This window comes from Dulcicalothrix desertica PCC 7102, from assembly GCF_003991905.1.
In the GTDB taxonomy this organism is placed as follows: domain Bacteria; phylum Cyanobacteriota; class Cyanobacteriia; order Cyanobacteriales; family Nostocaceae; genus Dulcicalothrix; species Dulcicalothrix desertica.
This window is the reverse complement of the sequence record NZ_RSCL01000007.1, coordinates 392,488-448,135: the sequence shown is the minus strand read 5'-3', so window position 1 is coordinate 448,135 and position 55,648 is coordinate 392,488. Positions and strand designations below refer to the sequence as shown.

Here is a 55,648-nt window from a genome sequence, read left to right as displayed (position 1 = left end):
AGAATTAAGCTCAAAAGGGTTTATCCTACACCCCAAAACTAATGACATGGAACACTAGTGGCCTGTGTCATTAATTTTGGGTAGTTGAAACAAACCCCCCCCTTAATAAGGGGGGGCTAAGAATGACCATCTTGTACCCCCCTTATTAAGGGGGGCAGGGGGGATTAAAATCTACAGTAACACCCCAAAATTAATGACATGAACCACTACCTATCAAAGTGCCTATGTTGTATAAAGAAATACAATGTACTGCACAGGCAGGATGCCTGTGCCACAAGAGATCAAAATAGTGTTAGGGGTTTTTAACTTCTTGTTTATCTGTTAGCTTCCAGGAACGTCCTTGACAGTATACGTAGCTGTCTTTAACTTCAACACCAAAAATTTGCGCTCCTAGTTCAAGTGCTTCTTTCCTTTCTTCTTCTGTTAAGTAACTGTTGTCTACTGGGCGCCGTGGGTCTCCACCTGCGTCTAGATATCGGGAGCGGGCTTGGGCAAAAAGTTCATTTAATCTTTGATATTGTTGCTTTTGCTTTTGTGTTGGTTCTTTCATATATCTGATGCCCACGAAGTTGGAATTATTTCCCCATCTTGTAGAACAAGTGCTATTGGTAAAATAGAACTAAGAGTACTAATAAGATAAAATCCTCTCTCTTCATCATAAAGCATACCTTCTATTAACTCCAATGTTTCGAGCGCATTCAGTACTAGATATTGAGCTTCTGTTGGCTCCATGTGATGTCAAATTTTGTGTAGATGAACTTTCAAAATTCTACAGGAATATATACACTTTGAACTAATGTACTATTTCTTCGCTGGGGCGCCTATTTTTTGCTTATATAATTCAGTACAGAAAACAGTACAACTCGAAATAATAAGAAACTGGGTTTCTTGGTCATAACTTGTAATAAAAACGACTATTTTGCTTAGAAACCCGGTTTATATGTATTTAATGATACAAGTAAAGATTTTTTTCACATTTTTGCCTATAATTTTGCCATGTTTATCTTTTGGCAAAAGTGTGGCTTTGGTTGTTGTTTGACTGGGAATTTTTCCGGCAAAACTACCTTGTATACAAATATGTATCGCACTTTTTGCCAAGATGATATTATTTCCCAACTCGCAAAATAATTACTGGGTAATAATCGGCATGAGTGAAAAAACAATTGAAAGCTACGGGAAGGGTTTTCTCGTTTTGCTTTTGCCCATCTCTTTTCTGGTTGTTTTCCTGGTTTCTACCTGGCGTATTTGGCTGGGTCTGATTTTGCTGATAACGAGTATTAATCTTTGGCAACGCTACCAATGGGATAAGTGGTGCGAGGGAGTTAATCCTATGTTCCATCAGCTAATTCAGCAAAACCAGGGTAGTGTTACTCCTATGGATTTGGCTGTTAGGGGTAATTTTTCTGGAGATAAGGCTAAACGCTTTCTTGATACGAAAGCTTCTGAATTCGGCGCCAGTGTCCTCAATACTAACGATGGAAAACAAGTTTACTACTTTATGACTGCTAATATTCTTGGCAGCATATTTGATAGCAGCGAACCTGTTAAGCAAGAGCCAAGAAAAAGCTCGACGACTGCAATGCCTCTTTTAGCGGCGCCAACGACAACGCCGTTCATAATTGAGGAAAAACAACCTGCGTTAGTAGTAGCAGAAACATCAACAGCAACACATCAAGTCAAAGAAGCTGAATTAATACAAGCTGAAGTACCCGAAACGGATAATAAAGAAACTGAAGTACAACAAGCAGAAGTTAAGCACGCTCTTTCACAAGAACCGGAATTGCTACAAGCTGAATTACCACAAGCTGAAGTAAAAGAACCAGAACAAGTTCATGAGCAAGCAACAAAAACACTAGCGCAACAGTTAGTGTTTGGTTCATTGATTCAATCTGAACTTGCTAAAAGGTTAAGTGTATACTCCAGTACAGTCTTTAAACGGCGTGATGACCCAGATTTTCCTGAATGGAGTCGTAACCGAGACCCTGAAGGTATCGCATGGAGGTATGACCGCAAAGCTAGGGAGTTTTTCCCAATTGAGAAATAATGTTGTAGTAAGGTGGCTTATGCCACCCTACTAACCCCTTTCTATTCCTATTGCTTCCGAAATCGAAGTCAATCCTCGTTGTTCGAGTAACACAAGCAAACCTTCAAGAATACGGCGTATCATCCAAGGCCCCTCATATATCCAACCTGTATAAATTTGGACTAAGCTGGCGCCTGCGGTGATTTTTTCCCATGCATCGGCGGCAGTAAATATTCCACCTACGCCGATAATTGGTATTTGCCCTTGAGAATGTTTGTAAATGTAACGAATTATTTCTGTTGAACGGTCGCGTACTGGCGCCCCACTAATTCCACCAGCTTCTTCTTGAGGTGATTTTCCTGTTGCTATAAATTGCGTTTTTAAGTTATCGCGACGAATTGTAGTATTTGTAGCTATAATTCCCGCTAATTTATAATTGAACGCTAATTCGATAATGTCGGATATTGCCTCTAATTCTAAATCTGGCGCTATCTTGACAAATATCGGTTTTTGTGGTAATAAGTTTTCTTGACTTAATGCTTCCAAGATAGAAGAAAGCATAGTAGCATCTTGAAGCGCGCGTAATCCAGGTGTATTAGGGGAAGAAACGTTAACGACAAAATAATCACCGCAATCTTTGAGTAAGCGAAAACTGTCACGATAATCAATAGCAGCAGCTTCAAGCGGTGTAATTTTTGATTTGCCTAAATTAACACCAATGGGTATGGGTAGAGTTAGGTTCTTTCGTACTTCTGTTAATCTATGAGCCATATCAACCGCACCTGAATTATTGAAACCCATTCGATTAAGCGCTGCATTATCTTCGGGTAAACGAAATAAGCGAGGTTTTGGGTTGCCTGGTTGAGGATGAAAAGTAACAGTCCCTAATTCGGCAAACCCAAATCCTAAGCTTCCCCATACTGGTGCGGCAACTCCATCTTTATCAAACCCAGCAGCTAAACCAACTGGGTTGGGAAAATGCAATCCAAACAGATTTTGTTCTAAACGTTTGTCAAACAGGCAAAATGAATGCCGCAAGCGCTGGTTTACCCACCTAGTGCTTGGACTATAACAAATATCACTCAGCCAATAAAGTGTGCGAATCGTTGAAGAGTGCAGTTTCTCTGGGTCAGCTTTCACCGCATTGAATAATAACGGGCGAATTGCAAGTTGGTATATATCGTTCATTTTGATAGCTATCGATAGTATTTGGGCATCTTAAGTACAAACCAGCTATATTAATTCTTACTAGACGACCGCTTCTATGGGGCAGCCACAACGACCAATCGGCGCTGAACAGCATATTATCTCTTTAGGGCGTGTCTTACAAAGCCTACGAGAAGAAGATAATATTGATGTTCTAATTCAAACTATTATTACTTTTGTCAAAGAACAATTTGACTACAACTTGGTATGGGTGGCGCTTTACGACCGCTTAAATCATATCGTAATTGGCAAGGGAGGATTTTCACCCGGAAATGATAATGGTTATTTAAATCAGCGACTAGTTCTTAGTCCCGGAGATTTATTAGAACAAGTAGTTATAGAACAACGTCCTGTTGGTGTTGCTGACTTGCGGGCAGAAGCGCGTGCAGAAGTATGGCAAGAATTAGCTAAAAAGCATCAAATTCAAGGAACTATCATTCTACCTATTCGCTATAAAGATCGCTGTTTAGGTTTACTCATGCTTGGTTCAATTCGTTGGGGATATCTTTTACCAACTGATGCTAAAGCAAGATTGATGATGGTACTAGGTGAATTAGCCGCAGCGTTACACCAGTATGAACTTGACTGGCAGCAAAAACATACTAAGCGTCTCGAAGAACCTTTATTAAACTTGTTACAAAAATTACAAGCCTCTAATAATTTAATGCAGCGTATAGAAGCTGTAGTTAAAGCTGTACACGAATTCACGGCGCCAACTCGTACTCATATTTACTGGTATGAGCGTGATGGTCGGTATTTTTGGCGCCGTTTTAGCAGTCACTCGAATGGCAGTACACAAAAGTATGATAAAAATCGAACTGGGATAGGTTCAATAACTGTTGAGGAGTTGAGCGACTTTTACTATGCTTTGGCAACGAATGAACTTGTTGCGATTGGAGAAGGGCGAAGTTCACTCAAAAGCCATTTTACTGCTCAGTTGATGCAACGCTTGCAGGTTCGGTCTTTATTAGCGGCGCCAATTATTTGCCAAAAGGATTTAATTGGTTTTTTAGCTATCGAAGCGATGGAAGCACGCATATGGAAAGAAAACGATAAAAGTTTTGTTCAAGGTGCAGCAGGTTTGGTATCGCTTGTAGCACCTACTGAAGAAATGGAAAACACAATTGAGCAAATTCGAGGTGATGCTGATTTAACTAGCGAAGTCGCAAAAGGAATATATAGCGAACGTGATTTTGAGCAGACCCTGAGCAATTGCGCTAAAAAAATCCTCGAAAGACTCGGCGCCATGAGATTTGTGCTTCTGTACTATAATCATGACCATAGTAAGTACGAAATTTTGTTTCAAACTCAACCTCAAAACAGGCGCCCGTTCAATTTTGACTTTGAACGTTTGCGTGAGGTAGATTGGTTACTTTTACAGCGTTCAGATGAAGCAATTGCAATTGAAAACTTAGAAGAAGATTTACGGTTTTTTAATTGGCGTTCTTGTTTGCTCGAAGTTGGGGTTCGCTCTTTAGTTATAACTAACTGTCAGGGTGGAAATGTACCTGAAACGTTAATGCTAATTACACACGAAAGCAAACGAGCTTGGACAACAAGAGAAAGAGAATTAGTTCAAATTGTTGGTCAGCAAGTTGGTGTAATTACTAGGCAGTGGCAGTTATATTTTAACGGCGAGCAAAATACTAAAATTATGCAAAGCTTCCAAGAATCGTTACGAATTTTGGAACAAGCACAAGGCGCCAATACAGAAGCAAGTAATAAAAATCTAGAAATTATTTCTTTGCGCCAAATTGCTGCCGTTCTTAACTGTCCTTTAGTGCTAATGCTATCTTGGGCACCTAACTCACAATATGCTGAAATAATTCCTGGCTTAATTAATGACCAAGAATTTGCCGTATCGAGCGAAATCTCTGTGCCAATATTAGGCGAAGCTTTGATACAGTGGGCGTTAGGCAGTGAACCAATGATGCTTATTAAAGCCGAAGACTTGCCCAAAGATACACGTAAATGGCTACATGGTTCAAGTATCGGTCAAATTTTAATAGCTGCATTACATACCGATCCAGCTTACAAACCCACAGGTGTAGTGGTGATAGCTGATAATATTGCACGTCGTTGGTCTGAGCAAAGCTTAAGTGCAGCATCTATGTTAATTAGTCAACTTGCTTGGTCACGACGTTTTCGTCAAGTATCACAAACATTGTTAGAATCAAAACAAGAGTTACAACAAATAAACTGGTATAAACATCGAAAATTTGAAGAAAACCAGCGTACAGCAAACTCTTTGATTAGCCAGATTAAAGCGTTAGGTGTTCCGAATAACGAATTTACTCAAGTGCGCTATCAGCAAATTCTACGCCAGTTAGAAAGTACTTATTCATCAGTAACTAGCTTGCTTGAAGAGGAGCAATGGCAGTTACAGTTTAGCAAGGGTAAAATGCCTATTGCAAGCTTATTAAAACGTTCACTAGAACGAGTTGATAAATGGCTCAAAGAGAAAAAATTATGGGTGGGAGTACATGGTTTAGGGCAAAATACAGTTGATAATACAGGTAATACGGAACTAACATTAGGAAAAACTAACTTGAATTTATCGCAATACTCGTTAATCGTTGTTGGCGATGTTGCGAAAATAGAATTAATAATAAATGAAATTTTAATAGCTGCTGTCGAACGTTCTGTACCCGGAGGAAGAATAGACTTTTGGTGTCGGCGCCTAGAAGATAATACATTAGAGCTTTCGATTACCGATAATGGTATTATTAATTCTCAATTACTGGCAGAATTATATCAAGATACTTCAACAGATGTACTTGTATCTTCTTATATAGACAATTATCCGGGTTTACACTTGTTTATTAGTCAAAATTTGGTAAGGCAAATGGGAGGGGAACTAAATTTTTACCAGTTACCTGATGGTCGTGTTGTTAGTCGGTTATTGCTGGCGTTAGCTGTGAAATAATGTAGAGACCGTATTAATACGGTCTCTACATCGCGTAGACCTGGGAAGGTGTAAATTCTTCGGGTTGTGGCACGCGCTTTCATTCCGGCTTTAAAAACTTTGGGAAAACTATTTAGGTCTTGACTTGATATACCAAGTGCCTCAAAACCACTGTGAGTAAATGCAACATTCTTCCATGTTGATGATACTGTTCCCAATTCTCCACGGCGCCGTTTGTTGACTAATTTAAATAAGTTATTGAAAGCTTGTACTTCTTTAACTGTCGCTACTTCAGGAATAATATCCGTTAACCATCTACGTGCTTCTTCGGTATCAGTAAATGTCAAAAATAAAAAAGATTGAAAGTCTTTGTTAAAACCAGTAAGAATATTACCTTAAATATTGGCTAAGTTGATTTGATATGTCATAGGGCTATTACGATTATTTGTTAATCGGTAATAGATGTAGGCAAATTTAGCTTATGCAGATTGGGAAAAGTATATAATATGGTTCCACCCTTGATAAATCTCAACATTATTCTGTAAACCATTTATGGCACGCGCTCGTTCTAAGTCTGACCTGCCAACAAAAATATGTCCGGTTTGTGGACTTCCGTTTACTTGGCGCAAAAAATGGGAAAAGAACTGGGACGAAGTAAAATATTGCTCTGAAAGATGCCGTCGTCGGCGTTCGCAAGCTAAAACTGAAGATTCATGACAAAATATACGGAGTTACACAGGTGCGACCTAAATTAATTATTCATGGTGGGGCAGGTAGTTCGCTTAAAGGTAAAGGTGGCGTTGAAGTTGTACGTCAATCGCTATATAAAGTGTTAGAAGAGGTTTATGCAATACTACTATCTGGCGCTTCAGCCGCAGAAGCAGTAGTACATGGTTGCCAATTGTTGGAAGATGACCCACGTTTTAATGCTGGTACCGGTTCTGTTCTGCAATCTGACGGGCAAATTCGCATGAGCGCTTCTTTAATGGACGGCGCCTCTCAAAGTTTTAGTGGTGTAATTAATGTTACACGGATACAAAATCCAATTAATTTAGCGCATTTTCTCCAGTCATCTCCCGACCGAGTGCTATCAGATTTCGGCGCTTCGGAGTTAACACGAGAGTTGCAGGTACCTAGTTATAATCCGCTTACAGATTTACGTTTAGAAGAATGGCTGCAAGAACGTCAGGATAATTTCAAAAAAACGATGGCTGGGGTGGTAGCAGAAAAAGAATTAGTTGAAAGTGGTGCTGGTAGAGGCACGATTGGTGTTGTTGTTTTAGACACGGTTGGAAGAATTGCTGCTGGTACTTCTACTGGTGGAAAAGGGTTTGAGCGTATTGGTCGTGTTAGTGATTCTGCTATGCCTGCTGGTAATTATGCTACTCAATATGCTGGTGTTAGCTGTACGGGTATTGGTGAGCATATTCTCGATGAATGCTTGGCGCCGCGTATAGTGGTGCGGGTTACAGATGGAATGTCTTTGCTTGAAGCAATGCAGCGTTCGTTTGATGAGGCAACTCAAAATCAGCGTGATTTTGGCGCCATTGCAATTGATGCTAAGGGGACGATTGCATGGGGTAAAACTAGCGAAGTCCTTTTGGCAGCTTATCACAATGGCGAAAAGATGGACGATACTTTGGAACTGCCTGATGACCCACAAGTCGGAAGTGCTGAGTAATGAGTGCTGAGTGCTGAGTGCTGAGTAATGAGTAACGAGTGAGTCGTGCCTTGTCATGCTGAACGTAGTGAAGCATCTTATAACATTCCAACTTTTAAGAGATTCTTCGCTACGCTCAGAATGACAGTTTATACGTTTTCTAACTTTTAACTGTTCATTTCATTTTGTTTTTTTGATACCCAACCGGGTTTGAGGACTGGTTGGGGACGCGCTATTACTAGGCAGTCGTCTGGAATGTCTTGAGCTATTGTTGAACCTGCGGCTATGTATACGTTTGAACCAAGGTTAAGTGGCGCCACCAAAACGCTATTGGAACCTGTTTTTGTGTTGTCACCAATTGTAGTTGGGTGTTTTTTGAAGCCGTCGTAGTTCGCGGTGATGGTTCCGGCGCCTATGTTTACTTTGGTGCCTGTTGTTGTGTCACCTAAGTATGAAAGGTGAGCAACGTTCGTTTTTGTGCCCAATTTAGTATTTTTTAATTCTACAAAATTACCAATGCGGCACCCTTCACCAACATGAGCATGACCACGTAAGTGGGCGTAGGGTCCAATGCGAACACCCGCTGCAACACTACTATCAGTAATTACTGAAAACTGTACTGAAACGTTTTCACCAATTTGACTGTTTTCTATTAAACTTCCTGGCCCAATTGTAGAACCTGTATGAATTATCGTTGAACCTCGCAGGTGGGTTTGCGGCTCAATAATTACATCTGGGTATAACTCGACGGTCTCATCGATTGTGACGCTACTTGGGTCAACTATTGTTACACCCGCTGCCATCCACTGATTTTTTATTCGGTTTTGCAATATCTCGTAGGCGCCTGCTAATTGAAGTCGGTCGTTAATACCTAAAATTTCTTGGTAATCTTCGACATCTACCGCCATTACTGGTGAAACTTGTGTAACCGCATCTGTTAAATAATATTCTTTCTGAGCGTTATTTGCCTGTAAGTGAGGTAGTACTTGTGCTAAATCTTGCCAGCGAAAACAGTATATTCCTGCATTAATGCGAGTACATAGCTTTTGCTCTGCTGTACAATCTTTGTCTTCAACCATTTGCTGCACAAATTTTTTACCACCATCACCATCACAAAAAACACGCCCATAACCTTTAGGGTCGGGCAAATGCGCGGTCAGAATAGTTGCAGCATTTTGATTCTCTCGATGGGTTTGCAAGAGATTACTTAATGTTTCAGGGCGCAGTAATGGTACATCCCCATTTAAAACTAGTAAGTCACCCTCATAACCTTCCAGATGCGGTAGTAGCTGTTGGATGGCGTGCCCTGTTCCCAACTGCTGAGTTTGCTCAACAAACTCTATATTGGGTATTGGCGCCATCGCAGTTTTGACGAACTCAGCTTGGTACCCTACTATTATTATCCGCCTTATAGGTTGCGTCTGATCAACGCTATTTAAGACTCGCTCGACAAGCGATAGCCCACCTAATTTATGTAAAACCTTGGGCAGGCTGGATTTCATTCTTGTGCCGCGTCCCGCCGCCAAAATTGCTACTACTACCATAATTAGCGATACTGGATGTGTGAATTGCTTATCAAAGCTGGAGATACTCCGCTTTCTTCGTTCAGGCTCAAATAATACCAGCTAATCATCCATAACCGAAATGTTAACCGCTTACATTTCGATTTAGTTGGATTTAATTTCTGGATTTGATTGCCAGGAGCGAATAAAGTCAGCAAATTTCTTCATTAATTCAGGATTACGCCAACCTCGTTTGGTTTCTTCTTCCATCGTAGATAGCGCTTCTTCTGATGTATAAGCCTTTTTGTAAGGACGTTCACTCGTTAAAGCATCATAAATATCAATAATTTGAAAAATTTGTGCCAATTTGGGTATTTCATCCCCTTTAAGACCATCAGGATACCCCGAACCATCCCATCGCTCATGATGGTGTCTAATAATTGGTATTACCCCACGTGTACTACGCAAAGGTTGACAAATTTGTTCCCCAATCAAGACGTGTAGACGCATTGTCTTCCATTCTTCATCTGTCAGCTTGCCCTGCTTGAGCAATATCGCATCGGGGATACCAACTTTACCAATATCATGTAGGTTGCCTCCCCACATTAAATCGCGAATTTCATTACGCGAGAGTTTCAGATATTCACCAAATGCTTTACCCAACTGTATTAAGCGTTCGCAGTGATCCCCTGTATTTGGGTCGCGACTCTCAATTGCCCGTGCTATTGAAAATAATACTTTTTCGGCATGATCAAGGTCTTCGTTCAAACGCTTTTGTCGCACTAGCGATTTTACGCGCGCTGCTAATTCTAAACGGTCAAAGGGTTTAGTTAAAAAGTCGTCTGCTCCAACTTCGATACCGCGAATACGAGAATGTCTATCGTTTAAAGCTGTAATAAAAATCACAGGAATCAATCGGGTTTGCTCGTTTTGCTTGATTCGTTGGCAAACTTCAAACCCGTCCATTTCTGGCATCATGACATCAAGCAGTATTAAGTCTGGTGACGAATGGGCAATAAGTTCTATTGCACTAAAACCGCTATCGGCTTCAATAATTTCATAACCCTCCATCGCTAATAAAGCCACAGATGTCATTCGACTAGCTGCATGGTCATCAACGACGAGGATTTTTGGTGTATCACCATCAAATATATCCACTTGTGATTCGGCGTGCTGCTTTCTTGAAACCAATGATTCATGACCTGAATCAGCCTTTTGGTTTGTCCAAGATGATATGGCTTCAACTTTTTCAACCATAAGGTCTTGTTTTGATAAGCCCAAGGAGTAAGTTTGCGCTTTTTGCAATCCTAAAGCCTTATTTGAACCGATATCATTTATTGTCTCTGAGGGGTTTGACCCACTCGTAACTCTTTCGGTAGAACCTGTATAATTGGATTTCAAAACCACAGAGGCGCTCCAATTCTTAAAACAATTTAAATTTATATACTGTACTGTTCTGCTTGCTTTTAAATAGTCTCACGTCATACTGTAATCTTTCACGTTAAGTCAGAACTTACTAATTGTCAATTATCATATATAAATGACACTTGACTTTTGGTACTTATCACCTTTATAAATTCTTACCACTTGTATAGCCTTACAATACAACGCAAACTTAATCTATTTATGTTTAAGCAAAATCAGCGCGTTTCTCATCTTTTTAAGGCATCTGAGAAAATTGTGGTCAATATTCCCCACCTATCTTTCTAGTATGGGCAATTTGAGCAAATCTTAAATCAGGTTTTATACGGAGATTTGTTCGCATGACTGTGCAAAATAACTCGGTTGTCTTATTAAATTTATTTTTTGGCTCTAACTAAACAATACAGTATTTCTTTTTTGATAAGCAACTTATGTATTTTCCCATAAAAATTATTAGCAATTATCAAACTATTGTAAAGTTATTTGTCGCAGTGATCATTTATTCACTTTTACTGTGATTCTGATCACAATCACTTTATATACTCGATTAAAATTTCAGGCGTTTGTATAATAATATACTATAAATTTTCAGTATTTAGATTTCTTGATGACCAGCGCTTTCGAGCCTGAGACGTGGTTTCAAGCGTACTCGACTTTTGTTCTTGTCGGCGCCGTTCTAGAATGATTTGAGCTTGGTCTTGAAGTGACGGGTCACGATAAGGAATTGCGGCACGTGTATGTAAATGTTCGAGTTCAGCAGTTGAGAGGGGAGATTGTTGGTCTAGTAATTGGAGACATGCAGGATGTGCTGCAACAGTACCAGGAGTTTTTCTGCCTACAGGAGGTGTTGAAGCGATAATTAAACCAGAGAGCAAAAGTGCTGTACGTACTGCTGCGGAACATGAGTAAGTAGCTAGTAATCCTTCGTGGTGTAGACATTTGGAAACAAGCCCTATAAATTCAATTGTCCACAATTGTGGACATTGTGGAGGAGAAAATGGGTCTAGGAAAATAGCGTCTGCCTGAAATGACTCTGTTAGTACCTGTTTAATTGTAGTTCGAGCATCGCCAATCAATAAAGATGCTTTCAGATTATCGTTTTCTACGTAATACGTAGAAGCAAGTTTTGTCAAGATATCTAGATATTCAAAGTCCCAGTCAGCATACAAATTATGACGGTTCGCTGCACGTGGTACAGATGAATTCAACTCTAAACCAATGACTTCAATATGGCAGTTAGGATTCTGGCGCCAAATAGTTTGTAGTGCAGCAGCAGTGTTATATCCTAGTCCGTAGCAAACATCTAAAATTCGGATGGAATGTCCTTTTGCTACTTTTGTCGCTCTTTGGGATAGCTGTGTCGGAACAACAAATTTTTGAAAACTTTCTTGTCTGGCGCCAAAGTGGCTATGATATGACTCTTGAAATTCTTCGGAGAAGAACGTAAAAGAACCGTCTGCTGTTGATTGTGGGATAAATTGTTCAGGCATTACGGACATTAAGTTGGATAATATTTTTAGCAATTAATAAAAATACAAGTACTAGTAATTATGAATGTGGTTTCTGCTCCCTGGCTTGTTGAGCATCTAAATGATTCTAAAGTCGTGATTATCGATTGTCGATTTTCTCTCAATGACTCAGATTTAGGAAAACAACAGTACAAGCATTGCCATATTCCAGGCGCCTATTATCTTGATTTAAATGAAGACCTTTCTGCAAGAGTGGGTACGCATGGAGGAAGACATCCTTTACCAAATTTAGCTTCGTTAGCGGTAAAGTTATCAAAAATGGGTATAAATCACCAAACATTAGTTGTAGCATACGACGATTCACGACTTGGATTTGCCGCGCGTTTATGGTGGTTGCTGCGCTATATGGGACATGAAAGAGTTGCGGTTTTAAATGGAGGGTTTAGTGGATGGTTATCATTATCATATCCAGTGACTTCGGAAGTTAGGGAAGCATCATGCAGTTATCAAAACGCTATTTTTACTGAACAAGTCCAATCGAATATGGTAGTAGATATAAACGAAGTGAAGAATCGTAAAGATTTGCCAGGTGTAGTTTTAATCGACTCCCGTGAGACAGAACGTTACCTAGGTATCAGGGAACCTATTGATAAAATTGCTGGGCATATAGAGGGTGCTGTAAACTATCCTTGGCAATCTGTAACTGATGGTTCAGGGTACTTACTTAATGTTGAAGGCCAGCTTTCTCGTTGGCAAGATATAAGAAACAGCGAAGAAATTATTGTTTACTGCGGTTCTGGTGTTACTGCATGTGTAAATTTACTATCGTTAGAATTAGCGGGTTTTCGTAATACAAAGCTTTATGCTGGTAGTTGGAGTGATTGGATTAGTTATTAACTTAAAATCTGCCGATTTCCCAGTTATAATTTATACTAAAAAACCACCCATCGAAGTTAATGTTAGGTTCTGTAGAATTACCTAGTGTTACTCCGCTTTGAACACTAATACTACTGCTATTGGTAGCTTTATAGTTAAGGTGTGTGAATAATCGATGATACAAGTCTTCGCGATTACGCTGGGTAAAGTCAGAAAAAGTAAGTTGATAATTTAAACCGACGTTAAGCGATTGTTGTAGATAATAACTTAATGAAAGCCATAACGAGTTTGTGATACGGTCACGTCTTTGGGGGACTTCAGCTAGGTTCCAGCGAAATTCGTAAAAACTGTCGAGTGCCCAAGAAGGCGCCAGAAAGTCTCTACGTCCTAATGATAGGTGGAATGAATTCTCATTAAGAAATCGGTCGCCAGATGCGAATCCAAGGCGTTTGCTGTTTCTGGCATAAAACAATTGTTGGTTGCTCCAACCGATTTCGCCGTACATGCGGCGAGTAAGTTGTTGATATAAATCTACATTTAAACGTACTTGGTTGTAGTTAAATTCCGATTGATTGATGTAGCGAATAATATTGGCATCAAACGAACCATTTAAAAATGTCCTTGGTCCTAATTGTAAAGGGGCAGTAGCAAGTGTAACCCCAGAATATATCAAACCGTCTTCGATAGGGTCTACTTTTGAGGCAAAAAGATTGTTTGTTTGGAAAAAACTAACTCGTCCTAGCACATAACCGATGGGTTCAGATGGTTTTGGTGGAGTTTCTGCAGGTTGTTGAGGTTGAGTTGGTAGCGGTGGTTGTTCAACTGGTTTTACGATGATAGTGCCTAGTTCTGGTGTTTGAGGTTTGGCAATAATTTGTCCAAGTTCTCCGTTACTAGTTTCAGCCGCAGATTGCTTATTTTTCTCAAGAAGACGTATAAGGCTTTCTAACCTTTTACTGTAGTCAATATCAGGTTTATCTAGACGTTGTTCTATTTGCGTTGGGGTAGGCGCCGCAGGTTCATTTGGTTGTGCCTCAACTTGTGGAGGTTCTGCTGGCTTTTGGGCATTGCTGCTGTCTTGTGGCTGTTCTGGGGTTGATTGAACTATAGTCGCCGACTGTACCAAATCAGGCTGTTCTATATTGATTGAATTTAAGGGTTGACTATAAGTCTTAGGCAGGAACTTGGGTAACACTTGTGTAGTCTGTGTTTGTTGTTCATGCGAATTTACAGCATTATCACTAAAAGGTGGTATATTTGATACATTCGGGGATAATTGCCATTGTGTGGCGCCTATTGCTATTGCTGCATCTAGTTTTACCATATACTGACAGCTAGTACTGAAAGTGAGTGAGATCCACAATGACCAACAGTTTTTAAGTTTCTTTGGTTGCATCTTTACGGCATCGTTTAGAAAAATCAGACTACAAACTATTTATTGAAGTTTCAATTATCTAACAGAGTGTAACGTACAGCTAATATCAGGGTTGAGTCTAGGTTGTACTTAAGTATATACTTAAGTAGCATTGATGTTATATAATTTGCATACCTCTGTTCTACCTATTTCGACTAACGAAATTGCGATTAGTAAATAATTTATAGCCTGCTGGAATGTTTTTGATTTTTAAGATTTGATAATTTTTAAGCAAAAATACGTATATAAACTTGTTAAAACAAGCATAGACCTAGAAATCTACCCCTTGAATTGTTTTTACCTGGTTGAGTATGAGTAAAAGTTCTGAACTGCAACAAATGTTTCGTAAGTTGTTGCCACTTCTGGTGATTAGTTTGTCAGGGGTAGCAATACCTGTATCGAACCAAGCTAATGCCCAGACACCCTTAACTAGGGCTGTAATTCAAGATTTGCGTAACTTGGTACAGCTAATGCCCCAACGTCAGCCAAGACGTAAGGCACAGCGTTCGGATGCCATGACACCTGGGGATGGTTTGTCTACAGGAAGACTATCGTTAGCTGATTTGCGCTTCAACGATGGTTCTTGGGCACGAGTTGGAGAACAAGCAGTATTTCAGTTTTTACCGCGAACCAGAAATTTTACGCTTAATAACGGTACCGTATTATTACTGATTCCTCCAGGACGAGGAAGAACAAATATTAGAACACCAAGTGCTGCTGCCGCAATTCGTGGTTCAGCGTTGTTTGTACGTTATGACAAAGTTACAGATACTACAATTGTTGGCGCCCTTACAAACAGTGGAATTGAAGTATTTAATAAAGATGCTTCTAGCAGCCAAGTTTTGCAAGCTGGGCAAATGATGGTTGTTGTCAAGGGTAAATTTCAGGGACTATATGGTTTTGACCTGCGAACTTTTTATGACACAAGTGATTTAGTGCGAGGACTTGATTTAACACGTCAAAATCCAAATGCAACCAGTGACCCAGCGCTTAGTAGTGTTCAAGCAGAAACTTCAGCAGCTTTAGCCAAGCAATCACCAATATCGGGTCCAGGTACTATCAAAGACCCATCATTTATCAAATTATCTACAACCCCCGAAGAAACATCTAATACATTAGAATCTCTACCGGAAAGTGACAATGTTGATGCCATAGTAGATTATTCGCAAGTTCAACCGAATTTCAGTCAGCGTAATAACCGCAATAACTCTACGACAGAAGATGATACAAAACCACCTGTAAACCAAACTCCTAAACCCGAAGTACCAAGTCCCAAACCCGAAGTACCAAGTCCTAAACCCGAAGTACCAAGTCCCAAACCCGAAGTACCAAGTCCCAAACCCGAAGTACCAAGTCCCAAACCCGAAGTACCAGACCCTAAACCTGAAGTACCAAATCCTAAACCTGAAGTACCAAATCCTAAACCCGAAGTACCAGACCCTAAACCTGAAGTACCAAATCCTAAACCTGAAGTACCAAATCCTAAACCCGAAGTACCAAATCCTAAACCCGAAGTACCAAATCCTAAACCCGAAGTACCAAATCCTAAACCCGAAGTACCAAATCCTAAACCTGAAGTACCAAATCCTAAACCCGAAGTACCAGACCCTAAACCCGAAGTACCAAATCCTAAACCTGAAGTACCAGACCCTAAACCTGAAGTACCAAATCCACCGTCTGATTCAACAACAGACCCATCAACTAGACCAAGTACTTAAGTTTACATAACGGTTCTATATCATTAATGCAAGGGAGTAGGCGCCAATATATAACTCTCTTAACCTTATCTGTGTGCCCTCTGCGCCTAATAAGGTAAATATATTAAAATAAATGACACGAACCATTAGTAGTGGTTCGTGTCATTTGTTTTGGGGTGTTGGCTGGCAACGGATGAGAGCGGATGTAACGGATGATTTATTTGTTACAAACAAAATTTTCTTTTAGGGCGCCTTCAAATAACGAATCAACTATCCGTTACATCCGTTTCACATCCGTTGCCAATCTACCCTCCATATTTGATGACACAGACCACGCTTTAGTTCATGTCATAAAATTTCGCTGGTTGGATAAACTCGTTTGAGTTTAAGTTAGTTCAATATTGAATTAGAGTAATATTATTAAACTATTAAAAATAAGCAAAGTAGTTTCTGTGCCAACAAATTTTGCCTATTGCTCCCACGCTAATTTCCATCCCAAGGGGTAGTTGGAGTATCTGTATCTTCTAAAGATAAAGTGTTTATAGATGAATCATTTGAAGATAGAGATTGAACCTTATCGGCAAAAAGTAATTGATTTAATGCATTCAGAGCTTCGGATGCAGATTGATAGCGTTCTTGGAAATTATCGCGCACCATTTTACTGAGAATGTTAGCAAAGCCAGTTGCAACTTCGGCACGTTCCATCCATATTAATTCACCGTTGTCATCATGCTGAAGTTCATGGGGAGGTGTTCCTGTTAATGCTTTAATGCCAATCATTCCAACTGCGTAAATATCACTGCTATATTGCGGGCGCCCAAAGCATTGTTCTCTGGGTGCGTAACCTTTTGTGCCAATACCAATAGTAAATGCTGTATCGTCCTGGCTTTCAATTAACTTTGTAGATACTTGCTTAACGGCGCCAAAATCTATCAGCACAAGTTTATAATCGCTTTTTCGACGCATGATGTTACTCGGCTTGATATCACGGTGAATTACACCATTTTGATGCACGAATACTAGTATTTGTAATAATTCCCGCACTATATCAATGACAACAGCTTGGTTATGACGTTTTCCTGATGGCAATTCTTGACTAAGCGCATTACCAAGAATGAATTCTTGAACTAAGTAAAATTCTTCGTCTTCTTCAAAATAAGCTAGAAGTTGGGGTATTTGAGGATATATACCTAATTGTTGAAGAGTTTGAGCTTCGGAGCTAAAAAGGCGCCGCGCTACTTCCATTTGTTCAGGTTTATTATTTACTGGTTGAAGTTGTTTGACAACACATAAAGGATTACCAGGTAGTCTTGTATCTTCAGCTATATATGTTTCACTAAAGCCACCTGAGCCTAATACTTTGACGATACGATAACGACCATCAAGAATTTTTCCACTGATTTGAATTTCACGCTTTTTAAGTAAATCTATCAGGTCTTCTTGCTGACTAAGAATCTCTTGGGCAATGCGAGAATAAGGATTTTTCTGAATAATATCAACTAACTGAATTTTGCGTAATTGCTGAATTGCTATTTCAATACCTAAATATGATAACCCAATTGCAATAAGTGCAGTTACAGGTACAGCTGTGGGAAAAAATAATTGATTTGTAATAAACAACAAATAATTAATGCCTCCCCAAACAATAGCTATACCAAAGCAAGAAAAAACCCGAAGCCTATTGTATTTATTCCGAGATACAAAATATGCGCTTCCACCAACTAATGCTAAGACAAATAAACTACTGCCATAAGGACTGTTGATTGCTATTTTTACTGAATTACCCTCCATGAGACTTGCTAGTGCATTCGCGTGTATTTCCACTCCACTCATACGTTCGGGAAATAGCCAGTTTACAGCAACTGCATGAAAATCATTTGCTACTGTTGCCGTGGCGCCAATTAGTACTATTTTGTCCTTGAATACTTTTCCTGACTGTAAATTGCTATCCCAAAACATTTGGTCAAAAACATACCAAAATGGAATTTGCTCAAAACTACCCATAGGTCCACGAAAATAAATGCGGTCACCTTTGGGTTTAGGAAAGTCAATATTTGCAGCCCGCAAAGTCGCTACACTAAAATCTGGTATTTTCTCTAATAAGCTACCTTGGGTTTCTTTTAGTTCCTTAGTATACTCACCCGCCAAACGATGAATCTTGCCATCAACCTCTAATGGGAAAGTTATAGACCCAGTTGAGACAGAACCAACACGCAGTAATTCTTGGGGAGAACGTAATTGTGTTACAAAACCACTACGAGTTTCAAAATTTTCATATGACGCAGCTAAAACGACTTTGCTGCCATAGCGTTGTAACATCGTTTGGAATTTACGGTCATCTTCTAAACCGTGACTACTCGGCAAGTCGAAGATTACATCTAATGCAACAGCACGCGCTCCTGCTTGAACCAGTTTTTCGATAACTTGCCCGTATGCTTCACGTTTGTAAGGAAATCCTTTTAAAGGTTCCAAATGACCATATTTTATCGGGTCAGTTGCGTATGATACCGCTGGTGTTGATATCGAATCGTCGTCAATTGCCAAAATTACGATGTCTTTTGGCGGTGCAATCGAGCCACGAAGTTGATAAAATGCCGATTGTGCTTGATTTTCCATCATTTGCGGTAATCGCAAATTGGAAATAGTCAGTAACGCTGCACCTACCGTCCACATTCCTGCTAGCCAATGACCCAAACGCGCTATCTTTTTTGATTGGCGCCCGTTAGTCGTGGAAGTAGATTTCGTGGTTCGACTTGACTGTTGGTCTGTTGCCGGGACATATTTTTTAGTTAAGGTAGGTGTAGGTTCTTCGTTCATATCGTAATATCTAGTTGATTTACGTAAGTTCAATTATTTATTTACACAGACTTTAAAGGCTCAAACTGCGAACGATATTTATATGAATATTTTATACATTAGTAATTTATACTCATTATCATTACTTAGTCACCAGAAACTAAGCTCTAAGTATAGCGGTGAATTGCCACTTTACACACCCCTGAGTTCTCAAAGCTTTATTGACATTACAGATACAGCGATTCAAAGGCAAAGAAGGCTTATGGGATAAACTCTGCGTATTATCAGGTGTCCGAAGCAAATTTTTGACGAATCTTGGGAACAATAGATGATGTAGATACGGATAGCGAAATTTGTTACCCACAAATATTGCTACTCGCAACTATAGCACTACCAATACGAGATTGAATGCATATTGTCAATGTACGCAGTGCATTTCATGACATGCAACTTATGCAAAACATGAAATTGCTTCCATTTGTCATGGAGCTTGCTGTGCTTGCTCAACTGTGTCACGCGCTTAGTATAAACCTGATTCATGGGTTTTGAGTTAATAAACACAGCAGTTGCCAATTTCATACCTCTTTAGGAGTAAACTGGATTGATATACAGTTTTAAATGCTGTTACAAAGTCTAATTTATTGGTAGATTGCAATTGTGGGGAATAACTATCCATGTATTTGGGTAAAAGTATAAACCTCAATGGCAGTACTGTAATAAATGTTTAAATTATTTAAATTGGGAGTAGTGCAGGATAAAAGCTATACACGTCAAGTATTTTTATTGTTAAGAGCAAATTAATCATTTGAAATTGCTATAACCTCTTGTTTTATCTAAATTCTTATTCTATATATGTAGGTGTTATTTTCTTATGGGTACTACTATGAATCGTCTGTCTATTTTTGTAGACGGAAACAATATGTTTTACGCTCAACAAAAAAATGGCTGGTTTTTTGACCCGCGACGAGTACTAGAATACTTTAAATACGAACAGTCCGAAACGACGCTCATCAACGCATTCTGGTACACTGGCTTAAAAGACCCTCAAGACCAAAGAGGTTTTCGTGATGCTCTCATTAGTTTAGGTTACACTGTCCGCACTAAAATTTTGAAAGAATATTATGATGACACTTCCGGTCGCTATTCTCAAAAAGCTAATTTAGATATCGAAATTGTTGTAGATATGTTTAATACTGTAGACCAATATGACCGGGTTGTTTTATTTAGTGGTGATGGTGATTTTGAACGAGCAATTGAATTATTACGTTCTAAAAATACTCATATAACAGTTGTATCAACAGAAGGAATGATAGCAAGAGAACTACGTAATGCTACGGATAGGTATATTGATTTAAACGATATTCGCGAAGTTATAGAAAAAACTGAAGGTCCTTAATCTTAGTATTTATTTACAATATTAAAACCTATAAACATTAAGTTTGCTTCCAGTTGAAAATATTTTGTAGCTACTAAAAACTAACAAGAATACCGAAATGTATAACAGCACAGACAAAATCATCATCTTTGATACTACACTCCGTGACGGCGAACAGTCTCCAGGTGCCACGCTCAACATCGACGAGAAGCTAGTCATAGCCAAGCAACTAGCGCGTCTTGGTGTAGACATCATCGAAGCAGGGTTTGCATTTGCTTCTCCTGGTGACTTTGCAGCAGTTAGCAAAATAGCCCAAACTGTTGGTACAGAAGACGGGCCAATTATTTGTAGTTTGGCACGCGCACGACACCAGGATATCAAGGCAGCAGCAGAAGCTATTAAAGGTGCTGCTAAAGGAAGAATTCACACTTTTATAGCGACTTCGGATATTCATCTTCAATATAAGTTGAAAAAAACTAGAAGTGAAGTTGTGGCAGTTGCAGAAGAAATGGTCGCATACGCTAAAACTTTCACTGATGACATAGAGTTTTCACCCGAAGATGCTGGGCGTTCTGATCCAGAGTTTTTGTACGAAGTATTAGAAAAAGTTATTAATGCAGGCGCCACAACGGTTAATATCCCCGATACAGTTGGTTACACCACACCAAGTGAGTTTGGAGCATTAATAAAAGGGATAAAAGAAAATGTCCCCAATATTGACAAAGCGATAATTTCTGTTCACGGTCATGACGACTTGGGTTTGGCAGTGGCGAACTTTTTAGAAGCAGTCAAAAACGGCGCCCGTCAACTCGAATGTACAATTAATGGTATTGGTGAACGTGCAGGTAATGCGGCATTAGAAGAATTAGTCATGGGTTTACATGTACGTCGGCAGTATTTTAACCCCTTCTTAGGAAGACCTGCAAATTCTCTTGAGCCATTAACAAATATTGATACACGCCAACTATATAAGACATCTCGTTTAGTATCTAGTTTAACGGGAATGTTAGTTCAGCCAAATAAAGCAATTGTAGGCGCCAATGCTTTTGCTCACGAGTCAGGTATTCACCAAGATGGAGTTTTGAAAAATAAACTTACCTATGAAATTATGGATGCTCAGTTGATTGGATTAACTCAGAACCAAATAGTTTTAGGTAAACATTCTGGGCGTAATGCAGTAAGAACTCGGTTGAAAGAATTAGGTTATGAGTTAACAGAGACAGATTTAAATAAAGCGTTTGTTCGATTTAAAGAAGTCGCTGATAAGAAAAAAGAAATAACCGACTGGGACTTAGAGGCATTAGTTAACGATGAAATTCAACAGGCGCCGGAGTTATTCAAACTTGAATTAGTACAGGTGTCATGTGGAGACCATGCACGGGCAACTGCGACCGTTACATTACGTAACCCGGATGGGGAAGAGTTAACAGATGCGGCAATAGGAACAGGGCCAGTTGATGCAATTTATAAAGCTATCAACCGCGTGGCGAATGTACCTAATCAATTAATCGAGTTTTCTGTACAATCTGTGACAGCGGGTATTGATGCGCTTGGAGAGGTAACGATTCGTTTACAACATGAAGGGCGAGTCTTTTCGGGTCATGCAGCAAATACCGATATTATTGTGGCGTCAGCACAGGCATATGTGAATGCACTGAATCGGTTGTATGCTTCGAGTCAGCAACAACGCCAGCACGCACAATTAGCAAGCAACAGTTAATATTGTGGCACAGGCCGAAAAGCCTGTGCAGTCATTCCCTAATTTCTTATCTATATATAACTTCTTTTTTACCACAGAGACTTTAGAAAGATTTTTCTAGTTCTTTGGTGAGGGTTTTAAGTTTTATGAAGGACGGGCAGGAATGCGAATGCCACAAGATTCTCTCTTTAGATATTATTTAAAAGATTATCTTTTTTAGAAAGGCGCCGGAATTCCTAATTGTTTACATATCCTCACTGCTGTAAAATCAGATATTTCCCTATGACGAGGTATAGAAGTCCTTGCGTTATTAGCAGGATTTTCCCAGATAGAATGCTCTCCTCCCTCACGTACCAACCTACAACCATGCTGGCTTAAGTGACTAATTAAATCTCGACGTTTCATGACACAGCTAAATCTGGTACAACTTTGACACGGGAAGCACCTGTAAGTATAAGATGAATCGGTTCTTCTATATCAGCTTCGGAATCAGTTAATAAAGAATTAGGTGTAGGCAAAGGTTCACCATTAATTAAATTTGTAAGTGCCATATCAACAAGGGCACTTGCTAAGGAAATCCTTGCTCTTTCCAGATTTTCTGCAAAAGTGATAGTGCCAGGAAAATCTAACACCTCCCCATGTACGCCCTCATCTAGGAACTTATACATAGCCTTGTAGGTTAACATATCGTAGTTTTCACGTGGGTTTGTACTATCCTATTATGGTGCATTTCGTAATTGAACATGTAGAGAAGAATTAGCACAGGTGCCGTTTGCTAGTAGATTTGAGCGTACAAAGCTAGCTCTAGCTGTATCAAAGGCACCTTAAAATATTTCTTAGCTTTGATACATTTGAAAATCGTTGTATGTTAGATTCAAGCTACTATGCTGCTTTTCAAGGATGAATAAAAATGACAGCACAAATACAACGATTCGATAATAACGTTTTTGTGCCGCCTCTAGAAAGTGGTGATAGACTTACACGGCAAGAATTTGAACGTCGTTATAGCGCAATGCCTTATGTTAAAAAAGCAGAATTAATTGAGGGAGTCGTCTACGTGGCATCACCACTGCGTTTTAATAGTCATGGTAAACCGCATGGAAATTTAATTATTTGGCTAGGAGCTTACAAGGTCTCTACTCCAGGCGTTGAATTAGGTGATAACGTTACGGTACGTTTAGATTCAGATAATATGAACCTCAGCCTGATGTCTCGTTATTAATTGATGAAAGTTTAGGTGGGCAAGCGCATATAAGTGATGATGATTATATAGAAAGGGCGCCTTAATGTAATATGGTTAATTGGATTGTTGAAGATGGTGTGTTTGGAAGTTCGATTATTCCACTAGTTTCAGAGATTAAAAATCAAGGACATCAAGTAAGAGTCATTGATTATGCTAAAGAAGATACAGATTTTACACACTTTTTCCCAGAAGAAGAATGTATATTATTTTACGGCTCTATTCATGTAGCTTCTAAAATTTTAATTTTACCTTGGGCGCCTGGGGTAATTGGTGAAATTAAGAATTATTACTGTACGAATTATTATCAGTATTTATCCAAGTGGTTGCTAAACAGCCCTAATTATATTTTGCCTTTGAAAGATTTATGTTATCGAGTTGCCAATAGAGACCCAGGACTTCATAATTTAGCTCAATCAACCAAACGTTTGTTCGTTCGTCCTGATAGTCCTCTTAAGCTGTTTGCTGGAAATGTATATTCACTGTCGGAAATAAGTGTACTACAGGAATTTATGCGGCGCCTTCCGGTTGAGGATGAAAATATACTGGTTGTTGTGGCAAAAGAAAGACAAATTGATGGTGAGTGGCGAGTTATTGTTAGCGATGGGAAGATTGTTGGCGCCTCTCAGTATAAACAGTATGGTAAACCTTTTTATACTGAAGGAATGCCAGAACAGGTACATTTGTTAGCTCAAGAGGTTATTGCATGTGGTTGGCAACCTGATTCAATTTGGGCACTTGACCTTTGTATTTCTGAGGGTAAAGCTTATATTGTAGAGATTGGCTTTTTTTCGTGTGCAGCTTTGTACCACTGTAATTTAAGTTCCGTTGTTAGCGAAGCTTCAAAAATTGCTTTGCGAGAGTGGCGTAATGTTTAAAGCCGTAAATATATGTTAATTAGTGAGTGGGAGTTTGATAACAAATTCGGCGCCTTTTCCAGGTGATGAAAAACATTCTAGTTTGCCATTATGTGTTTCTGTGATGATTTGGTTACTTATTGATAGTCCTAAACCTGTTCCTTTGCCTTCTACTTTGGTGGTAAAGAATGCATCAAATAATTTTTGGCGGACTTCTTCAGTCATGCCTAAAGCGTTATCAGCAATTTTAATTTGAATGTAAGATGTAGAATCGTTTACTAGTTCGGTGGTTATTTTGATTTGATTAGGGTTTTTCTCAACTTCTAAGTAACTTTTACCAGTATTTGAGTCTTCTAATGCATCGATAGCGTTGGCTAGTAAATTCATAAATACTTGGTTGATTTGACCGGAAAAACACGGAACTAATGGTAATTTTCCATACTGTTTAATAATTTGAATTACTGGGCGTTCGGGTTTTGCTTTGAGACGGTGAGAGAGTACGATTAAAGTTGTATCGATACTTTGATGAATATCTATTTGAGTTTTTTCACCTGTATCGGAACGCGAAAAGTTACGAAGCGACTGCATGATATCACGAATGCGGTCGGTGCCTAATTTCATTGAGATGATTAGTTTGGGGAGGTCTTGGAGTAAAAAGTCAAGGTCGATATTTTCGATTTCGGTTTCTATTTCGCTGTCAGGGTTGGGGTATTTTTCTTGGTATAAATTGACTAGGTTAACTAGGTCTTCAATATATTGTTTTGCATGGGTTAAGTTACCGTTGATAAAACTAACAGGGTTATTTACTTCGTGGGCAACACCTGCTACAAGTTGTCCAAGTTGAGAAATTTTTTCGGTTTGGACAAGTTGAGATTGGGTACGCTGGAGTTTTAATAAGGTTTGAGAGAGTTCTTGAGAGCGTTGTTCGAGTGCTTCTAAGGTACGTTTACGTTCTGTAATATCTTGTACAACAGCTAAAATACAAGGCCTGTTTTTTAGCAAATACGGTATACCTTTAACTTCGATATCTAATAAAGTGCGATTTTTACGGATATCTGTTGCTTGACAACTATATGATTTACCTGATTTTACAGCGTTAATACACTCACCAAATAAATGATGCGAGTTTGGATGTATATATTCTAAGGGGTTTAATCGTATAAATTCATCACAAGTATAACCATGCATTGTGTAGTAAGCAGGATTTGACGCTAGTAACTTTCCCGTTTCGAGGTCAAAAATACCAATACCATCAGTGACTGTTTCAAAAATTCCTCGATACTGTTCTTCTTTTTGTCGCAGTTCAGCTTCCACTCGTTTACGTTCTGTAATATCACGTGAGACTGATAATGCACAGTGTCTACCGTTATAGGTAATCGCATTAGCTTTGACTTCAACGTCTATTAATGTTCCATCTTTACGAATAACTACAGCTTCACAATAAAATTCTTTACCTGCGTTGAGAATATCAAGAAACTCAGCAAGTACATGTTGTGAGTCTGGGTGAATAAAATCTAGGGGTTGAATATTTGACCATTCGGAAGCTTCATAACCGTAAATTTCACAAAGCGCTTGGTTTACAGTAAGATATTGACCTGACTCTAAATCGTAGATAGATAAACCGTCAATGGTGTTTTCAAAGATGTTACGGTATTGTTCTTCTTGCTGTGCTAGTTTATTTAATGATTCAGCTAGCTGTTGAGATTTTTGTTGTTCTGCGCTGAATAAACGTGCGTTTTCTATTGCAATAGCTGCTTGTGAGGTCAGAACTTGGAGAATTTGCAGTCTTTCTTGGGTAAAGGCGCCTGTATAATGGTTATTTTCTAGGTAAACAACACCTAGAAATTTATTTTGGTAGAAAATCGGTGTACATAAGATAGATTTAGGTTGTTTATTGAGAATATAAGAGTCTTCTATAAAAATATCTTCTTGACTCGCATCGGTTAGTACTAATGGTTTTTTAGTTGTAGCAACATAATTAACGACTGTAACCGGAATATCGCTGCTAGTATTGACGGGTGTTGATTGTAATTGAATTAGCGATATATCTTGATTTGTGTCAGCGACTTCGATAAATAACTCGTTATCACGTTCGAGAATAATACAACCAATTTGAGCAGAAGCATTTTCAATAATAATATGCAGCAATTTCAGAAGCAATTTATCGAGAACTATTTCGCTTGATATTGCACTCGTTGCTTTGATAACCGTCGCTAAGTCTAAAACTTCTTTGCTTGTTGTAGTACTCGATACTTCACAAATCTTATTAGATAGTATTACTTTGTTTGTAAGCTTATCCGTGGTTTTCCACTGATTTAAACACTGCTGTAAATCAGCTAATAACTCAGATGCGTTTTGATAACGTGCGTCTGGGTTCTTTGCCATAAGTTTAGTAATAATCGATTCAATAGCTTCGGGAATTTCCTCGTATAAGTTTTGACTTAATTCTCTAATTGGTGTTGCCTCTTTCGCTGTATGTCCATAAACAATTTCTAATGGGTCATTACTTGCAAACGGTAACTGTCCAGTTAAAAGCTCGTAAAATGTTATACCTAGAGAGTAAAAATCAGTACGGTAATCAACTTTGCGGTTTATTCGTCCAGTTTGTTCAGGAGATATATATGAGAGTGTTCCTTCGAGTTGAGTTGAGTTATTAAGTTCAACATCTTGAAACCTTGCAGCGATACTAAAATCAGTGATTTTGACTTGTAGCGTTTGTGGGTTAATAATGATATTGCTCGGTTTAATGTCTTTATGGATGATGCGTCTTGAGTGTAAAGATGCTAAAGACTCGGCTAACTGTATGGCTATCAGAAGAAAAATTTCTAGGGATAAAGTGTGTGTGGAGAAAAAATCTTTAAGACTAATGCCGCCAAAATCTTCCATTACTAGAATAAGCTGATTGTCAGAGCTTTCTAGACCGTAAACTTTGACGACTCCCTCCAAATTCAAGTTTTCGCAAATCTTAAACTCGCGTTTTAGCCGATAAACCTGCTCTGGGGTTGAAAATTCTGCCTTTACAACCTTTAAAATCGCAGGCAAGTTATTTTTTTGCGATTTGGCTCGATATACTGTTGTATTCTCAGCTTCATAAATTACTTCCGTAATTTCATAACCTGGGACTCTCGAAGTTAAAGGCATATTCTCACCTTGTGCTGCATACTATCGCTTCTTTTATAGGATTCCCACAGCACGGTCAAAACTTTATAAACTTTCTATAAAATCTTCTTATATATTATCGTTGTAGAGAAAATTATCTACTGGGCGCCGATTGGATAACACAATATAATTGGCGGGTCTGGTAGTACAAAGCATTATCAGGCATATTAGAATATGGATACCTCTATTTTAAGGAGCAGCCTATGTCGTTACAGGAACTTAAGGAGCAGGCTTACAGACTGTCGCCAAGTGAGCGGCTAGCATTGGTAAGTGCTATAGTTGAATCACTACAAGATACAAGCAGCTTTCTGCCTGAAAGGTCGAACGCCATTGAACGAATGCGAGGTTTATTAAAAACAGATAAACCCGCACCTACAGATGAAGAGGTAGAGGCAATGTTAGAAGAGCGTCGGGTGGAGAAGTATTTGACGTGAGAGTTTTAATTGATACAAATATTATTCTAGATTTTTTATTGCAACGAGAGCCATTTGTACAAGATGCGGAATTATTGTTCCAAGCAATAAAGTCTGGTCGTGTTGTTGGGTATGCGACAGCCACAACATTAACAGACATTTTTTATTTAGCTGAAAAACATACTCGTAGTATCGAGCAAGCAAGGCAGGCAGTTCTAGAGGTACTGAATTCAATGATTATTTGCTCTGTTAATCGAGCGATTTTGGAGTCAGCATTCACATCAGGTATAGCAGATTTTGAGGATGCAGTCCAAATTGCCTGTGCAGTGAGTCAGGGGTTGGAAGCAATTTTAACGCGCGACAAACAGGGTTTTTTAGATTCACCCATACCTGTATTATCAATTAATCAGCTATTACAACAGTTATAAGGTATAAGGCGGATTTTAGATAAAAGGTGAAGGGAAGAAAAAGGCCTTCCCTAATACCTTTTGTGCTACTGTTTGGGTTTTTCGGTCTTTTGTTGTGTTTCTGCGGCAGGTTGTTGTGTTGCTGCTTGGTCTTGTGAACCTTCGTGGGGTAGTTTGGGGTGTTCGGCTGAGTATTTCGCGACAATTTGCGAAATTTCAGGGTTGTACAAACGCAGATAGTTCCAGTAGTTACCAAATACTTGACGAACGTAGTTTTTGGTTTCGTCGAAGGGTATGTTTTCGACGAAGTTATCGGGGTCGTCTTTTGGTAAGGTTGTTAACCATTTGGATACGTTACCAGGGCCTGCGTTGTAAGATGCTATTGCCAGGAGTGAGTTTTCTTTGTACTGGTCGTGGGTATGTCCTAGATACCATGTTCCGAGCATGATATTGTCTTCAGGTTTTTCAAGTTGTATGTTCTTGATATCCTGTTTAATTTGCGGTGCAATGAATTCTGCCGTTGCTGGCATTACTTGCATTAAGCCTGTGGCGCCTGCTGTTGATTTAGCTTTTTTCTCAAACCTGGACTCTTGACGCATTACTGCTGTCACGAGCAGTGGGTTGACTTTGTGCTGCGCTGACCATTTTTCGATGATGTCGATATATGGGAAGGGGTAGCGCGCTTGCCAATAGATAAGCTGTTTTTTTAGTGCTTGATATTGTGCTAAATCTTCAGGTGCATCACGGTCTTCGAGCGTCGAAACTGTGTCAATACCTTTAAGATTTTCACCTCTTGCAAGTTGCATTAAGCCTTCGGTAAACTGCTCGTTTATACTTGGCTGCATTTTGTTTTGGAATTCGGTGTTCCACTGTAACCAAGCATCCCGGTCTTGCCCTAACAGGTATAATTCTTTAAATGTTTCTGAACCTGCTGTAGGTACAGGACGAACAAGTTCAACAATTTGAGGTTTTAAATCTCTAACGTTGTTGAAGTTTCCGACGTTTAACCCTAAAAGCCCTGCTGAACGCCAAGCGTAGTATGAGTATGGAAAATTACTAACTGTGTACTCATAGGCTTGTTTGGCTTCGTTTTGTTTACCGAGTAATGAAGCCCATTTTCCGACCCAGAAACTTGCTCGCGGCGCCAAAATGCTATCGGGGTTGTTGGTAGCAATTGGTTCTGCCCATTGCCAAGCAGCTTTAAAATCTTTGGCTTTGGCTTTGTCGAGAGCAACTTTCCAACGGTATTCGGCAGCTTCTTCAGTATTGCCAAATTTGTCAATTAATAGCTTGCGTGCAGTTTCTGCACCTTTGCCATCGTTTTGTGATTTAAGAATTTCTATTTTTTTAACTAGCGCGGCACCTGCTTTATCAGGGAATTTACTGACAACAGCGTCAAGATATGGGAGCGCATCTTTTTTATTAGATGTTATTTCTGCCATTCGTATTAACGCTGTTCCGGTTTCTTGCGCTTCTGGAAATTCTTTAATTAATGCCTGATAAGTCGCAGCAGCTTGTTCGCGCTCTCCACCAATTTGCAAACCGCGTCCAGCACGGTATAAATTGCGAGCAGTACGAGGCGCCTTGCTGTAAGCGGTTGAAGCTTTACCAAACTCATTATTTTCCCAAAATGCAGTTCCCAAAATTTCATATTCTTCGGGTTTAAGAGTTGGGTCATTGACAAGTTTGTTCAAAACTTCAGTAATACCCGGTTGGTCAAACGAGTATTTTGCCAATGCTAACTGCAATTGTGGTTGGTTAGGATTTTCGCCCAAGCGCTTCTTGATAATTTCCCAAGTTAGAGGATGTGACGGAAATTGAGCAATTGCTTGGTCTTGATATTCTTTAGTGCTAATCAAATAAAGCGCTTTGCCTGTAGCAGGGTGCGTTGGATAATCTTTGATTACCTTTTGCCGTAAATCTGACGCTTTGCCATCTTCTCCTAACATTTCGTGCGCTTGTGCTTGTCTGAGAATGACATAAGGCGCCAGTTGTGAGTAATCATTTTCGAGCTGATCAAGATGCTTTAGGGCGTTTTTGGCATCTTTACTTTCAATCAAATCGCTGGCTAAAAGATAGCGTGCGCGGTTGCGGTCAGTTGAGGGAGAACCTTTGGCAATAGCCTCAAGTTTAGCCGTCCGTTCCTGCGGGGATTGTACAACCAGAGGTAGTACGGCTGATTTGGCTTTTGTTTCCTCTGTTAGGAGTTCAGGTTTGTCCCTACCAGATTTAAACAAATTACCAAAGTTTTTGCCAATCTCAGGGGCTGAAACTAAAGCTCCAGCTAGAAAGGCACACAACCCAGCACCCGCAATCAGAGAAATTTGCTTTTTTTGTAGCTTCTTCAGCATTTCAACCCGCTGAAAACGACGTTTATTGAATGCAACTTTAGCATCACTAGAGCCAAGGAGAACCAAATTCTAAAATTTTAATTTTAATCTTAATTTTATAATTGGCATTCATATCTCCTTAAACTAACATCCGAGTGACCTCTACACAGTTTACAATCTACCGTGCAATTTGGGGATCAATTGACAAATTATCTTTATTAATTTGTTTTAAGAGAGTATTAATATTCACTGAGTGGAGGAAGTATAAAATAGAGATATACATTTATCACCTCAGCATCTTGTGAACTTTTATAGGTACATTTTTCACTTTCTTAATAATCCTTTCCCTATCAGGAATCAAGCTTGATAGAGAATACCAGCGCGGAGTTATTTCCGTTTAGGTAGAAATAAGGGTGTTATGGGACCAGGAATGTATTGGATATTACCATTTATCGACCAAAAAGCACAAGTTGATATTCGCACAAAAACAGTAAATATTGAGCCACAAGAAACAGTAACCGCAGATAGTGTTACGATTCGTGTCAATGCAGTTCTGTTCTACCGAATTCTCGACCCATCGAAAGCAATTAACAAAGTAGAGAATTATCAAGTTGCTGTATACCAAGCTGCACTTACGACTTTACGCAACGTTGTAGGTCAGAATATTTTGGATGACGTATTACAGAACCGCGACAAAATAAACGTCAAAGTTCAAGAAATCGTCGATGAAATCACGGAGCCGTGGGGTATAGTTATCGAGCGCGTGGAGATGAAAGACGTTGAAATTCCAACTTCGATGCAACGTGCAATGGCTTCATAAGCGGAAGCTATTCGTGAAAAACGCGCACGGATAATTAAAGCTGACGCAGAACAAGAAGCTTCGATTAAATTAGCTGAAGCTTCAAAATTAATTTCTCAGAATCCTGCCGCGTTAGAGTTAAGACGTTTACAAATGTTAACAGAAGTAGGCGCCGAGAATAATACAACGACTGCAGGTTGAACACCAACATGTAAAATAGTTATTTCGTAACGTTTGTTGTAGAGACGTGATTAATCACGTCTCTACATTTAACATTAGGATAAAGTTGTAGGGATTTCTATAACAAATTTGCTTCCTTTACCTGGTATGGAGTCACACCACAGGCGCCCATGATGCTTTTCTAGCATGATTTGATAGCTAATAGATAAACCTAGACCAGTACCCTTATCTACAGGTTTAGTAGTAAAGAATGGGTCGAATAGCTTGCTTTGAATACTTTCGTCAATACCCTTACCATTATCAATAATAGATATAGAGATAATATTTTCCATCATATAAGTAGAAATTGTAATAGTAGGAACTATATCTTTATTTTGAGAAATAGCTTCTTCTAAAGAATCAATTGCATTGAAAAGTAAATTAGTAAATACTTGATTTAATTGCCCAGCATAGCATTTAATTAATGGTAATTTTTCGTATTGCTTAATGACTTGAATTTCTTGACGATAAGTTTGCGCTTTAAGACGATATTCCAGTATCATTAATGTACTATCTATACCTTCATGAATATCTGCTTCTTTAAAATCTGCCTCGTTGGATATATGACGGGCAGGGATGCCCGTTCCACAAGATGTAATGCCCATTAATAATAAAATTAGGGGTTAGCGCTGGGCTAGTTTGGGAGTTCTTCCTAGTAAGCCAATCATTAGTTTTAAGGAGAGGACTTTGACTATGGGTATATATTTCATTGCGAGTAAACCCAGGCGCCGTAATATAACTATAGGTAAAAAGTTATTGGAGAATACTCTGTCTAATATATCTGTGAAACCTAATATTGCTAAGTTTTCTAATTGGCGCCAGCGTTCGTATTGTTTCAAGATTTTAATATTACCTATATCTTGACCTTTTGAATGCGCTTCTTGGATAACTTGCGCTAATGCTGCGACATCACGAATGCCTAAATTTAAACCTTGTCCTCCAACTGGGTGACAGTTGTGTGCTGCATCACCAACTAATGCTAAACGGTTTTTAACGTATTTATCGCTTTGCATTAACTGTACTTGGAAAACAAAACGCTCTCCTAGCAACTCTAGTTTACCCATGTGGTCGCCGTAACGTGCTTGTAACTCGGCTAAAAATTCCTCGTCGTTCATAGCACATAATGCTTTCGCTTCAGAATGCGGCGCCGTCCAAACTATTCGGCAACGGTTTCCTGGTAATGGTAATATCGCGAAGGGTCCGCTTTTTTGAAATTTTTCGTATGCGGTTTGATTGTGCGATTTTTCTGGTTTGACAAAAGCCACAATACATGACTGCCAATATTTCCACCCACGGGTTGTAATTCCAGCAGCTTGACGAATACGTGAACGCGAACCATCTGCCGCAACTACTAATTTGCTACGTATCGTTTTTGTTTCGTCTGCGACTTTAATAGTTGTAACAGCAGCATCTGCTAGGTATTTTGTCTCTACTACTTCTGCTGGACAAAGTACTGTAACGTTAGAACATTCTTTGACAAATTCTTGTAATGGATATAGCAGTGCTTGGTGTTCTGCTACATATCCCAAATCATCTTTATTTATATCACTAGTGCTAAATTCTACTACACCAGAATAATCTGCATCTGATAAACGTACCCGTCGATATGTCTCTATATTGGGCAAAATCTTCTTCCAAACTCCTATTCCCTCGTAAATCAAAGCAGCCCCGATATGTACTGCATAAGCTTGTCCTTTCATTACTGCTGCTGATTCTACACGAGCTTCGATTAACAAAACATTTAACCCTGAATCTTTAAGAGAGCTTGCTAGGGTTAAACCGACAATTCCACCACCAACGATTACTAGGTCGTAGTCATAACCGTTAGGGTTCGTTGTAATTTGAGGAGTGTCAAGAGTTTGAGAGATTTGTACTTGCGCCATTGTGAAGAAAAATTACAACTTTTATTTTTATTGTGACGCACAAGAGCCTTTGAGGGCAAGGGGAAATGTAGAGACGCAAGGGAAAATGTAGAGACGCGATTAATCGCGTCTCTACTGAGAAGAAATGTTTATGGGAAAAGGATAATTATTTAAATAAACTTATGTATTCTGTATTTATACGTAAAAACTTGTATTTATTAAGTAGTGATAAAGAAGTATGTTTACCACAGGGGGATGCTAGCACGCGACTACTGCCGGGTAAGTCTACCAGTAAAATTACCTGGTTTCAGGAGAAAATCAATGACTCGGCTAACTATTCCGCATAAGTTCTTCCCTGTTTGTATTGGAGTGTTATTTGCTGCATTAGGTTTGTTACAAACTGGAAGGGCAAGTGCGACTCAAAGTATATTCGACCAAAAAAAAGTGTTGTTTGACAATGATGGGGTGCCTAGTTTGACTGCTGGAAGAGAAGCGACTTTATGGATACAAGCAGAAGATTTTGCAGTTGAGCAAGATAGCTGGTTGGATCATATTCAGTTTTGGACTGTTGAGGCGCCTGGATCTAAATGGGATGGCACTGTTAAGTATTCTTTATTTGAAGATATTGATGGTCAACCTGATACACAACCTTTTGTTTCAGGTATTGGGGCTAATGTAGTAAAGAAAGCTACAAATCGTTCGCTGTTTAATTATTATGACGAGTATAGTTACTCGTTTGATTTAGAAAAGCCAGTGAAAATAGCTGCGGATACTACCTATTGGTTGGGTTTACACCTTTCTAGTAATTTTGACCGTGATGAAATTTACTGGGAAACCACAGATAAAGGTTTTGGCACTAATGGTATGAGTGCTTACTTGGGAGAGTTAAAGAACTGGTCGAGAAGCAGCGCACCAGTCGAACGCGCGTTTGTATTAAATTCTAAATCTAGTACTAATACCCGTGAAGTTCCTGAACCGTCTGCTATTTTAGGTACGCTGCTTGTTGTGGGCGCCGTATTGAGAAGTAAAAAGAATTAAATGTAGAGACGCGATTAATCGCGTCTCTACAAAGTTAACCGCTGTATGCTACGACCGAATTTCATCAGTAGCTTACAGCGGTTTACTATATGTGGAATGAATTTGTAGTAGTTAAAAATTAGCAGGAGAATTACTTTACTAGTGTGGACAAATACATCGCAATTTGTTTTCTATAATGCTGTACATCCTTTTTTTTTACAGCTAGGCAGGCATTTTTGGCTGTGCGTTCAATAACCTCCAAAAACAATGAAACGAACTTAAGGCGAAAACACATTTATCGAAGGATGCGACTATAGAACAGTGATTGCGGCGATATTAAAGCGAGGTGGCACTGGCTTTAACATCAATCTATTGACTGATTGAAACTTGAATTTCTCTGTGCCATGTTTTTAAGTTAGCACTTCTTTCTGGGAAAATCTCACATATTTACCATTTGTGATGGCTGTTTACTTTCTGCAAAGTTTTGCCAACTAGCTTTATATACATGATAGTGATTGCTTAGGTATTACATAAAGTTTTGTTAACGTCTTTTTAATCTAAACAAGCTTTTTAGGGTTTGACATAGCCTTTGATGAAAGGGTTTAGGCTTACGGTAGTATGAGTATTTATAATTTGCAGGTGCCGCTGGCGGTTTGGTATGTTTACCGTGTAGGCGCCGTTCGAGTTCGGCAGCTTTTGTTAAGTCGGCAGTCGCACGCAGTTCTAAGCCAAGTTGCGAACAAACAAGTCCTCTATATTTGTATGCTTCTATATAAAGAGGGTTGAGACGAATTGCTTGACTAAAGTCATTTAAGGCATCTTCGTATTTGCTCAGTTGTACGTTACCAACCCCTGATTGATAAAATCTCTCTGCGCTTGATGCTTTGGATTGAGTATTTACTGTAGTACGTTTGGGTTTAGGCGCCTCTTGTGTAGTTGGTATATATGATTTTAATGTTCTATATGCTGTATTGATTATTTTGGTTCTTTCTTCGGCTTCGAGCTTTTTTACTGGGTCTGCAATACTATCGGGATGCCATATTCTTATTAGTTGACGGTATGCACGCTTTATTTCTTCCTGTGATGCACCGGGTGATAATCCGAGAACTTCATATGCACGATTAATATCTATGCGGTCGCTCATAGTAGTTCACAGGCAGTAATGTAACTATTTACTATATATAGTAACGAATTAAGGGTTTTGATGTTGTGTTCCTACGACTCACTCAGCACTTAGCACTCAGCACTCAGCACTCAATTAGTCGTTTGCTTTGCCTCGTCTTGGTATTTGACTTGTTCTACCGGCGCCATTTCCGACTATATCGCCAACGGGTAACAGCATAATTGTGCGGTCTGCGCTACCTGTGGCAAGAATTTTACCGTCGGGACTAAATGCAACGGTAAATACCCGGTCTTCGTGTCCTGTGTAGGTTTTTAGTAAGGTTCCTGTATCAACTTGCCAAAGTCTTACTGTTTTATCACGACTGCCGCTTGCTAAAACTCGACCGTTGGGGCTAAAGGCTACAGTATAAACACGGTCTTCATGACCTGTGAAGGTATTTATTTCTCTACCGTTTTCTAAGTTCCATAATCTAATTGTTTTATCCCAACTGCCACTTGCTAAGGTTTTACCATCTGGGCTACTAGCTAGTGCGCTGACATCATCGGTATGTTTTGCAATAGTCAAGAATTTATGTTGCTCAAGGTGCCAAATCTTGATTGTATTATCATACCCTCCGGCGCCGCTGGCTAATATTTTACCGTTTGGGCTAAAAGCTAAACATAAGACATCATCGGAATGAGCTTTGAGGACATCTATTTCTCGACCGTCTATAGTCCATAGTTTAACGGTTTGGTCTTTACTACCACTGGCAATAATACGACCATCTGGACTAAATGCAACGCAATATACTCGGTCATCATGTCCGTTAAATGTGTTAATTGCTTCTCCGGTTTGCACATTCCATAATCTAACTGTTGCATCGTCGCTACCACTAGCTAATATTTGACCATTGGGACTAAATACAACCGAGTTTACTCCACCAGAGGATGATGTTTGTTTGTGTCCGGAAATTGTATTGTATTTTTGGTTAACTAAATTCCAAATATTTATTGTTTCGTCACAACTACCGCTAGCTAGTAATGTTCCATCTGGACTAAATGCTATTGATAATATTAAGTCAGAATGTTGTTTGAGAGTTGTAGGAAGTTGATAGGTGGTAACTTGTTGGGGAGATACAGATTGATTTGAGATTACAGGTTGGTTTGTAGTAGTAGGTTGAGGTGGTGTAGGTTGAGGTGGTGTAGGTTGAGGTAGTGTAGGTTGAGGTGGTGTAGGTTGAGGTGGTGTAGGTTGAGGTGGGGATGGTGCTACATTAGCTTTTGCTTCTTGTTGAGCTACGGAAGGTTTAGTAGTTGTATTTTCTGGCTCAAGTCTACCTGATAGTCGCGCGATTTGAGATTTTATTTGCGAGATGTCTTCTTGCGTTTTTTGATTCGCTTGCTGCTGAGTTTGCTGTAGTTCTTGAATTGAAGTGCGAATCCAATTGAAGTTTTGCGCGATATTATCTATTTGTGCTAATCGCTGATTAATTGCATTGACGTTAACTTGTTGATTCGTTTGCAGTTGCTCGATTTGTTTGGCTAATGTAGAACTTAACTCTGTAGTAAATATATCTAGGGCTGATAATTTTTGATTAATATTTTCTGTATTTTGCTGCTGGTTTTTTTGTAATTCTTCAATTTGCTGTTGTGTTGCACTTAGTTGTTGGTTAAATCCACTTACTAATGCAGTAATGTTAAGTTGCTGATTTGTTTGGTATTGCTCTGCTTGTTTATTTGAGTTTGTATTGATTTGTCGAGTCAGTGAGTCGATTTGGGCTAATCTTTGATTTATCGCTTGCACGTTTTGCTGTTGGCTTTTTTGCATCTCCTCTAGTTGTTTTTGCGTATTCACTACTTGTTGTGTCACATTATCTACCTGAGCAAAACGCTGATTGATTTCTTGAAGGTTTATTTGCTGGTTATGTAACTGCTCTACCTGTTGCTTTGTTGAATTTAGCTGTTGTGTAAAACCATCGATTTGAGTTAAGCGCTGATTAATAATATTGACGTTTTGTACCTGGTTTTGTCGTAACTGTTCAAGATACTGCTGTGTGGAATTTAATTGCTGGGCAATATTATCGATTTGAGTCAAACGTTGATTAAGCGCATTTGGATTTGCTTGTTTGGTTAAAGCATCGAGTTGCGTTAATCTCTGATTTATAGAATCAATATTCTGCTGCTGTGAGGAGCGCATTTCCTCTAATAGTCGTTGCGTAGCGTTTAACTGCTGGGCAATATTGTCAATTTGAGCCAAGCGCAGGTTGATAGCATTCACGGTGTTCTGCTGGGTTTGCTGAGTTTGAGAAATTTCAATACGAAACGATTCTATTTTTTTTAAGCGTAAGTTGATTGCTTCTATATCTTGTTTTTCTTGGTTACGCAGTTGCTCAACTTGCTGTTGAGTTAAGCTTAATTGGGGGTTAGGTTGTCCTAATTGTCCGATTGAGTTTTCTTGGCGCCGTTGTAAGAAGCGCAGACGCTGTTGATTGGCTACATTTAATGCAATAGCGAGGGTCAAGGGGAAAATGGCGTAAGAATACTCTTGACTGATGAACGCTGCGAACGCACCCCATATACAGAGTCCCAACAACAGATATTCGAGAAAATCAATAGTGTTGCGTTTAGTCATGATGGCATAGCAAGTCTGTTGCTGGTAAAAAAACATCCCAAGGTAGGGAGCGTTCAGAGTTTGTTGTCAGTTACTCTGGAGTAAATAACCCATTTAAGTATTTCAAGGGTTTTTTTCCTTCGTCAGCCAAACAAGTCCATGTTATCTACAAGAAGAAATTCGCTTCTGTCAATCCAAACACCCCACAGTGGTTATCATCATAGTGGGAGTGACCGTCGCTTTTTTGAGGGTTGGTATTATCGCGTTACTATTCCCGAAGTTCGACAAACTTTTGCGTTCATGTATTCCATCGAAGACCCGGTTGGTGCAAAACCCCACAGTGGAGGCGCCGCGCAGATTTTGGGTCCGAATGATGAGTACTTATGGCGAACTTTTCCTGACACGAGTAAATTTTGGGCGAGTCGAGACGTGTTAGCTTTGGGACACTGGGGTAAAAGTAATTTATCTACGCAACCGCTTTATTTAGTTCCAAGTGAGTTTGAGCATCACGTTCAATCTGGTTATCAAGCTACAGCGACTTTAAATCAGGGCATAATTCAAGACCCTGCAACTGGTAATTATTCTCGCTGGCAATACGAAATTGAACCTATATATGGATGGGGAAGTGCAGGACAACCTCAACAGTCAACTGCTGGTTTTTTATCATCGCTACAAATATTTGAGCCAGGATGGCAAATTTTAATGGCACATGGACTTGCCACTGGTTGGATAGACTGGAATGGTCAACGCTACGAATTTACTAATGCTCCCGCTTACGGTGAAAAAAATTGGGGTGGCGCCTTCCCGAAACGATGGTTTTGGGTAAACTGTAATTGTTTTGATAATGAACCAGACTTGGCGTTAACTGCTGGTGGTGGAAGACGTGGTGTTTTATGGTGGATGGAGTCAGTCGCAATGGTTGGCATTCATTACAAAGGTAAATTTTACGAGTTTGTGCCTTGGAACTCAAAAGTTACATGGGATATTTCACCTTGGGGACGCTGGGTAATACGCGCACGCAACTCTGAGTATGAAGTTGAATTGATTGGTACAACCGACTTACCAGGAACTCGCTTACGGGCGCCTACAGATAACGGTTTGGTTTTTTGCTGTAGTGACACAATGCAGGGAATGTTATCTTTAGAACTTCGAGAATTAGGTAGTAGCGAAGGAAAAATTATCCTGAAAGCGACTAGTAACCTGTGTGGATTAGAAGTAGGCGGTAGTCCTTGGGATAATGCATGGCAATGCCATCCTGAGCTGCTATAATCTGTGTAACAACTCTTTTGGGGCTGTAGCTCAGATGGATAGAGCGAGCGCCTCCTGAATAATCGGGCACCACAAAGGAAACTTTGTGCGTGAATGTGGTTAAACTCGGTGAAGCCTAAAAAGTGCGATGTAGTACTTCATGGTAATACCAAGCCAAGCCTGTTCGTAATACACAGATTCATCTGTGTATACATAGGAAGGTCTAGAGACTAAACAGCCACCACCTAAAGGTTTTTATTAAATACCTATGGTGAAGATATAGTCCGGAGAGTGGGGAAACTCACACAAATCTGAAGCGCTAGGTCGCCAGTTCGAGGCTGGCCAGTCCTGCTTAATAAATAAAACAAAATAAAGTATTATACAAATCTTTGCATTTTCGCGTGTTGCGGATACAATTCAGAGTGCATCGGGTTATAGGATTATATTTTTTATATTAAATTGCTCTAACTGCATAATATATTTTGGTTTTCTTGGGTTATGCAAAGCCGTAACCCAACCTACGTATTAATATTATTGAAAAAAAATTGTGACATCAGCAGAAACAACAAGACGTTATAGAACCTTGAATAAGCTAGTGTTTAAAGGTGTTCCTCGGTTTACAATTCTTGCCCTACCGCTAATGTTGCTGTTGGGTTACAGGGAAGTGCAAAATACTTTTATACAACCAGAGGCAATTTTAGTTCTAGGTGGCTCTACTAAAAGCCTAGAACGAGAAAAATTTACTGCTCAGTTTGCCAAAAAGCATCCTAGTATACCAATTTGGATATCTGGTGGCAGTCCAAAGGCGCCAACAAAGAAAGTATTTTCAAAGCAAGGAGTAGATTTAAGGCGCCTACACTTAGATTACGATGCTGTAGATACTGTAACAAACTTTACTACACTTGTCGATGAACTCGAAGCACGCAAGATTAGAAAAGTATATTTGGTAACTTCAGATTACCATATGCGACGCGCGTCGGTTGTCGGCGAAATTGTATTGGGTAGTAGAGGAATTGACTTTAAAGCAGTGTCCATACCTTCTGACGTTCCCCCAGAACCAATACAAAAAAGTGTCCGCGATGGAGTTCGCTCTATATTATGGTTAACCACAGGTTACACAGGAGCGAAAGGAGAACAGTTAAAGCAATAATATTAATACAATGATATTAATTTATTTCTCTTTAACTAGCACATAAGGTTGTACAATTAAAGTATCAAACCGTTTAGTGCGGTCAGTATTCCAGGCGCCGAGTTGTTGAGGTGAGGGTTTAGTAATTAAAGCTTCGTCTATCCAAATCTGGACTTCGTTGGTACTATCAGATGCAATGGCAACCCCAACATCGAGAAGGTCAAGATGTGATGACACCAAAATAATTGCATCTCGTTGTGCATGAGGAACTAGCCAATCCCATTCTGCTTCATCCAGGTTTTCGATTAACTCTATTCTAATATTTGACATCCTAGTGTTTATAATTCTTTACTAGTTTTTTATTTTACCTTATTTTCACGATATATGGCAGACGGAATATTATCACGTCTCTACATTTATTCAACTTCTGCTTTCATTTCATCAATTTCAAATAGAGATACAATGACACCAGCAATGGGAATAGAGATAAAAATTCCTAATAAACCTGCGACTCTAGCACCTACTAATAAGGCAAAAAATACGACAACAGGATTTAAATTTAATGCTCCTTGCATCACCCTTGGAGAGATAAAATTATCTTGAATTTGTTGTAGAACAATACAAGCAACCAACACCTTTAATGCTAACCAAACACTTTGAGATAGCACGATTAAAGTTACCAAAGCAACCGCTAAAGTTGCTCCTATCCCTGGAATTATATCTATAACGCCAACCATTACAGATAGTATTAAAGCAAATGGAACTTGAAGCACAGTAAATACTATAAACGTACTTAGAGTTAAAAACAAAGTGAGTATTAACTGACCACGAAAAAAACCTAAAAAGTTTTTTCTAACTATTTTTGTGATATGTGTTCTTCGTTGCTTGGGTGCAGCTTTCATTATCAGTTCCCATAATTTACCGCCATCAAGTAGCATGAAAAAAGCAACAACGGCAATAAAAATAAATGTAACAAAATTTGTGATAAAGCCTTGAAATATAGTTAAACTTGTGGCTAACCAAGATAATGCTTGATTTCGGAACTGCGCTTCAAAAACAGACAAATCAATTTGGATATTACGACTACGGAAAAACTCTTCTACCTGATTTGATAGGGGTACTAATGAATCTAAAAACCGAGTAACGCTGTCAATTAACTGCTGTCCTTGCGATATAATCGTCAAACCAACAGTAACAGTTACTCCTGCAATAATAGTCATGCTAATCAAAAAAATTAATATTGTTGCAACACTATGTGGTATGTAACGTGTTAACCATTTGACTGGGTAGCTAAGTAAAAAAGCAATAATTGCAGCAAATGCAAAAATAACAATTATCGATTCAAAATAAGCTAGTAGTTGAACACTTGCCCACCCACATGCAACAAACAGCAGAAAACGAACTAACGATGAACTGCTAAGTCGCGACCATATATTTTTAGCTTCTAACCCTGTCATACCAAGTATTTATCGCTTTTTTTTTATTTGAAGCTAACTTAGCAGAATTAAAGGGTGCGTGAGTACTTCCTTTGAGCGTATTTAAGTTCATCCCTAGGAGTAAGAAGTGTTACCGACCTAAGTCGTGTAGCGCATTAATTGCGTCGGCGCATTTTTTTGTGATTTCTTCTAGTTCTTCTTTACTACCAGAGGTCGGCGCCTCTATTAATTGACCTATTCGTACTGTTACACCTGCTGGACGAGGGATGGCGCCTTTTTGCTCAATTTCTTGTGTACCCCATAAGGATACAGGTAATATGGGAGCATTACCTTTGGCTGCGAGTAGTGCGGCGCCGCGTTTGGGGTCAGTTATTTTACCAGTTTCGGTACGTGTGCCTTGTAAAAATACGCCAACAGCCCAACCGTTTTCTAGGTATTCCAACGCAGCACGAATGGCTTTGGTGTCAGCGCTGCCACGACTGACGGGATAGGCGCCGTATAGCTGAATGGCCTTGCTTAAAAAAGGGATGTCAAATAATTCTTTCTTTGCCATATATGCTACAGGACGGCGAACACAATTCGACACAATTGGAGGGTCATAATTGCTTGCGTGGTTGCTAACTACTACCAGGGGACCTTCTTGTGGCACATTTTCAATGCCATGAATTATTCCCCGGAAGTATACGTGAAGCATAGGCGCCACAACCGACCATTTGAAGGCATGATAAAGAAGGAGGCTAGCAATTGGTTCGCGGATTCTGCTCACAGTGGCTTACTTTAACTCAAACTGCATTTCAGCATATCAAAGAAACCCGGTTTCTCGCGCAAAATCATTATTTTCATTAAAAGATATCGATAAAGAAACCGGGTTTCTAGTTTTCGTCGATGATTTTTTTGACTTCGGGTGAATTGAGAAAATCCATGAAGGTTTTTACAGTAGGACTCATCGGGTCTTTATATATATAGAATAGCTGGCGCCGCAGTGGATATTTTTCAGAGTCTGGCATTAAACCATTGATGGGGACTACTCGTACACTCTGTTGATTTACTTGACTATAGCTACCATAGCTAATACCATCTGTTTGGAGTTTTCTGAGGATGCGAGTTGTTTCGTCGGTTGGATATGTAGTTATATTAGGTGTCGTACCAAATTCGGCATTATTGAGAACTAGTTCACCGAATGCGTGATGTGTACCACTAACAGATGGTCGGTTTATAACTTGGATGGTGCTATTATTACCACCAACTGCCGACCAATTGGTAATATTACCTTTAAAGATGTCCGCGACTTGGGCAGTTGTTAATCCTTGCTGGAATGGATTTTGTTTACCAACTACAACCGCGATTGCATCACGCTTGACAAAATTAGGAACTAGCCCATTTGCTTGTTCTTGTGCGTTTAACGGTCGTGAAACAGCAGCAATATCTACTTGACCTGCGGTAACTTGTTGAATTCCCACATCTGAACCATTCGATGCAGTTTCGATGACCGAACCAGGACACTTTGACTCTATTAGTTGTTTGAGCATTTTGTTGATGCGTACCATGCTGGTGGAACCATTGATTCGCACCTTTGTACCAGATGGTAAACAAGTTATATTGGTGGTCGGCGCCTTTTGTGTAAAATGCCAATAGCTATAGCCAGCAAATAATATTAGGGCGAGTGGAATTAACGATAGTAAGATAATATTGAAATTCTTTGGCTTTGGTTTCTCGTTCAGAAGACTCTCTAAATATTTGATATCAGCATCCAATACTGAGAGATGTTCCTCAACTTCAATTGCCTGCATCATCAGTTTTTTTGCACTTGCATCATCTCCGGATGCTTGAGCTGCATGTGCTTGTTGCTCAATGCTTTGTAACTTGCGGAGGTTTTCTTCGTAAGAATATTTAGCGGTTTCTAATGCTTCTTGTGTATCTTTTAATGAAGTTTTAGCCTTATTCATATGATTATATTAAATAGAATTGTTGAGTAAAACTTACTAAATGCTAGTGACGCTGCACTGTGCTAACTTTAAAGCAATTATGTCCAGGTAACGCCAATATTTATCACAGAAAGCCCAAATTCGCGAAGGGAAGTGTCCGGGTGGAGCTTCGTTGCTGAATTTGAGACTTTGGTGGAACAACGTTGAGTTGTAGCTTTGCCATTGTACATGTTGACAAAATAGTACGTAGTCTTTTCCGACACTCTCTAATATTTGATTTTGAATGCTAAAGCCAAATTTACCATTACTTGCTTTTACCCAAAGCTGGTCTATTTTATGTAATTATTCGCAGTTAATCAAGTTAATTTCGCTACTTGTTATCTTAACTTCTAAAGGTTTATTTAATGCCATGCATAGTAATTTCCAAGTTTCTAAGTCAGCTTCTTTCCATTTCTGAGATTTAAGTAAAAGTTCAAGTTTAATATAATATATTTCTATTTTAGAAGTTTGACTCGCACTACTTAGAACTGTAACTGGAATCAATGTGTCTAGATGTAGCGTTGGCGGTATCTGTGTACTAATAGGTGGTAACAACGAAAGTGCTTGCAGAACTTCTTGTGCTGACGAATACCGATGTATTGGCTGAAATTGTAGTAATTTATCTAAAATTTGTCCTAATTCATCGCTGATAGTATTAGTAACAGGTACAAAGTTACGCCAACACCAACTGGAACTGGCGCCATCATAAAGTTTTTCAACAGAGAATACACCCGTAATTAAGCTAATACAGGTAACACCCAAGCTATATAAATCACTATTTTGAAAAACAGACCCTCTAAATTGCTCAGGCGCCGCATAATGTAAAGTACCAAGAGCGGTTGCTTGTTGAATAAAACTTGACGACTGTAAAACCTTGCATTTTTCGCTTAAGTTTTTCCAGACTGTCGGTGCTAGAACGGATTTCAATGATAAAATCTGGCGCCAAATCAAGAAATTGGTCTTCTCTAGTTTCCCAGTCTTGGGGTAAACGTTCCGCAGAGACAAACGCAGCATCAGGAGAGCGTATTGCTTTGTTTTTGAGTCTAAAACCAGTACTAAGTCCAAATACCTCACCCAGTCCTTGACTTTCCACCCAATTTAATAATGATGCACCAGCTTTTAATTCTCTGTTGCCAGAAAATCCACCTGTAGGAGACATAGTTTCTAGAGTTCCGTCAGCATTACGTTCAAAGCGCATCTCTGGATTTTGTGCGCTCATTTCCATTAAATCCGCATCACTGCACCAAGATGGTAATACTATTTCACGAGTCATAACGGCTGGTAACAAGCAAGGGATATGCTAATTTATTGTAGCAAGCTTCGAGAACCATGTGAACTTTGCTAAATTCATATGTGAACTGCGATTGCTATATAAAGGTTTATGAAGCATCTCCGAATTGCTCCTAATTGGTTACGGTATTTTATTGTTGTGGTTTTACTGCTAGGAGTGTGTTTTCGCTTCGTTAACCTAGACGGTAAAGTTTTTTGGCATGATGAAACTTTTACAATGCTGCGAGTATCGGGATATACAGCAAGTGAAGTCAAGCGGGAAGTGTTTAATGGTCGTGTAATTACGAGTGATAGTTTAGCTAAATTTCAAGGTGTTAATGATGATAGAGGTTTGATTGATACTATTAACTCTTTGGCGATTGAAGACCCTCAGCATCCACCGCTTTATTATATATTGGCGCGGCTTTGGGTGGCTATTTTTGGTAACTCGGTGACAGCTATTAGATGTTTATCTGCTGTTATTAGTTTATTGTTAATTCCTTCTATGTATTGGTTGTGTTATTTATTGTTTAGAGTTCCATTAGGGGCGCCTTATTTTGCTGTAGCATTAACTTTATGTTCGCCAGTGTTATTTGTTTATTCTAGTGAAGCGCGTGAATATATTCTTTGGGCTGTAACTATTTTATTATCGAGTGGTTGTTTATTACGGGCGATAAAAGTTGAAGAATCGCAAGATATAAAATATCCTGTTTTTAATTGGGGTATATACGCACTGAGTTTGGCATTAAGCATGTACACATTTTTACTGAGTGGGTTTGTCGCAATTGCTCATGCTGTTTATGTAATTACTACAGCTAAATTTAAATGGACAAAGACTGTAGAAGCTTTTTGTACAGCTATGTTGGTTAGTTTTTTGTTTGCTAGTCCTTGGTTGATTATTGTAGTGACTAATTTGTATAGATTTAATATTACTACTGAATGGACACAGGCGCCAATTCCTGTAGCAAATTTATTTCAATCTTGGTTATTGCAAATTACGCGCATTTTTTTTGACTTTAATTGGAATTTAGATAATATTTTTCAATACTTAGCTGCGCTGTTCGTTTTGGGTTTTGTTAGCTATGCGGTCTACTTTTTATATGTCAGAACAAATATAAAAGTATGGTTGTTTGTTGTAACTCTAATTTTTATTCCAGCGTTACCGTTAGTAATACCTGATTTGATTTTGGGTGGAATGCGGTCAGTTTCTGAGCGATATTTGATACCTTCATATTTGGGAATAATTATTGCTGTTGCTTACTTTTTGTGCTATCAAGTTAATGACGGTATTTTTTCACGGCGCCAAATTTGGTGTAGAGTGACGGTAGCAATACTAACGCTTGGCATTATTTCAATTGCCGTTAATTCTCAAGCTGATACTTGGTGGAATAAAGTTGTTAGTTATGGGAACCCTGAAGTTGCTCGAATTATTAATCAATCACGCTCGGTTTTAATTAGCGATGATGCTGGAATTAATTATGGTAACGTTTTTTCTTTGAGTTATTTGCTGGATTCAGAAGTAAGATTATTATTAGTTAGAGAAAATTCGGCGCCGAGGGTAGCAAATTTATCCTCAAATGTCTATGTGTTAAATCCATCTAGTCAGTTGCAACGTGATATAGAAACGGTATATAAGTCGAGAATGAATCGTGTTTATTCGGATAGGTTTTATTCGCTGTATAAATTAGGAACTAATTTTGATCCCCCCAACCCCCCTTAATAAGGGGGGCTAAGAATTGTTTGTTTACATATAGGGCTAAGAATTGTTTGTTTACTTTCTTGTCCCCCCCTTATTAAGGGGGGTTAGGGGGGATCAATTCTTTGCCAAATTATTCTAATTCAAGTTCATCAATTATTTTGGGTAAGTCTTTTTTAGAAACTTGACGATGACCTGTCTCTATAGCATCAACCCAAGATATACTTTTTCCCATCCTAGTAGCAAAAGATGCTCTTGACCAACCTTTGGCTTTTCTTGCTTCTCTAATAGCATTTGCTGTTGGTGGTTTGAGAGTATCTTCGTTATTATTTACTATATGTTGATTTTCTGGTAAGGCTAAATACTCCTGTGCGTCGGTTGGTAATTGAATACGCAATGTTGTATTTAATAAGTCGTTCCAATAACCAATAGGTCTTTTAGTGGGGTGTTCACTTTTTAGCCAGACTGTTCCTTGGTTAACTTCCACATGCCAACCTGCATCTTTGACTACTTTTAAATCTGTTTCAAAGTCATCTGCTAAGGAGCGTCTAAGTTGTCTGTCTTGTTCGACCATTGATACTTTTTCGGCGCCATAAGCTATTTCCATTAGGGTTTTGCCCATTACACTGTCTTGTTTACCTGGTTGTACTTGGAAGGTTAGCCATACTAACATTCTTGCGGCGCCAATATTTTGCTTGCCGATGCTAAATAGTTTTTGGACGGTTTTTTTGGTGATTACACCTGTACTGTAATGATATTCTGATTTGTTGAGAAAGTATTTTGCCCAGGCGCCTGCTTTACCAATTACTTTTAAACCAACTAACTTAGTATTACCAGCTTTATCGGTTTGGTAGTCTCTTAATACAGTGATATCCCAGATTTTTAAATCTGCAACTGTAAATGCTCCGACTTTTCCTTGCTTAGGCCAAACTATACGAGCTAATATCTGGGCTGGTTGACGTAATAGTTCATATAAAATGCTCAATTGTTCGTGTTTGCACAAGTCGCGGCGCCTGACGAGTCCTGTATACTCAAGTAGCTGTTTGTCGTCAATGACAAAAGTCTGTTCCCAAGGTTTGTCAAGGTTTGCAGCAAGGGCACAGTATATTAAATGAATAGCGCAAGCTCTAGGGTCGAATTGGTCGATAACGTTAAGAGCAGTTTCTTCAACTAAAGTATCTGGTTGCGGCGTTTCTGGGTTATCGGTGATGTAATAACAAATTTTTCCTTTGCTACTATTAATTTGTTCGTAACTCAAAGTATTATTACTGGCTTCAACTTTCCAGGGTAGGTTCATTTTTTGTGATAAGACTTCGGCAACACCGCGCATGACCAGTGACAATGCTGCCTTGTTTGCTTTACCATTAGGAAATAAAGAGGCTTTTTTATATTGCTGGGGTTTTTCGCTTGGCGCCGAAGTTTTTAATGCCTTTTTAAAGGAGTTCCATTTATAACGTATTATTTCTATTAATTTCATCGTATTTTTTAACAAGTATTAATAATTTGACGGGACTGTATATAATTTCTTGATATATACTTATAATTATCTAACTTAAATTTTTACGTTTCATATATCGAAAGAATTATTTTTACCGAGCGAAGAACCCACTATTTAATTTTGGGATAAACTGACTTAAAGTAAGTAGTGCATATGCGACAAAAGCGAAGAGTATACAAGATAAACACGCACCGAAAGCTATCACAATACCATCTTGCTCAATTAAACCCAAACTAATGATAATGATAATAATCGCAGGGAGCATATTCCCGAAAGGAATGGGAAGCGCAATAATAAAAGCCAGTATGAGAAGTAATAGTCCGAGCAAACGTTGTGCGTTTGGGTGAGTTACAAATTTCCAACGTGGACGAATTACACTTTCGTATTTTTCAAGAATTGACAAAATTTTGTTGAAAAGCTTTTCAACATCTTTACGCTTTAACGAACGGTTAGCTATCCAACTTGGCAACCAAGGTTTGCGAAAACCCAAAAGCAACTGAAGAGAAACTATCATTAACGGTATACCAATAATTGCTGAAACTCCGGCAACAGGTAATGGTAGAGCTTCTGGTAATGCACAAATCATTAATAATCCGGCAAACGAACGTTCTTTCATCCCAGAAATTAAATCTCTTAAGTATATACGTTCTGCTGAGTGACGTTGTAATATATCCCGTAGTAGTTTCGAGGTTTGCAATTGTTTCTCCGTAGTTAAGTTTATATGTATTACTTGTATAAACAATATAATTTGCTGATGAGAAAAAAATCTGACGAAGGTAAGGTAATGTATTTCTGATTTAGATTTATAAGTTTTATGGCAACTATAAGCCATTCGCTTCTGTTTTCGTTTTTGGAGCTACTAACCTACATTTAACGCAAGAATATAGTCACATTTTTAATTTGTGCAAGTAAGTAGTCACATGGAAACTATACAAATGTTTTAATATTGTCCATAACTCTTACTCTACAAGCATTTGAGCAGACCTTACATACATAATTATTACTCGCTGAAAGCAATCTAAATATTAATCTAACTCATCCTAAAGAAAGATGATTATAAGGGTTTTAGTTCTTAACTTAGGAGGTGAAGATAGGCGGAGGGAATCAAATCAGTATGGCGCCTCATAAAATTAGTGATTTTGATACCAAGTACCGTGATGCTGATATAATCAATGTGTCAAAATTAACAGAAATGTATGCGTATGAAACTCAAGATAAGATTAGTTGATATAGCAAAGTAAGGTGGGCAGTGCTACGTAACGATAAGCTTTTTGCCTAAAATAAAGGAAAACTTGGTTAACAAGCTGCGATTTTCGGGAGCAAGATAGGGGTGCAAGATATTAGGTAAGAAAATGTTATTAATTACTCCGAGAAACCCGGTTTCTTCAGCGAGACTTGGTGTAAAAATGAAGATTTGCACTAGAAGTCGGGTTTCTTTATAGTTAACAGTTTCTAATTAACCTCTCGATAGGGAGGTTTTTTGTCGTATTCACAGAAGGTTAAGAAGACATTAATTAAACAAATTTTAATGTAAAAATTAATAATTTATTCAAATAAAAGTATGAATATGTGTTAGTAGCTATCATCGATGAAGATAGCGGTTAAATTTGATTAAATGCTACCGCTATAGATGTAGATAAAAAAATAATATACTCTGTCTACAGAAAGGTTAATATACTGTTTTAAATCGCTAAATTAGCATTATCGAAACACATTTTGCCTTTACAAGGAGTCGAAGAATATGGTTGATAACATACGAAACAATGAGCAACGTGATAATCAGTATTATCAGAGTCGAACAGGCGCCGATGCCAATATCAGTGATATAGGTAGACAGGGCTATGAAGGCCGCAGCGGATACGGTCAACAATATAATAATCAGCAATATAGTCAATCTAATCAACCTAATCAATCTAATCAACCTAATCAACCATATAGTCAGCAATACAACCAATCATCTGGTCAGTCGAATCAACAGTCAGGTGGTAATTCTGGTTCAGGCAGTATGGGAGCGAATGCTACATCAGGACAAGACAAAGATAATGGATTAAGCAGAATATTGTTAGGTGGACTTATTGGTGGTACTTTAGGGTCTTTAGCTGCTGCATTTGCTGGCAAAAGAATTGCTCAAGGTTTTGGGCACGCAGCTAAGGGTATTGGTGAAGCAGCTAAAACCATTGGTTCTGGTTTAGTGCAAACTGGTCAAGGTTTAGGACAAGCAGCACAAAGTTTAGCTGAGGGTACAACCCAAGCAGTTGTTGGTGGTGCAGTAGATACAGCAAAAGGTGTTGCTGATAGCGCTTCACAAGTAGCAGCTGGCACGATGGATGCAGTACAGAGTACAGCACAAGGTGTAAGTCAAGGTGTAGGTCAAGTAGTAAAAGCTGGAGCTGATGTTGTACAAGGCACAGCAGATAGTCTTAGCCAAGCAGTTAAATCTGGAGCTGACGCTGTGCAAAATACAGCAGATGGTCTTAACCAAGCAGTTAAATCTGGAGCTGACAATGTACAGAGTACTGCTGAAAACTTGAATCAGTCGGTGCAATATGCAACTGATACATTTAAGTATGAAACGCAGAAACCCCAACAGTCTTCAGGTAGTCAATACAGTAGTGGTTATACTGCTGGTCAATCAACAAGCAGTATGAGCAGTCCAATGAGCGATACAAGTTCTGCCTCTATTTATGTAAGTCCAACTTCAGACCTCGAAGCGCGCAGAGCTTCTGCTTCTATTGATATGGATTCATTAGAAGAAGAAATCAACCGTACTGGTAGTGCTTTTGAATAAGTGAATTTAATATGGGGTGGCTTGAGTCACCCTGTATTTTAGTTTGTTGGACGGGCAGGATGCCCGTTCCACAAGAGCATAGACAAGAGTAAGAAAATAATTTTTTATGAGGAGCTTGTTATGAATAGCAATCAACCATTATTACCTCCAGAAAGACAAAATATACCAACACAAAATACACTCTCTAATACCTACATCTTGAATGGAGAGACTGACACAGCAAATAATGCACGTAGTAATGAGTTATCGAAAGTTATTATTGGAAGCTTAATTGGCGCCGGAGTAGGTGCAATTGCTGGTACATTAGCAATAAAAGGAATTGGTGAAAAGCTGAGTCAAACAATACAAGGTGTAACTAACGTTGTTAGAAACACCGCACAAGGTTTTAACCAAACAGTTGCAGCAATAGGTGAAACTGTTAATACTGTGGCAACTGGTGTTAGCGATACAACAAAAAATGTTGGAGATATCATCAAGGATACAGCGGTAGACGTTAATAACACTGTTAACGCTTCTGTAGATAAAGTCAAAAATACAGTAGTAAACGTTAATGATACTGTTAAAAATACTACTGACACTGTTAAAACTGCTGCTTATAATACAGTTGATTCTGTTAAAAACGCAGCTTACTCAAATCCCGAAACAGAAGCTGATAGCCAAGGTAACGAAGACGGCGATTCTTCTGAACAAAAGGATACCTACACAGCAACTGTTAATCAAAACGAATACATTTAAGTTTTTTGATTGTCTGGCTACAAGTATAAAACGAATACATGGTAATTGTAGAGGCGCCTGCTCAAAGCTGTCTCTACAATTCTTTTTTATTTGAAGTATTATATTTTACATGTTCTAATGTTGTTTCAATACTGCTCGGTTAAGGAAAGAATCCCCCCAACCCCCCTTAATAAGGGGGGCTAAAAGCTGCTTTATTCCCCCCTTATTAAGGGGGGTCAGGGGGGATCGATTCCGAGAAAATCTCTTAACCAAGTATATCTGGCTGTTGTAGTTTATCGAGCTTAATCATTCTCTATTTCGTTATTTGAAGAATCGAATACATTTCCTAAATTAGCGGTGTTACCGATTATATTTTCTAAACCTGCCGCAGCTAATTCTGCTTCTAATTCATCGATAGTTTCTTCGCTTACTCCCTTTTCGGCATATTTATTTACAATTGATTTTAATTTTGCTTCTGCCCATAAAGGTATAGTAAAGGGTAAACCTAAAACATCTCTTAATATTTCATTTGCAGTACCTGCTTTATCAACTGTTTCAAGCTTTTCGCTTTCTACTTTATGTTCTTGGTTATAATCTAAAATATATACATTAGAATCATATACTGCACTAATCATAAATGGATTGTGCGTAGCTATGATAAACTGTACATTTGCAAAAGCATTGATTAAGTTAGGTAATAATGATTGCTGTAATTCTGGATGTAGATGATTTTCTGGTTCGTCTATTGTGCAAACAAATTTATTACCCTCTGGTGAGTACATAAAAATACGCCATGCCATATCTAAAATTGACGCAACACCTCCTGATACTGCATCTAATGAAAAATTTCCAGAGTCCGTTTCTAATAGCACCTCTGGAACTTCAATTGATATGCGTTTAAATCCTAGTTTCGGTGGTAGTACTTTTTTAAGAACTTCTTGGAACCCTTTAAAAGCTAACCGTGCGTTTTCATCTGATTTTACATAATCATTACCTGTACCAAATATAGCAAGCGACATTAATGATTCTTTGGTTATTTGACTTTGTTGTTTATTTCTAACCTGAGTTGGTATGCTAGTAACTGGTTGATAAGAATATGTGGGTCGATGTGACGGAATATGCAGACCTGAAATAGTTTGCTGATTTGTTATATTTATACTGTATTGTTGATTTGTTTCAGCAGGAACCTGAAGTTGTGCGACACTTCCGTTTGTGTAAGCAATTTGACCTATACTATGAGTTGTAAGCGATTGCTGATTTTTGTGTGCAAAAGCATCTGATAGGTAGCGAATAATGCCAGTGACTTTATCGCGTTGAGGAGTACTGACAAAGTTAACGTGCCAGTTGTAGTGATAACCAAGAATATTAAGTATAGTAGTTTTGCCGGAACCGTTTGCCCCTGTCAAGATTGTTAGATTATCATGGAAATCTAGCTTTACATGCTGAAATTGGCGCCAGGTGTTAAGTTCAAGGTAGCGAAATGTCATAATTCATGTGTTGAACTGTAACTTTATTTTAATATAATTAGACAGGCAGGATGCCTGTTCCACAAGAGATGTTAGAGTTTGGTGAGTGCTATTGGGGTGACTTCTAGGTTTTTATTAAAGAAGATGCGGGGTTTTAGAAGTATTCTGAATATTAGTAAGAGTGATTGAAGTTCTCCTGGTGTTTTATTGCGTTTCCATTGTCCTGGACGACAAAATAACATTTTGACGAGGCGCCGATGTTGTGTCAAGCTCAGTGATGTATATTTGACTTTGAGAGTATGGTATTCGTTATTAATTCCTGTTTGGATGATTTCGGCGCCTATTTGTAAGTTTTCTTCTGCTATTTCTAGATGTAATGTGGAGTTGGGTAGTAGCTCAAGGGGAGTTTTCGTAAGGGCTATTTCGGCGCCTGCTTCTGAAATAATTGTTGTTACTCCCCATAATATTTGATTATCATCAAGGGTTAATTTAACGACTCGTCGTAAATCAAACCATTCGTAAATATCTGGTTTGGGTGCATCTAGAAGTATTAATAAGGCAATGCCAATCATAATTAGGTTATATGTACTCCATAGCCAACCTAAACCAATTCCTTTGACAGTGTTATCAACTTCAGGCGCCCATACTCCTTGTATCATAGACATGCCTAAGTTTCGCCACAAGCTGATGGCTGTAAGAATAAATAGACAGATTAAAGGTAGAGCTAGTTTCCAATTGAATGTATAATTGTTGTTGACTGTTCCTTTGGGTGTAACTTTAAAACCTTTGGAAAAGGGATTTAGCATTACCTGAATAACTGTCAGTGCTAAGGGAAAACACAGTACTAAAGAATATATATCTGAGAGTAAAGCAGAACGTGCATGATTATTTAACCAAGCAAATACTGCTAAATTTACTAAATAATAAGGTAAGAAAAAGAACATTAACTCTGGGAGAGTGGCTTTGATGGGAATAACACCTAGAAATGAGTACATTAAAGGCATGATGAGAAAATAAACCCGCGATATACTAGTAAACCAATGCAGTAATCCTTCTAAATGCGCGAGTCTTTGAATTAAACTAAGTCCAGGAATCGTTAGTGGATTTGATGTAATAAAAAATGCTTGTAGTGTTCCTCTTGCCCAACGTAGTCTTTGTGTAGTATGAGCGGCAATGTTTTCTGCTGCTAAACCTGCACTCAATTTTTCATCTAAGTAAATTAAACGGTATCCATTTGCAGAGAGACGAATACCTGTAAAATAATCTTCGCTCAAAGATTCTGTAACGAAACCACCTGTTTCTAGTAATGCACTGCGACGCACTACAAATGATGTTCCTGCACATACTACACTATCTGCGCCATCGCGAATTGGTTGAATTTGTCGGTAGAATACTTCTTCTTCAGAAGTTAAAATGTTTTCTAGACCGAGATTACGAGCTATTGGGTCTGCGTTATAAAAGCTTTGCGGTGTTTGGACGAGTGCAACGTTACTATCTTGGAAAAAGCCAACGGTACGAGTAAGAAAGTTAGTGGTAGGTATAAAGTCTGCATCGAATATGACTATTAACTCACCCTCCGTTTTTGTTAATGCGTGGTTTAAGTTGCCAGCTTTAGCATGAAGGTTATCGAGTCGGGTTATATAATTACACTTTAACTCTTTTGCTAATTCTGCCATTTCTGGACGCCGTGTATCATCAAGCAAATATATTTTCTTGTTGGGATAATGTAGAGCTTGGCAACCAATAATAGTACGTCTTAGTATAAATGTTGGTTCTGAATAGGTAGGAATAAAGATGTCTACAGTTGGGTCAAAGCTGCCATCAATAACAGCTTGAGATTTTATATCGGCAGCACGCTTGCGGTCTTTAACGTTTAGCATTAAGAATAATTGAATCGTGCTGCTAGCTAGCATTAGCATCTCTAACACAAAAAGTCCTAAGCTAAAGACACCGTTTAAGGGGTTGGCTAGGTTGAGTGTAGACAAGCTGCGCCAAGTGACGTAGCGCAAAGTCAATATAATTACAATACCTACTACAACACGTCGTGACCAGGTGCGTGGTAGTGGAGAAACCCGCATTACAGCTATCACCCCTATAAATAATGCTATTGTTGGCGCCAGTAAATATTTACCTGTTACCATTGGTGCTTCTAACCACATTGGTGGGTTTTGCTGTAATTTATTAACTTGCTCAAATATTTGACTAATGCGATGTTCACCAGCAAACCAGAGAGCGACCACTAACCCCGAAATTATCAAGGTGCTAACTAGCATTAGCGTTGCTGTTTGCAGTTGCCTACTGCTTGTCCATCGAGATTTAGGTTTTAAGTGCGATACTGACATTTTGCTATAAGTCTTGATTTAAATGTTTTGCCCAAAACT

45 protein-coding genes and 2 pseudogenes are annotated in these 55,648 nt (G+C 38.9%); 19 read left to right on the top strand and 28 right to left on the bottom strand.

Annotated features, from left to right (window positions below; all coding sequences use genetic code 11):
* Positions 1 to 292: 292 nt before the first annotated feature.
* Entirely contained in the window at positions 293 to 550 is a 258-nt protein-coding gene (locus DSM106972_RS17610; protein WP_127081899.1) for a hypothetical protein, read from the bottom strand.
* Positions 547 to 732 carry a hypothetical protein gene (locus DSM106972_RS17605; protein ID WP_127081898.1) on the bottom strand — a complete coding sequence of 62 codons (186 nt, stop codon included), beginning with the start codon at positions 730 to 732 and terminating at the stop codon, positions 547 to 549. The genes DSM106972_RS17610 and DSM106972_RS17605 overlap by 4 nt, the downstream gene beginning before the upstream one ends.
* 415 nt (positions 733 to 1,147) lie before the next feature.
* Between DSM106972_RS17605 and DSM106972_RS17600 the strand changes: the two genes are divergently transcribed.
* Positions 1,148 to 2,044, top strand: a complete 897-nt coding sequence (locus tag DSM106972_RS17600) for a hypothetical protein (protein ID WP_127081897.1) — start codon at positions 1,148 to 1,150, stop codon at positions 2,042 to 2,044.
* 30 nt (positions 2,045 to 2,074) lie between these two features.
* Here the strand turns inward: DSM106972_RS17600 and DSM106972_RS17595 are convergent, their stop codons facing one another.
* The gene (locus tag DSM106972_RS17595; protein ID WP_127081896.1) at positions 2,075 to 3,211 is read right to left on the bottom strand and encodes a quinone-dependent dihydroorotate dehydrogenase; all 1,137 of its coding nucleotides are present in this window, start codon (positions 3,209 to 3,211) and stop codon (positions 2,075 to 2,077) included.
* Between the two features lie 76 nt (positions 3,212 to 3,287).
* On the opposite strand from DSM106972_RS17595, the gene DSM106972_RS17590 reads away from it, so the two are divergent.
* Positions 3,288 to 6,155 carry a sensor histidine kinase gene (locus tag DSM106972_RS17590; RefSeq protein ID WP_127081895.1) on the top strand — a complete coding sequence of 956 codons (2,868 nt, stop codon included), beginning with the start codon at positions 3,288 to 3,290 and terminating at the stop codon, positions 6,153 to 6,155.
* On the opposite strand, the gene DSM106972_RS17585 is transcribed toward DSM106972_RS17590, so the two are convergent.
* Positions 6,095 to 6,523: a hypothetical protein gene (locus DSM106972_RS17585; protein WP_325052195.1), complete on the bottom strand. Its 429-nt coding sequence runs from the start codon at positions 6,521 to 6,523 to the stop codon at positions 6,095 to 6,097. The genes DSM106972_RS17590 and DSM106972_RS17585 overlap by 61 nt on opposite strands.
* A gap of 163 nt (positions 6,524 to 6,686) precedes the next feature.
* Here DSM106972_RS17585 and DSM106972_RS17580 point away from each other — a divergent pair, with 163 nt between their 5' ends.
* A complete protein-coding gene (locus DSM106972_RS17580; RefSeq protein WP_073618255.1) occupies positions 6,687 to 6,851 on the top strand; it encodes a DUF2256 domain-containing protein in 165 nt (54 codons plus the stop codon).
* Positions 6,852 to 6,873: 22 nt separating this feature from the next.
* Complete coding sequence (locus DSM106972_RS17575; RefSeq protein ID WP_186538406.1) at positions 6,874 to 7,815, top strand: isoaspartyl peptidase/L-asparaginase; 942 nt, start codon at positions 6,874 to 6,876, stop codon at positions 7,813 to 7,815.
* 146 nt (positions 7,816 to 7,961) lie between these two features.
* Here DSM106972_RS17575 and glmU read toward each other — a convergent pair whose 3' ends face one another.
* The 3 genes from glmU to DSM106972_RS17560 form a co-directional block, all read right to left on the bottom strand.
* Positions 7,962 to 9,338, bottom strand: coding sequence for a bifunctional UDP-N-acetylglucosamine diphosphorylase/glucosamine-1-phosphate N-acetyltransferase GlmU (gene glmU, locus DSM106972_RS17570; RefSeq protein ID WP_127081892.1), 1,377 nt, complete (start codon positions 9,336 to 9,338; stop codon positions 7,962 to 7,964).
* A 123-nt stretch (positions 9,339 to 9,461) separates the two neighbouring features.
* Entirely contained in the window at positions 9,462 to 10,703 is a 1,242-nt protein-coding gene (locus DSM106972_RS17565; RefSeq protein WP_127081891.1) for a response regulator, read from the bottom strand.
* Between the two features lie 593 nt (positions 10,704 to 11,296).
* Positions 11,297 to 12,208, bottom strand: coding sequence for a tRNA (5-methylaminomethyl-2-thiouridine)(34)-methyltransferase MnmD (locus tag DSM106972_RS17560; protein WP_127081890.1), 912 nt, complete (start codon positions 12,206 to 12,208; stop codon positions 11,297 to 11,299).
* A gap of 60 nt (positions 12,209 to 12,268) precedes the next feature.
* Between DSM106972_RS17560 and DSM106972_RS17555 the strand changes: the two genes are divergently transcribed.
* Positions 12,269 to 13,084, top strand: a complete 816-nt coding sequence (locus tag DSM106972_RS17555; protein ID WP_127081889.1) for a sulfurtransferase — start codon at positions 12,269 to 12,271, stop codon at positions 13,082 to 13,084.
* A gap of 1 nt (position 13,085) precedes the next feature.
* On the opposite strand, the gene DSM106972_RS17550 is transcribed toward DSM106972_RS17555, so the two are convergent.
* Complete coding sequence (locus DSM106972_RS17550) at positions 13,086 to 14,387, bottom strand: hypothetical protein (protein ID WP_127081888.1); 1,302 nt, start codon at positions 14,385 to 14,387, stop codon at positions 13,086 to 13,088.
* 401 nt (positions 14,388 to 14,788) lie between these two features.
* On the opposite strand from DSM106972_RS17550, the gene DSM106972_RS17545 reads away from it, so the two are divergent.
* Complete coding sequence (locus DSM106972_RS17545; protein WP_325052192.1) at positions 14,789 to 16,195, top strand: FecR domain-containing protein; 1,407 nt, start codon at positions 14,789 to 14,791, stop codon at positions 16,193 to 16,195.
* Positions 16,196 to 16,657: 462 nt separating this feature from the next.
* Here DSM106972_RS17545 and DSM106972_RS17540 read toward each other — a convergent pair whose 3' ends face one another.
* Complete coding sequence (locus tag DSM106972_RS17540) at positions 16,658 to 18,991, bottom strand: CHASE2 domain-containing protein (RefSeq protein WP_127081887.1); 2,334 nt, start codon at positions 18,989 to 18,991, stop codon at positions 16,658 to 16,660.
* Positions 18,992 to 19,841: 850 nt separating this feature from the next.
* Here DSM106972_RS17540 and labA point away from each other — a divergent pair.
* Positions 19,842 to 20,366 carry a low amplitude/bright protein LabA gene (labA, locus tag DSM106972_RS17535; RefSeq protein WP_019491762.1) on the top strand — a complete coding sequence of 175 codons (525 nt, stop codon included), beginning with the start codon at positions 19,842 to 19,844 and terminating at the stop codon, positions 20,364 to 20,366.
* Positions 20,367 to 20,463: 97 nt separating this feature from the next.
* Positions 20,464 to 22,065: a 2-isopropylmalate synthase gene (locus tag DSM106972_RS17530; RefSeq protein ID WP_127081886.1), complete on the top strand. Its 1,602-nt coding sequence runs from the start codon at positions 20,464 to 20,466 to the stop codon at positions 22,063 to 22,065.
* 195 nt (positions 22,066 to 22,260) lie between these two features.
* On the opposite strand, the gene DSM106972_RS17525 is transcribed toward DSM106972_RS17530, so the two are convergent.
* A complete protein-coding gene (locus tag DSM106972_RS17525; RefSeq protein WP_127081885.1) occupies positions 22,261 to 22,449 on the bottom strand; it encodes a type II toxin-antitoxin system HicA family toxin in 189 nt (62 codons plus the stop codon).
* Positions 22,446 to 22,712: a type II toxin-antitoxin system HicB family antitoxin gene (locus tag DSM106972_RS17520; protein WP_233787894.1), complete on the bottom strand. Its 267-nt coding sequence runs from the start codon at positions 22,710 to 22,712 to the stop codon at positions 22,446 to 22,448. The genes DSM106972_RS17525 and DSM106972_RS17520 overlap by 4 nt, the downstream gene beginning before the upstream one ends.
* Positions 22,713 to 22,954: 242 nt before the next feature.
* Between DSM106972_RS17520 and DSM106972_RS17515 the strand changes: the two are divergent.
* Both DSM106972_RS17515 and DSM106972_RS17510 read left to right on the top strand, forming a co-directional pair.
* Positions 22,955 to 23,328: pseudogene (locus DSM106972_RS17515) on the top strand (Uma2 family endonuclease); the annotation flags it as partial.
* Between the two features lie 9 nt (positions 23,329 to 23,337).
* Positions 23,338 to 24,162, top strand: coding sequence for an ATP-grasp domain-containing protein (locus DSM106972_RS17510; RefSeq protein ID WP_127081883.1), 825 nt, complete (start codon positions 23,338 to 23,340; stop codon positions 24,160 to 24,162).
* Positions 24,163 to 24,177: 15 nt separating this feature from the next.
* Here DSM106972_RS17510 and DSM106972_RS17505 read toward each other — a convergent pair whose 3' ends face one another.
* Complete coding sequence (locus tag DSM106972_RS17505) at positions 24,178 to 27,282, bottom strand: protein kinase domain-containing protein (protein WP_127081882.1); 3,105 nt, start codon at positions 27,280 to 27,282, stop codon at positions 24,178 to 24,180.
* Between the two features lie 221 nt (positions 27,283 to 27,503).
* Here DSM106972_RS17505 and DSM106972_RS17500 point away from each other — a divergent pair, with 221 nt between their 5' ends.
* Positions 27,504 to 27,734, top strand: coding sequence for a hypothetical protein (locus DSM106972_RS17500; protein ID WP_127081881.1), 231 nt, complete (start codon positions 27,504 to 27,506; stop codon positions 27,732 to 27,734).
* Positions 27,731 to 28,141, top strand: coding sequence for a PIN domain-containing protein (locus DSM106972_RS17495; RefSeq protein WP_127081880.1), 411 nt, complete (start codon positions 27,731 to 27,733; stop codon positions 28,139 to 28,141). Before DSM106972_RS17500 ends, DSM106972_RS17495 begins: the two co-directional genes overlap by 4 nt.
* Positions 28,142 to 28,206: 65 nt before the next feature.
* On the opposite strand, the gene DSM106972_RS17490 is transcribed toward DSM106972_RS17495, so the two are convergent.
* Positions 28,207 to 30,471, bottom strand: coding sequence for a transglycosylase SLT domain-containing protein (locus DSM106972_RS17490; RefSeq protein ID WP_233787067.1), 2,265 nt, complete (start codon positions 30,469 to 30,471; stop codon positions 28,207 to 28,209).
* 397 nt (positions 30,472 to 30,868) lie between these two features.
* Between DSM106972_RS17490 and DSM106972_RS53545 the strand changes: the two genes are divergently transcribed.
* The gene (locus tag DSM106972_RS53545) at positions 30,869 to 31,270 is read left to right on the top strand and encodes an SPFH domain-containing protein (protein ID WP_233787068.1); all 402 of its coding nucleotides are present in this window, start codon (positions 30,869 to 30,871) and stop codon (positions 31,268 to 31,270) included.
* 254 nt (positions 31,271 to 31,524) lie between these two features.
* Here DSM106972_RS53545 and DSM106972_RS17480 read toward each other — a convergent pair.
* Both DSM106972_RS17480 and DSM106972_RS17475 read right to left on the bottom strand, forming a co-directional pair.
* Positions 31,525 to 32,025 (bottom strand): annotated as a pseudogene (locus tag DSM106972_RS17480) (sensor histidine kinase); the annotation flags it as partial.
* A 66-nt stretch (positions 32,026 to 32,091) separates the two neighbouring features.
* Positions 32,092 to 33,351: an FAD-dependent hydroxylase gene (locus DSM106972_RS17475; RefSeq protein ID WP_127081877.1), complete on the bottom strand. Its 1,260-nt coding sequence runs from the start codon at positions 33,349 to 33,351 to the stop codon at positions 32,092 to 32,094.
* A 300-nt stretch (positions 33,352 to 33,651) separates the two neighbouring features.
* Here DSM106972_RS17475 and DSM106972_RS17470 point away from each other — a divergent pair, with 300 nt between their 5' ends.
* Positions 33,652 to 34,368: a PEP-CTERM sorting domain-containing protein gene (locus tag DSM106972_RS17470; RefSeq protein ID WP_158632838.1), complete on the top strand. Its 717-nt coding sequence runs from the start codon at positions 33,652 to 33,654 to the stop codon at positions 34,366 to 34,368.
* Between the two features lie 520 nt (positions 34,369 to 34,888).
* Here the strand turns inward: DSM106972_RS17470 and DSM106972_RS17465 are convergent.
* Both DSM106972_RS17465 and DSM106972_RS17460 read right to left on the bottom strand, forming a co-directional pair.
* A complete protein-coding gene (locus DSM106972_RS17465; RefSeq protein WP_127081875.1) occupies positions 34,889 to 35,491 on the bottom strand; it encodes a J domain-containing protein in 603 nt (200 codons plus the stop codon).
* Between the two features lie 114 nt (positions 35,492 to 35,605).
* The gene (locus DSM106972_RS17460) at positions 35,606 to 38,080 is read right to left on the bottom strand and encodes a WD40 repeat domain-containing protein (RefSeq protein WP_158632837.1); all 2,475 of its coding nucleotides are present in this window, start codon (positions 38,078 to 38,080) and stop codon (positions 35,606 to 35,608) included.
* 138 nt (positions 38,081 to 38,218) lie between these two features.
* Between DSM106972_RS17460 and DSM106972_RS17455 the strand changes: the two genes are divergently transcribed.
* Together DSM106972_RS17455 and DSM106972_RS17450 are read left to right on the top strand one after the other, a co-directional pair.
* Positions 38,219 to 39,328 carry a tocopherol cyclase family protein gene (locus DSM106972_RS17455; protein ID WP_127081873.1) on the top strand — a complete coding sequence of 370 codons (1,110 nt, stop codon included), beginning with the start codon at positions 38,219 to 38,221 and terminating at the stop codon, positions 39,326 to 39,328.
* A 619-nt stretch (positions 39,329 to 39,947) separates the two neighbouring features.
* Positions 39,948 to 40,457: a YdcF family protein gene (locus DSM106972_RS17450; RefSeq protein WP_127081932.1), complete on the top strand. Its 510-nt coding sequence runs from the start codon at positions 39,948 to 39,950 to the stop codon at positions 40,455 to 40,457.
* 21 nt (positions 40,458 to 40,478) lie between these two features.
* On the opposite strand, the gene DSM106972_RS17445 is transcribed toward DSM106972_RS17450, so the two are convergent.
* The 7 genes from DSM106972_RS17445 to DSM106972_RS17415 form a co-directional block, all read right to left on the bottom strand.
* Positions 40,479 to 40,766 (bottom strand): DUF2288 domain-containing protein, encoded by a 288-nt coding sequence (locus DSM106972_RS17445; protein WP_127081872.1) that lies wholly within the window; start codon positions 40,764 to 40,766, stop codon positions 40,479 to 40,481.
* 86 nt (positions 40,767 to 40,852) lie between these two features.
* Positions 40,853 to 41,893 (bottom strand): AI-2E family transporter, encoded by a 1,041-nt coding sequence (locus DSM106972_RS17440; protein WP_127081871.1) that lies wholly within the window; start codon positions 41,891 to 41,893, stop codon positions 40,853 to 40,855.
* Positions 41,894 to 42,002: 109 nt separating this feature from the next.
* On the bottom strand, positions 42,003 to 42,638 hold the full coding sequence (locus DSM106972_RS17435) for a lysophospholipid acyltransferase family protein (protein WP_127081870.1): 636 nt from the start codon (positions 42,636 to 42,638) through the stop codon (positions 42,003 to 42,005).
* A gap of 106 nt (positions 42,639 to 42,744) precedes the next feature.
* Positions 42,745 to 43,818 (bottom strand): phosphate ABC transporter substrate-binding protein, encoded by a 1,074-nt coding sequence (locus DSM106972_RS17430; RefSeq protein WP_233787069.1) that lies wholly within the window; start codon positions 43,816 to 43,818, stop codon positions 42,745 to 42,747.
* 36 nt (positions 43,819 to 43,854) lie between these two features.
* Positions 43,855 to 44,130 (bottom strand): GUN4 domain-containing protein, encoded by a 276-nt coding sequence (locus tag DSM106972_RS55800; protein ID WP_127081930.1) that lies wholly within the window; start codon positions 44,128 to 44,130, stop codon positions 43,855 to 43,857.
* A gap of 9 nt (positions 44,131 to 44,139) precedes the next feature.
* Complete coding sequence (locus DSM106972_RS55370; protein WP_325052194.1) at positions 44,140 to 44,688, bottom strand: protein kinase domain-containing protein; 549 nt, start codon at positions 44,686 to 44,688, stop codon at positions 44,140 to 44,142.
* Positions 44,642 to 45,109 carry a Uma2 family endonuclease gene (locus tag DSM106972_RS17415; RefSeq protein WP_127081868.1) on the bottom strand — a complete coding sequence of 156 codons (468 nt, stop codon included), beginning with the start codon at positions 45,107 to 45,109 and terminating at the stop codon, positions 44,642 to 44,644. Before DSM106972_RS17415 ends, DSM106972_RS55370 begins: the two co-directional genes overlap by 47 nt.
* A gap of 108 nt (positions 45,110 to 45,217) precedes the next feature.
* Here DSM106972_RS17415 and DSM106972_RS17410 point away from each other — a divergent pair, with 108 nt between their 5' ends.
* A complete protein-coding gene (locus tag DSM106972_RS17410) occupies positions 45,218 to 46,825 on the top strand; it encodes a glycosyltransferase family 39 protein (RefSeq protein WP_127081867.1) in 1,608 nt (535 codons plus the stop codon).
* A gap of 109 nt (positions 46,826 to 46,934) precedes the next feature.
* On the opposite strand, the gene DSM106972_RS17405 is transcribed toward DSM106972_RS17410, so the two are convergent.
* Positions 46,935 to 48,278, bottom strand: a complete 1,344-nt coding sequence (locus DSM106972_RS17405; RefSeq protein ID WP_127081866.1) for a helix-turn-helix domain-containing protein — start codon at positions 48,276 to 48,278, stop codon at positions 46,935 to 46,937.
* A gap of 112 nt (positions 48,279 to 48,390) precedes the next feature.
* Positions 48,391 to 48,996: an exopolysaccharide biosynthesis protein gene (locus DSM106972_RS17400; protein WP_170213582.1), complete on the bottom strand. Its 606-nt coding sequence runs from the start codon at positions 48,994 to 48,996 to the stop codon at positions 48,391 to 48,393.
* A 1,044-nt stretch (positions 48,997 to 50,040) separates the two neighbouring features.
* Here DSM106972_RS17400 and DSM106972_RS17395 point away from each other — a divergent pair.
* Both DSM106972_RS17395 and DSM106972_RS17390 read left to right on the top strand, forming a co-directional pair.
* Positions 50,041 to 51,087, top strand: coding sequence for a hypothetical protein (locus DSM106972_RS17395; RefSeq protein ID WP_127081865.1), 1,047 nt, complete (start codon positions 50,041 to 50,043; stop codon positions 51,085 to 51,087).
* Between the two features lie 120 nt (positions 51,088 to 51,207).
* Positions 51,208 to 51,822, top strand: a complete 615-nt coding sequence (locus tag DSM106972_RS17390) for a YtxH domain-containing protein (RefSeq protein WP_127081864.1) — start codon at positions 51,208 to 51,210, stop codon at positions 51,820 to 51,822.
* Between the two features lie 281 nt (positions 51,823 to 52,103).
* Here DSM106972_RS17390 and DSM106972_RS17385 read toward each other — a convergent pair whose 3' ends face one another.
* Positions 52,104 to 53,288 (bottom strand): AAA family ATPase, encoded by a 1,185-nt coding sequence (locus tag DSM106972_RS17385; RefSeq protein WP_127081863.1) that lies wholly within the window; start codon positions 53,286 to 53,288, stop codon positions 52,104 to 52,106.
* A 71-nt stretch (positions 53,289 to 53,359) separates the two neighbouring features.
* On the bottom strand, positions 53,360 to 55,609 hold the full coding sequence (locus tag DSM106972_RS17380; RefSeq protein WP_127081862.1) for a glycosyltransferase family 2 protein: 2,250 nt from the start codon (positions 55,607 to 55,609) through the stop codon (positions 53,360 to 53,362).
* Positions 55,610 to 55,648 lie beyond the last annotated feature (39 nt).

Coding starts and splice junctions, on each gene's coding strand:
- DSM106972_RS17610 (WP_127081899.1), bottom strand. CDS start 550: ATGAAAGAACCAACACAAAAGCAAAAGCAACAATATCAAAGATTAAAT.
- DSM106972_RS17605 (WP_127081898.1), bottom strand. CDS start 732: ATGGAGCCAACAGAAGCTCAATATCTAGTACTGAATGCGCTCGAAACA.
- DSM106972_RS17600 (WP_127081897.1), top strand. CDS start 1,148: ATGAGTGAAAAAACAATTGAAAGCTACGGGAAGGGTTTTCTCGTTTTG.
- DSM106972_RS17595 (WP_127081896.1), bottom strand. CDS start 3,211: ATGAACGATATATACCAACTTGCAATTCGCCCGTTATTATTCAATGCG.
- DSM106972_RS17590 (WP_127081895.1), top strand. CDS start 3,288: ATGGGGCAGCCACAACGACCAATCGGCGCTGAACAGCATATTATCTCT.
- DSM106972_RS17580 (WP_073618255.1), top strand. CDS start 6,687: ATGGCACGCGCTCGTTCTAAGTCTGACCTGCCAACAAAAATATGTCCG.
- glmU (WP_127081892.1), bottom strand. CDS start 9,338: ATGGTAGTAGTAGCAATTTTGGCGGCGGGACGCGGCACAAGAATGAAA.
- DSM106972_RS17560 (WP_127081890.1), bottom strand. CDS start 12,208: ATGCCTGAACAATTTATCCCACAATCAACAGCAGACGGTTCTTTTACG.
- DSM106972_RS17555 (WP_127081889.1), top strand. CDS start 12,269: ATGAATGTGGTTTCTGCTCCCTGGCTTGTTGAGCATCTAAATGATTCT.
- DSM106972_RS17550 (WP_127081888.1), bottom strand. CDS start 14,387: ATGGTAAAACTAGATGCAGCAATAGCAATAGGCGCCACACAATGGCAA.
- DSM106972_RS17545 (WP_325052192.1), top strand. CDS start 14,789: ATGAGTAAAAGTTCTGAACTGCAACAAATGTTTCGTAAGTTGTTGCCA.
- DSM106972_RS17540 (WP_127081887.1), bottom strand. CDS start 18,991: ATGAACGAAGAACCTACACCTACCTTAACTAAAAAATATGTCCCGGCA.
- labA (WP_019491762.1), top strand. CDS start 19,842: ATGGGTACTACTATGAATCGTCTGTCTATTTTTGTAGACGGAAACAAT.
- DSM106972_RS17530 (WP_127081886.1), top strand. CDS start 20,464: ATGTATAACAGCACAGACAAAATCATCATCTTTGATACTACACTCCGT.
- DSM106972_RS17525 (WP_127081885.1), bottom strand. CDS start 22,449: ATGAAACGTCGAGATTTAATTAGTCACTTAAGCCAGCATGGTTGTAGG.
- DSM106972_RS17520 (WP_233787894.1), bottom strand. CDS start 22,712: ATGTATAAGTTCCTAGATGAGGGCGTACATGGGGAGGTGTTAGATTTT.
- DSM106972_RS17510 (WP_127081883.1), top strand. CDS start 23,338: ATGGTTAATTGGATTGTTGAAGATGGTGTGTTTGGAAGTTCGATTATT.
- DSM106972_RS17505 (WP_127081882.1), bottom strand. CDS start 27,282: ATGCCTTTAACTTCGAGAGTCCCAGGTTATGAAATTACGGAAGTAATT.
- DSM106972_RS17500 (WP_127081881.1), top strand. CDS start 27,504: ATGTCGTTACAGGAACTTAAGGAGCAGGCTTACAGACTGTCGCCAAGT.
- DSM106972_RS17490 (WP_233787067.1), bottom strand. CDS start 30,471: ATGCTGAAGAAGCTACAAAAAAAGCAAATTTCTCTGATTGCGGGTGCT.
- DSM106972_RS53545 (WP_233787068.1), top strand. CDS start 30,869: ATGGGACCAGGAATGTATTGGATATTACCATTTATCGACCAAAAAGCA.
- DSM106972_RS17475 (WP_127081877.1), bottom strand. CDS start 33,351: ATGGCGCAAGTACAAATCTCTCAAACTCTTGACACTCCTCAAATTACA.
- DSM106972_RS17470 (WP_158632838.1), top strand. CDS start 33,652: ATGACTCGGCTAACTATTCCGCATAAGTTCTTCCCTGTTTGTATTGGA.
- DSM106972_RS17465 (WP_127081875.1), bottom strand. CDS start 35,491: ATGAGCGACCGCATAGATATTAATCGTGCATATGAAGTTCTCGGATTA.
- DSM106972_RS17460 (WP_158632837.1), bottom strand. CDS start 38,080: ATGACTAAACGCAACACTATTGATTTTCTCGAATATCTGTTGTTGGGA.
- DSM106972_RS17455 (WP_127081873.1), top strand. CDS start 38,219: ATGTTATCTACAAGAAGAAATTCGCTTCTGTCAATCCAAACACCCCAC.
- DSM106972_RS17450 (WP_127081932.1), top strand. CDS start 39,948: ATGTTGCTGTTGGGTTACAGGGAAGTGCAAAATACTTTTATACAACCA.
- DSM106972_RS17445 (WP_127081872.1), bottom strand. CDS start 40,766: ATGTCAAATATTAGAATAGAGTTAATCGAAAACCTGGATGAAGCAGAA.
- DSM106972_RS17440 (WP_127081871.1), bottom strand. CDS start 41,893: ATGACAGGGTTAGAAGCTAAAAATATATGGTCGCGACTTAGCAGTTCA.
- DSM106972_RS17430 (WP_233787069.1), bottom strand. CDS start 43,818: ATGAATAAGGCTAAAACTTCATTAAAAGATACACAAGAAGCATTAGAA.
- DSM106972_RS17415 (WP_127081868.1), bottom strand. CDS start 45,109: ATGACTCGTGAAATAGTATTACCATCTTGGTGCAGTGATGCGGATTTA.
- DSM106972_RS17410 (WP_127081867.1), top strand. CDS start 45,218: ATGAAGCATCTCCGAATTGCTCCTAATTGGTTACGGTATTTTATTGTT.
- DSM106972_RS17405 (WP_127081866.1), bottom strand. CDS start 48,278: ATGAAATTAATAGAAATAATACGTTATAAATGGAACTCCTTTAAAAAG.
- DSM106972_RS17395 (WP_127081865.1), top strand. CDS start 50,041: ATGGTTGATAACATACGAAACAATGAGCAACGTGATAATCAGTATTAT.
- DSM106972_RS17390 (WP_127081864.1), top strand. CDS start 51,208: ATGAATAGCAATCAACCATTATTACCTCCAGAAAGACAAAATATACCA.
- DSM106972_RS17385 (WP_127081863.1), bottom strand. CDS start 53,288: ATGACATTTCGCTACCTTGAACTTAACACCTGGCGCCAATTTCAGCAT.
- DSM106972_RS17380 (WP_127081862.1), bottom strand. CDS start 55,609: ATGTCAGTATCGCACTTAAAACCTAAATCTCGATGGACAAGCAGTAGG.